Annotated in this window: 52 protein-coding genes (2 of these 52 only partly in view); 35 read left to right on the top strand and 17 right to left on the bottom strand. The window is 71.0% G+C overall.

Features of this window, described 5'->3' with window-relative positions:
- The 3 genes in view from BT98_RS0104670 to cysS are tightly spaced (at most 10 nt apart) and all read left to right on the top strand, a layout consistent with a single transcriptional unit that may run on beyond the window.
- Positions 1-342: the 3' portion of a hypothetical protein gene (locus BT98_RS0104670; RefSeq protein ID WP_019460949.1), read on the top strand. The gene continues 39 nt to the left of window position 1, outside the view; 342 of the gene's 381 nt are visible here — the last part of the coding sequence; its start codon lies off the left edge, out of view; it ends in the stop codon at positions 340-342.
- A complete protein-coding gene (gltX, locus tag BT98_RS0104665; protein WP_019460950.1) occupies positions 339-1,667 on the top strand; it encodes a glutamate--tRNA ligase in 1,329 nt (442 codons plus the stop codon). The genes BT98_RS0104670 and gltX overlap by 4 nt, the downstream gene beginning before the upstream one ends.
- Before the next feature lie 10 nt (positions 1,668-1,677).
- On the top strand, positions 1,678-3,108 hold the full coding sequence (gene cysS / locus BT98_RS0104660) for a cysteine--tRNA ligase (RefSeq protein WP_171982289.1): 1,431 nt from the start codon (positions 1,678-1,680) through the stop codon (positions 3,106-3,108).
- Between the two features lie 37 nt (positions 3,109-3,145).
- On the opposite strand, the gene BT98_RS0104655 is transcribed toward cysS, so the two are convergent.
- Entirely contained in the window at positions 3,146-3,931 is a 786-nt protein-coding gene (locus BT98_RS0104655; RefSeq protein ID WP_019460952.1) for a class I SAM-dependent methyltransferase, read from the bottom strand.
- A 236-nt stretch (positions 3,932-4,167) separates the two neighbouring features.
- On the opposite strand from BT98_RS0104655, the gene copM reads away from it, so the two are divergent.
- Both copM and BT98_RS0104645 read left to right on the top strand, forming a co-directional pair.
- Positions 4,168-4,551 (top strand): CopM family metallochaperone, encoded by a 384-nt coding sequence (gene copM, locus BT98_RS0104650; protein ID WP_019460953.1) that lies wholly within the window; start codon positions 4,168-4,170, stop codon positions 4,549-4,551.
- A gap of 85 nt (positions 4,552-4,636) precedes the next feature.
- Positions 4,637-5,440, top strand: a complete 804-nt coding sequence (locus BT98_RS0104645) for an RNA methyltransferase (RefSeq protein ID WP_019460954.1) — start codon at positions 4,637-4,639, stop codon at positions 5,438-5,440.
- A 147-nt stretch (positions 5,441-5,587) separates the two neighbouring features.
- Here the strand turns inward: BT98_RS0104645 and ggt are convergent, their stop codons facing one another.
- Positions 5,588-7,282, bottom strand: a complete 1,695-nt coding sequence (gene ggt, locus BT98_RS0104640; protein WP_019460955.1) for a gamma-glutamyltransferase — start codon at positions 7,280-7,282, stop codon at positions 5,588-5,590.
- 184 nt (positions 7,283-7,466) lie between these two features.
- Here ggt and BT98_RS0104635 point away from each other — a divergent pair, with 184 nt between their 5' ends.
- Positions 7,467-9,821 carry a xanthine dehydrogenase family protein molybdopterin-binding subunit gene (locus BT98_RS0104635; protein ID WP_019460956.1) on the top strand — a complete coding sequence of 785 codons (2,355 nt, stop codon included), beginning with the start codon at positions 7,467-7,469 and terminating at the stop codon, positions 9,819-9,821.
- Positions 9,822-9,879: 58 nt separating this feature from the next.
- Here BT98_RS0104635 and BT98_RS0104630 read toward each other — a convergent pair whose 3' ends face one another.
- The 3 genes from BT98_RS0104630 to BT98_RS0104620 form a co-directional block, all read right to left on the bottom strand.
- Entirely contained in the window at positions 9,880-10,284 is a 405-nt protein-coding gene (locus tag BT98_RS0104630) for a type II toxin-antitoxin system VapC family toxin (RefSeq protein ID WP_019460957.1), read from the bottom strand.
- A 39-nt stretch (positions 10,285-10,323) separates the two neighbouring features.
- Entirely contained in the window at positions 10,324-10,557 is a 234-nt protein-coding gene (locus tag BT98_RS0104625; protein WP_027297158.1) for an AbrB/MazE/SpoVT family DNA-binding domain-containing protein, read from the bottom strand.
- Between the two features lie 113 nt (positions 10,558-10,670).
- Entirely contained in the window at positions 10,671-11,810 is a 1,140-nt protein-coding gene (locus tag BT98_RS0104620) for a M20 family metallopeptidase (RefSeq protein ID WP_019462334.1), read from the bottom strand.
- A 207-nt stretch (positions 11,811-12,017) separates the two neighbouring features.
- Between BT98_RS0104620 and BT98_RS0104615 the strand changes: the two genes are divergently transcribed.
- The 12 genes from BT98_RS0104615 (at position 12,018) to BT98_RS0104560 (ending at position 24,216) form a co-directional block, all read left to right on the top strand.
- Positions 12,018-12,620, top strand: a complete 603-nt coding sequence (locus tag BT98_RS0104615; protein ID WP_037249788.1) for an LOG family protein — start codon at positions 12,018-12,020, stop codon at positions 12,618-12,620.
- Between the two features lie 23 nt (positions 12,621-12,643).
- A complete protein-coding gene (locus tag BT98_RS0104610) occupies positions 12,644-13,612 on the top strand; it encodes a bifunctional riboflavin kinase/FAD synthetase (RefSeq protein ID WP_019462332.1) in 969 nt (322 codons plus the stop codon).
- Between the two features lie 373 nt (positions 13,613-13,985).
- Positions 13,986-14,108, top strand: coding sequence for a hypothetical protein (locus tag BT98_RS28375; RefSeq protein WP_019462331.1), 123 nt, complete (start codon positions 13,986-13,988; stop codon positions 14,106-14,108).
- 104 nt (positions 14,109-14,212) lie between these two features.
- The gene (locus BT98_RS28370) at positions 14,213-14,338 is read left to right on the top strand and encodes a hypothetical protein (protein ID WP_019462330.1); all 126 of its coding nucleotides are present in this window, start codon (positions 14,213-14,215) and stop codon (positions 14,336-14,338) included.
- A gap of 499 nt (positions 14,339-14,837) precedes the next feature.
- A complete protein-coding gene (gene ileS / locus BT98_RS0104595) occupies positions 14,838-17,675 on the top strand; it encodes an isoleucine--tRNA ligase (protein ID WP_019462329.1) in 2,838 nt (945 codons plus the stop codon).
- Entirely contained in the window at positions 17,675-18,211 is a 537-nt protein-coding gene (gene lspA, locus BT98_RS0104590) for a signal peptidase II (protein ID WP_226946051.1), read from the top strand. Before ileS ends, lspA begins: the two co-directional genes overlap by 1 nt.
- A gap of 2 nt (positions 18,212-18,213) precedes the next feature.
- Complete coding sequence (locus BT98_RS0104585; protein WP_019462327.1) at positions 18,214-18,780, top strand: DUF3035 domain-containing protein; 567 nt, start codon at positions 18,214-18,216, stop codon at positions 18,778-18,780.
- 76 nt (positions 18,781-18,856) lie between these two features.
- Positions 18,857-19,486 (top strand): thermonuclease family protein, encoded by a 630-nt coding sequence (locus BT98_RS25930; protein WP_051544247.1) that lies wholly within the window; start codon positions 18,857-18,859, stop codon positions 19,484-19,486.
- 135 nt (positions 19,487-19,621) lie between these two features.
- Complete coding sequence (gene gltA, locus BT98_RS0104575; protein ID WP_019462325.1) at positions 19,622-20,929, top strand: citrate synthase; 1,308 nt, start codon at positions 19,622-19,624, stop codon at positions 20,927-20,929.
- A gap of 212 nt (positions 20,930-21,141) precedes the next feature.
- Complete coding sequence (locus BT98_RS0104570) at positions 21,142-22,173, top strand: ABC transporter substrate-binding protein (protein ID WP_037249891.1); 1,032 nt, start codon at positions 21,142-21,144, stop codon at positions 22,171-22,173.
- Between the two features lie 4 nt (positions 22,174-22,177).
- Entirely contained in the window at positions 22,178-23,824 is a 1,647-nt protein-coding gene (locus BT98_RS0104565) for an ABC transporter permease (RefSeq protein ID WP_019462323.1), read from the top strand.
- Between the two features lie 110 nt (positions 23,825-23,934).
- Positions 23,935-24,216, top strand: coding sequence for a hypothetical protein (locus tag BT98_RS0104560; RefSeq protein ID WP_019462322.1), 282 nt, complete (start codon positions 23,935-23,937; stop codon positions 24,214-24,216).
- A gap of 123 nt (positions 24,217-24,339) precedes the next feature.
- Here the strand turns inward: BT98_RS0104560 and BT98_RS0104555 are convergent, their stop codons facing one another.
- From BT98_RS0104555 to BT98_RS23245, 3 genes are all read right to left on the bottom strand, one after another.
- Positions 24,340-24,816: a GNAT family N-acetyltransferase gene (locus BT98_RS0104555; protein ID WP_026033419.1), complete on the bottom strand. Its 477-nt coding sequence runs from the start codon at positions 24,814-24,816 to the stop codon at positions 24,340-24,342.
- Between the two features lie 129 nt (positions 24,817-24,945).
- Positions 24,946-25,389 carry a hypothetical protein gene (locus tag BT98_RS26500; protein ID WP_237719397.1) on the bottom strand — a complete coding sequence of 148 codons (444 nt, stop codon included), beginning with the start codon at positions 25,387-25,389 and terminating at the stop codon, positions 24,946-24,948.
- Positions 25,390-25,557: 168 nt separating this feature from the next.
- Entirely contained in the window at positions 25,558-26,505 is a 948-nt protein-coding gene (locus BT98_RS23245) for a LysR family transcriptional regulator (protein ID WP_019462319.1), read from the bottom strand.
- A 99-nt stretch (positions 26,506-26,604) separates the two neighbouring features.
- On the opposite strand from BT98_RS23245, the gene BT98_RS0104540 reads away from it, so the two are divergent.
- Together BT98_RS0104540 and BT98_RS0104535 are read left to right on the top strand one after the other, a co-directional pair.
- Entirely contained in the window at positions 26,605-27,216 is a 612-nt protein-coding gene (locus tag BT98_RS0104540; RefSeq protein ID WP_237719396.1) for a chromate transporter, read from the top strand.
- Entirely contained in the window at positions 27,213-27,743 is a 531-nt protein-coding gene (locus BT98_RS0104535; protein WP_019462317.1) for a chromate transporter, read from the top strand. The genes BT98_RS0104540 and BT98_RS0104535 overlap by 4 nt, the downstream gene beginning before the upstream one ends.
- Before the next feature lie 42 nt (positions 27,744-27,785).
- Here BT98_RS0104535 and BT98_RS0104530 read toward each other — a convergent pair whose 3' ends face one another.
- Positions 27,786-28,232, bottom strand: a complete 447-nt coding sequence (locus BT98_RS0104530) for an NUDIX hydrolase (RefSeq protein ID WP_019462316.1) — start codon at positions 28,230-28,232, stop codon at positions 27,786-27,788.
- Positions 28,233-28,492: 260 nt separating this feature from the next.
- Between BT98_RS0104530 and BT98_RS0104525 the strand changes: the two genes are divergently transcribed.
- The 4 genes from BT98_RS0104525 to BT98_RS25925 all read left to right on the top strand — a co-directional run bounded on the left by BT98_RS0104525 (position 28,493) and on the right by BT98_RS25925 (position 33,345).
- Positions 28,493-29,149: a DUF47 domain-containing protein gene (locus tag BT98_RS0104525; RefSeq protein ID WP_019462315.1), complete on the top strand. Its 657-nt coding sequence runs from the start codon at positions 28,493-28,495 to the stop codon at positions 29,147-29,149.
- 16 nt (positions 29,150-29,165) lie between these two features.
- Positions 29,166-30,173, top strand: a complete 1,008-nt coding sequence (locus BT98_RS0104520; protein WP_019462314.1) for an inorganic phosphate transporter — start codon at positions 29,166-29,168, stop codon at positions 30,171-30,173.
- A 226-nt stretch (positions 30,174-30,399) separates the two neighbouring features.
- Positions 30,400-31,830, top strand: a complete 1,431-nt coding sequence (locus BT98_RS0104515; protein WP_019462313.1) for a M20 family metallopeptidase — start codon at positions 30,400-30,402, stop codon at positions 31,828-31,830.
- A 255-nt stretch (positions 31,831-32,085) separates the two neighbouring features.
- Positions 32,086-33,345: a GGDEF domain-containing protein gene (locus BT98_RS25925; RefSeq protein WP_019462312.1), complete on the top strand. Its 1,260-nt coding sequence runs from the start codon at positions 32,086-32,088 to the stop codon at positions 33,343-33,345.
- Here the strand turns inward: BT98_RS25925 and BT98_RS0104505 are convergent.
- Positions 33,332-34,438 (bottom strand): M20/M25/M40 family metallo-hydrolase, encoded by a 1,107-nt coding sequence (locus BT98_RS0104505; RefSeq protein WP_019462311.1) that lies wholly within the window; start codon positions 34,436-34,438, stop codon positions 33,332-33,334. The two genes, BT98_RS25925 and BT98_RS0104505, sit on opposite strands and share 14 nt — an antisense overlap.
- A gap of 101 nt (positions 34,439-34,539) precedes the next feature.
- Here BT98_RS0104505 and BT98_RS0104500 point away from each other — a divergent pair, with 101 nt between their 5' ends.
- The 4 genes from BT98_RS0104500 (at position 34,540) to BT98_RS0104485 (ending at position 38,208) form a co-directional block, all read left to right on the top strand.
- Positions 34,540-35,676, top strand: a complete 1,137-nt coding sequence (locus tag BT98_RS0104500) for a threonine synthase (protein WP_019462310.1) — start codon at positions 34,540-34,542, stop codon at positions 35,674-35,676.
- A gap of 134 nt (positions 35,677-35,810) precedes the next feature.
- A complete protein-coding gene (gene dctA / locus BT98_RS0104495) occupies positions 35,811-37,154 on the top strand; it encodes a C4-dicarboxylate transporter DctA (protein WP_019462309.1) in 1,344 nt (447 codons plus the stop codon).
- Between the two features lie 204 nt (positions 37,155-37,358).
- The gene (locus tag BT98_RS0104490; protein WP_019462308.1) at positions 37,359-37,646 is read left to right on the top strand and encodes a hypothetical protein; all 288 of its coding nucleotides are present in this window, start codon (positions 37,359-37,361) and stop codon (positions 37,644-37,646) included.
- A gap of 79 nt (positions 37,647-37,725) precedes the next feature.
- Positions 37,726-38,208: a GNAT family N-acetyltransferase gene (locus BT98_RS0104485; RefSeq protein ID WP_019462307.1), complete on the top strand. Its 483-nt coding sequence runs from the start codon at positions 37,726-37,728 to the stop codon at positions 38,206-38,208.
- A 25-nt stretch (positions 38,209-38,233) separates the two neighbouring features.
- Here BT98_RS0104485 and BT98_RS0104480 read toward each other — a convergent pair whose 3' ends face one another.
- The 4 genes from BT98_RS0104480 to BT98_RS0104465 all read right to left on the bottom strand — a co-directional run bounded on the left by BT98_RS0104480 (position 38,234) and on the right by BT98_RS0104465 (position 43,895).
- Entirely contained in the window at positions 38,234-39,511 is a 1,278-nt protein-coding gene (locus tag BT98_RS0104480) for an MFS transporter (protein ID WP_019462306.1), read from the bottom strand.
- 34 nt (positions 39,512-39,545) lie between these two features.
- Complete coding sequence (locus BT98_RS25920) at positions 39,546-42,236, bottom strand: putative bifunctional diguanylate cyclase/phosphodiesterase (protein WP_147292489.1); 2,691 nt, start codon at positions 42,234-42,236, stop codon at positions 39,546-39,548.
- Positions 42,237-42,459: 223 nt separating this feature from the next.
- Entirely contained in the window at positions 42,460-43,260 is an 801-nt protein-coding gene (locus BT98_RS0104470; RefSeq protein WP_019462304.1) for a DUF2076 domain-containing protein, read from the bottom strand.
- Between the two features lie 185 nt (positions 43,261-43,445).
- Entirely contained in the window at positions 43,446-43,895 is a 450-nt protein-coding gene (locus BT98_RS0104465) for a CoA-binding protein (protein ID WP_019462303.1), read from the bottom strand.
- A gap of 66 nt (positions 43,896-43,961) precedes the next feature.
- Between BT98_RS0104465 and BT98_RS23230 the strand changes: the two genes are divergently transcribed.
- Entirely contained in the window at positions 43,962-45,680 is a 1,719-nt protein-coding gene (locus tag BT98_RS23230; protein ID WP_237719395.1) for a glycoside hydrolase family 17 protein, read from the top strand.
- 38 nt (positions 45,681-45,718) lie between these two features.
- Here the strand turns inward: BT98_RS23230 and BT98_RS0104455 are convergent, their stop codons facing one another.
- Together BT98_RS0104455 and BT98_RS0104450 are read right to left on the bottom strand one after the other, a co-directional pair.
- Positions 45,719-47,305, bottom strand: a complete 1,587-nt coding sequence (locus BT98_RS0104455; RefSeq protein ID WP_019462301.1) for an ABC transporter substrate-binding protein — start codon at positions 47,303-47,305, stop codon at positions 45,719-45,721.
- A gap of 69 nt (positions 47,306-47,374) precedes the next feature.
- Positions 47,375-47,764, bottom strand: a complete 390-nt coding sequence (locus tag BT98_RS0104450) for a hypothetical protein (RefSeq protein ID WP_019462300.1) — start codon at positions 47,762-47,764, stop codon at positions 47,375-47,377.
- A 232-nt stretch (positions 47,765-47,996) separates the two neighbouring features.
- Here BT98_RS0104450 and BT98_RS0104445 point away from each other — a divergent pair, with 232 nt between their 5' ends.
- Together BT98_RS0104445 and BT98_RS0104440 are read left to right on the top strand one after the other, a co-directional pair.
- On the top strand, positions 47,997-48,806 hold the full coding sequence (locus tag BT98_RS0104445; RefSeq protein ID WP_019462299.1) for a S49 family peptidase: 810 nt from the start codon (positions 47,997-47,999) through the stop codon (positions 48,804-48,806).
- Between the two features lie 80 nt (positions 48,807-48,886).
- Positions 48,887-49,405, top strand: a complete 519-nt coding sequence (locus tag BT98_RS0104440; RefSeq protein WP_019462298.1) for a hypothetical protein — start codon at positions 48,887-48,889, stop codon at positions 49,403-49,405.
- 65 nt (positions 49,406-49,470) lie between these two features.
- Here the strand turns inward: BT98_RS0104440 and BT98_RS0104435 are convergent, their stop codons facing one another.
- Positions 49,471-49,971 (bottom strand): ketosteroid isomerase-related protein, encoded by a 501-nt coding sequence (locus BT98_RS0104435; RefSeq protein WP_019461537.1) that lies wholly within the window; start codon positions 49,969-49,971, stop codon positions 49,471-49,473.
- A gap of 48 nt (positions 49,972-50,019) precedes the next feature.
- Between BT98_RS0104435 and BT98_RS0104430 the strand changes: the two genes are divergently transcribed.
- The 4 genes from BT98_RS0104430 to BT98_RS0104415 form a co-directional block, all read left to right on the top strand.
- On the top strand, positions 50,020-50,907 hold the full coding sequence (locus BT98_RS0104430; RefSeq protein WP_019461536.1) for a glycine--tRNA ligase subunit alpha: 888 nt from the start codon (positions 50,020-50,022) through the stop codon (positions 50,905-50,907).
- A gap of 54 nt (positions 50,908-50,961) precedes the next feature.
- Positions 50,962-53,256 carry a glycine--tRNA ligase subunit beta gene (gene glyS / locus BT98_RS23225; RefSeq protein WP_037249784.1) on the top strand — a complete coding sequence of 765 codons (2,295 nt, stop codon included), beginning with the start codon at positions 50,962-50,964 and terminating at the stop codon, positions 53,254-53,256.
- A gap of 15 nt (positions 53,257-53,271) precedes the next feature.
- Positions 53,272-55,944 carry a pyruvate, phosphate dikinase gene (ppdK, locus tag BT98_RS0104420; RefSeq protein ID WP_019461534.1) on the top strand — a complete coding sequence of 891 codons (2,673 nt, stop codon included), beginning with the start codon at positions 53,272-53,274 and terminating at the stop codon, positions 55,942-55,944.
- Between the two features lie 126 nt (positions 55,945-56,070).
- Positions 56,071-56,132, top strand: partial view of an SDR family oxidoreductase gene (locus tag BT98_RS0104415; RefSeq protein WP_019461533.1) — the 5' end (the start) only. It continues 802 nt past the right edge of the window; the window shows 62 of its 864 coding nt (coding positions 1-62); it begins with the start codon at positions 56,071-56,073; its stop codon lies off the right edge, out of view.

Genomic DNA, 56,132 nt, shown 5'->3' with positions numbered 1-56,132 from the left:
CGTATCCGCGACCTGTCCGGCGGCAATGGCGCCGAGCCGGTGGAAACGATCCGCGGCTTCGAGAGCCTGGCCCATGCCAATGCCTTCGCCCGCCGCTATGTGCGGGATTCGGTCGAGCGCTGCCGTGCCCCCGGCATGACGGGCGAAGATGTGCTCGCCGCCTGGTTCGCCTTCGGCGAGGATGCCGACGTGACCGGCGCCGGCGGCGAGGGCTGGACCAGCGGCGCCGAGGTGAAGGGCTTCGCCGCGACGCGCGCCACCGATGCCGAGGAGCGCAACTGGCGCGTCCTCGACCCGCGCCGGCTGGACGGGAATGACGAGGAGGGGGAGGACGAGGCATGAAGGTCCGCTTCGCCCCCAGCCCGACCGGCTACATCCATGTCGGCAATGCCCGGGCCGCGCTGGCCAACTGGCTCTTTGCGCGGCAGAAGGGCGGGCAGTTCCTGTTGCGCCTCGACGACACCGACACGGAGCGCTCCAAGCCCGAATATGCCAGGGCGATCGAGGAGGACCTGCGCTGGCTCGGCCTCGACTGGGACGAGTTCCTGCGCCAGTCCGACCGCACCGCCCGCTATGAGGCCGCCGCGGAGAAGCTGAAGGCGCTGGGCCGGCTCTATCCCTGCCTGGAAAGCGAGGAGGAGCTGGAGTTCAAGCGCGAGCAGCGCCGCCGCCAGAACAAGCCGCCGGTCTATGACCGCGCCGCGCTGCGGATGACGCCGGAGCAGCTCGCCAAGGCCGAGGCGAACGGCAAGCGGCCCTACTGGCGCTTCAAGCTCTCGGGCGGCGAGGCGGCGTGGCGCGACATGGTGCTGGGCGACCGGCGGGTGAAGCTGCCGGCGCTCTCCGACCCGGTGCTGGTGCGGGCGGACGGCACCTTCCTCTATACCTTCACCTCGGTGGTGGACGACCTGGAGACGGGGATCACCCATGTCATCCGGGGCGAGGACCACGTCACCAACACGGGCATCCAGCTCGACATCATGGGCGCGCTGGGCATGGGGCGGGAGATCCGCTTCGCCCATCTGCCGCTGCTGGTGGATGCCGAGGGCGCGCCCCTGTCCAAGCGGCTGAACAGCGTCTCGCTGCGCCAGTTCCGCCGCGACGGGATCGAGCCGGCGGCGCTGGCCGGCTACCTCGCCGCGCTGGGCGCTCCGCGCGACCCGGTGCCCGCCATGCCGGCGGATCTGGTGGCGGGCTGGTCGCTGGAGGGGCTGTCCCGCTCCGCCGCGCGCTTCGACCCGCGGCAGATGCTGGCGCTGAACCGGAAATACCTGCACGGGCTGGATTTCGCCGCCGTGCGCGACCGGCTGCCGCCGGAGGCCACGGAGGCGTTCTGGCTGGCGGTCCGGGGCAATCTCGACACGCTGGGGGAAGCAAAGGACTGGCTCGACGTGGTCGAGGGGGATATCCTTCCCTCCGAGCAGCCCGAGGAGGCGGATTTTCTCCGCGCCGCCCTCGCCTGCCTGCCCGAGGAGCCCTGGAACGGTGACACCTGGTCGCGATGGACGGCGGAACTGGCGGGACGCACGGGGCGCAAGGGCCGCCTGTTGTTCTGGCCGCTGCGCCGGGCGCTGACCGGCGAGGAACACGGGCCCGACCTCAAGGCCCTTCTGCCGCTGATCGGGCGCGAACGCGCCGTGCAGCGGCTCACCGCCTCGGCGGGATGAGTTTCGGTTGATGCAGATCCAGCTCCATGACAGCGCCCAGCGGCGCAAGCGCGACTTCACGCCGATCGACCCGGGAAACATCCGCATCTATGTCTGCGGCCCGACGGTCTATGACCTCGCGCATCTCGGCAATGCGCGGCCGGTCGTCGTCTTCGACGTGCTGGCGCGCTTCCTGCGCCGCGCCTTCCCGGGCGTCACCTATGTCCGCAACATCACGGACGTGGATGACAAGATCAACGCGCGCTCGCGCGAGACGGGCGAGCCCATCGCCGCCATCACCGCGCGCACGGCGGCGGATTTCCATGCCGACATGGCGGCGCTGAACTGCGCGCCGCCGGACCACGAGCCGCGCGCGACCGAGACGATCCCCGAGATGATCGCGATCATCGAGCGGCTGATCGCCAACGACTATGCCTATGCGGCGGAGGGGCATGTGCTCTTCTCCGTCTCGGCCTATGCCGAGTACGGGCGGCTCTCGGGCCGCGATCCAGAGGAGATGCTGGCCGGTGCCCGCGTCGAGGTCGCGCCCTATAAGCGCGATCCGGGCGATTTCGTGCTCTGGAAACCCTCCGACAGCGAGACGCCGGGCTGGGACAGCCCCTGGGGCCGTGGCCGCCCCGGCTGGCATATCGAGTGCTCCGCCATGTCGTGGAAGTATCTCGGCGAGGAGTTCGACATCCATGGCGGCGGGCAGGATCTGCTCTTCCCGCACCATGAGAACGAGGTGGCGCAGAGCTGCTGCGCCTTCCCCGGCAGCCATTTCGCGCATTACTGGGTGCACAACGGCATGCTCCGGGTGAATGGCGAGAAGATGTCGAAGTCGCTCGGCAACTTCCTTACCGTGCGCGACATCCTGGCCCACGGGCCCTGGGCGGGCGAGGCTTTCCGCCTGCTGCTGCTGCGTACCCACTACCGCTCCGAGATCGACTACACGCTGGATCGACTGGAGGAGGCGAAGCGGGAGCTGGACGATTTCTACGCCCTGCTGGCCCGCATCCCGGGCGATGCGGCGGCCGACGAGGAGCAGGCCGCGCGCCTTGCCGCCTGGGCGCTGGAGCCGCTGGCCGACGACCTGAACACGCCGCTGGCGCTGGCCCGGCTGCGCGACCTGCGCACGCTGGCCAATATCGGCGCCGTGGGCGGTTCCGCGACGGTGGTGCTGGGCCGCATCGGCCTGTCCGAGGCGCCGGAGCCGGGCACGGCGGCGGCGGCGCTGCGCGAGGCCGCCGGGGTGCTGGGGCTGCTGTCCAGCGATCCGCAGGGCTGGCGCCAGGGGGGAGCGGATGGCGAGGCGGCGGCGATCGAGGCCGCCATCGCGGCGCGCCTCGCCGCCCGCAAGGCGCGCGACTGGGCCGAGGCGGACCGCATCCGCGACGACCTCGCCGCGAAGGGCGTTGTGCTGGAGGACGGGCCGAAGGGCACCACCTGGCGCCGGGCCTGAGCCGGCGGCGGAGCGTCCGGGACGAGCGCTCCGCCGTTCAGCCCTTCCGCACCCGGACATGCAGGAAGAGCGGCGCCACCCGTGTGTCCGCCACCGTCGGCACCTGCCGCGCCAGTTCCTCGCTGGCGCAGGGCTCGCCCATCGCCTCGATGCGCAGCCGGGCCGCGAGGATGATCGAGACCCAGCCCGACAGGGTGCGGTGGAAGCGGGGCGTGCGGAAGGGCGGGATGCCGGCGCGTTCCTCCACCGGCAGGGTGGAGAAATGCCATTCGTCCACGGCGCCGGCAGTGTCGTCGAAGTAGCGCGACACCTCCACTCCCAGCACCATGCCCTCCCCGTCACGCAGCACGCGCCGCCGGGGCGGGGCGAAGCAGGGGTGCAGGATCGAGAACTGCAGGAAGCCGCCGGGACGCAGCACCCGCGCCGCCTCGCGCAGCGCCTGGGCCTGGTCGGGCATGTCCATCAGCGACATGAATGCCGTGGCGAAGTCGAAGCGCGCATCGGGGAAGGGCAGGGCGGTGCCGTCCCCCACGCCATAGGCGATGCCGAGCGGTTCCGCCGCCTCGGCCTCCCGCGCATGGCGGATGAAGGTGGGGGCGATGTCCACCGCCCGCATCCGCGCGCCGAGCCGGGCGAGCTGCCGCGTGTTGGCGCCCTCGCCGCAGCCGATATCGATCCCCTCGAGCTTGGCCACGGGCGGCAGCATCGCCAGGAAGGCCGGCGTGTTCAGCGCGTCGCGGTACACGTCCATCCCGGCGCGGACCTGACGCGTCCAGTGCTCCGCATTGGCTTCCCAGTGCGCGGCGACTTCGGCGTGATCCATGGCGGCGCATTCCTGTTCCGGCGGGCGGGGAGGGCCGGGACGCATGGCACGGACCGGTGACAGGGGCATGACATTCCGGTTCCCGGGACATGACAGGGATGGGTCAGGGCCGCGCCGCCGAACGTGTCCGGAAAGGGCGAGGGCCGCCCTTGCCTTCCCGCAAGGGGAAGGCCGCAGCCCTGTCCTTCCAGGGGCCGGGCGGAGTCCGGCCCAGACGATCGGGAAGGAGAATCCCCATGTTCCGCACCCTGCTGCTGCTGGGTACCTTGACCCTCGCCCAGCCCGCCATGGCGCAGATGGCCGGTCATGGCACCCATGGCGCCTCGCCCGCCGCCCCCACGGCCCCGCCCACGGGCAGGGCGGCATCGAGCCCGAGCACGGCGGAATACCGTGCCGCGATGGAGCGGATGCACAAGGCCATGGACATCCCCTACACCGGGGATGCCGACAAGGACTTCGTGGCCGGGATGATCCCGCACCACCAAGGGGCGATCGACATGGCCCGGACCGTGCTGAAATATGGCAAGGACCCGGAGATCAGGAAGATCGCCCAGGACGTGATCGCGGCGCAGGAGCGGGAGATCAAGGAACTGGAGGCGATCCGCAAGCGGCTGAACTGAGCCCCGCGCGGCGGCCCCTTGCTCCCGGGCGCCCGGCGACGCATGCACGCGGCCTGGCACGGGCGCGAGGCGGGAGAGCGAGGGCATGACGGGACGGGATGGCGGCGCGGACCTGCATCCGGCACCGGGCGAGAGCCCGATCGTGGTGCTGGTGCGGCCGCAGCTTGCCGACAATATCGGGGCCGTGGCGCGGGCCATGGCCAATGGCGGGCTGTTCCACCTGCGGCTCGTGGCGCCGCGCGATGGCTGGCCGCAGGAACGCGCCTGGGCCACGGCGAGCGGCGCCGGGCGCATCCTGGATGCCGCCACGGTGCACGAGACCGTGGACGGGGCGGTGGCGGACTGCCAGCGCGTCTTCGCCACCTGCCCCCGGCCGCGCCATGTGATCATCCCCGTGCGCACGGCGCGCGCCGCCGCCGAGGACCTGCGCGGGATCAACGGCCGGGGCCTGCGGGCGGCGGTGCTGTTCGGGCCGGAGCGCGCCGGGCTGGACAACGAGGACATGGCGCGGGCGGACACGCTGGTGCGCTATCCGCTGAACCCGGCGCACATGTCGCTGAACCTCGCCCAGGCGGTGATGGTGCTGGCCTATGAGTGGTGGACCGCCGCCGAAGCGACGCCGCCGCGCCAGCTCATGACCAACGAGACGCATGTCGCCAGCAAGGAGGAGCTGGAAGGCTTCCTCGGGCGCCTGACCTCCGAGCTGGATGCCTGCGGCTTCCTCAGCAACGCGCAGAAGCGGCCCGGGATGATCCGCAACCTGCGCCACCTCTTCCAGCGCGGCGAGGTGACGGAGCAGGAATTGCGGACCCTGCACGGCGTGGTGAGCGAGCTGTCGCGCGGGCGCATGAAGCGCGGGCGGCCGGAGGAGGACGGGGAGCCGGGTTGAGCCGGCCTCCTCACCCCGCCGGCGCCGCCCCGACCTTCCGGATGCCCTTGCGCGCGGCATGGGCGGCCCTGTCCATCGGCCTGCCGCTCCCTGCCTTGTGGGACCGGTTCCGTCATGCGGCGTGTGACGGAACGGTCGCGCGCGGTGTTACCGGCGCGCCTGTTCCAGCACGAAGCGCACGCCGGGCTTGGCCAGCCCGCCCGCCACGCCGATGGGCGTGCCGTCGGCGCGCCAGCAGGCGGCGCCGGTCATCATTCCCGCTTCCCCGAAGGCGATCAGGTTCATGCCGCCGCCCACGGTCGGCACCGTCGCCACCTCGTGGCCCATGGCGGCCAGCTCCTCCCGCACCGTGGGGGCGACGCCGCCCTCGGCCTCCAGCGCCAGGCCCTGGGTCCAGATCCGGGGGGCCTCCACCGCCTCCTGCGGGCTCATGCCGTGGTCGATCATGTTCAGCACCGCCTGCATGGCCGAGCCGAAGATCTTCAGCCCGCCCGGCAGGCCCAGCGCGAAGACCGGCCTGCCGTCGCGCAGCACGATGGTCGGCGCCATGGAGGTGGTGATGCGCTTGCCCGGCGCCACGGACTGGGCGAGGCCCGGGCGCGGGTCGAAGTTGCACATGTAGTTGTTGGGGATCAGCCCCAGCCCGGGGATGCGGACCCGCGCGCCGAAGAGGCCGTTGATGGTCTGCGTCATGGCCACGACGTTGCCGGCGGCATCGGCGGTGGTGACATGGGTGGTGTCGGCGCTCTCGTCGAGCGGTGCCACGCCGGGCGCCCAGTCGCGCGCATGGCCGGGGTCGAACCCGGCCCGCCGTTCCTCCGCATAGGGCCTGGAGACCAGCCGCTCCACCGGGATGCGCACGAAAGCCGGGTCGGCGGTGACCATGGCGCGGTCGGCGAAGGCGAGCTTCAGCGCCTCGGCGATCCGGTGCAGGGTCGGCGCCGTGCCGAAGCCCAGGGCACGGAGGTCGAAGCCCTCCAGGAAGTTCAGCATCTGCACCATGTGCATGCCGCCGGCGGAGGGGGCGGGGGGACCGACCACCTCATGCCCGCGATAGGTGCCGCGCACCGGCTCGCGCTCGACCGGGGCGGTGCTGGCGAGGTCCTCCCGCGTCAGGATGCCGCCGTTGCGGGCGAACCAGTCGCAGGCGGCCTGCCCCAGCGCGCCCCGGTAGAAGGCGTCCGGCCCCTCCTGCGCGATGGTGCGCAGCGTCTCGGCCGTGTCGCCCTGGACCAGCCGCGCCCCGGCCTTCAGCGGCGTGCCGCCGGGCAGGAAGACCCGCGCCATCTCCGGGTCCCGCGCCAGATCGCCCGCGGCATCGGCGATGCAGTCGGCGAGATAGGTGGTGACGGCGAAGCCCCGGGCCGCGTGGCGGATCGCCGGCTCCATCACATCCGCGAGCGGCAGCGTGCCGTAGCGGGCCAGGATGTCGCACCAGGCGCGCAGCGCGCCCGGCGAGGCGACGGCCAGGGGGCCGACCGTGTTGGCCCGGCCCAGCGTCTCCATGCGCCGCGCCGGGTCTTCGGAGGCCGGGGTGTACATCGTCCCCGACCCCGCCAGCGGCGCGGCGGAAAGCCCGTCCACGATGATGTGGCGCCCGTCGGCGAGGCGCAGATGCGTCAGCCCGCCGCCCAGCGGCCCGGTCATCATCGGCTCGACCACCGAAAGGGCGAAGAAGGCGGCGATGGCGGCGTCCACCGCGTTGCCCCCGGCCGCCAGCATCTCGGCCGCGGCGGCGGAACCCAGCGGGTGGTTGGTCACCGCCATGCCGCGGCTGCCGCTGGCCGGGGCCTTCTGCGTGGTGAAGGGCGATCCCGCCCGAGCGCGCCAGCCGCCGTCCATAGACTTCCCCTCGCGTTGAAACGGGCGCACCATCCTCCCGGCCGTCCGCCAAGCCAAGACGGGATTCCCCGTCCCGGCCCGGTTTTTGCCTCCATCCCTGTTGGTGGACAGGCTGACGGCCCGCCTCGTCTGTCCCGCCCCATTTGGGCCGCACACCGATCCGTCCGCTTCCGGAGGCTCCGCCATGCCCGATACGAACATGCCCGATCCCAGCCGCATGCGCTTCGCCGTGGGCCAGCCGGTCACGCGACGGGAGGACCCGATGCTGCTGCGGGGGGAGGGGCACTACACCGACGACCTGCAGGCCGAGGGGCAGGCCCATGCCTGGATGGTGCGCAGCCCCTATGCCCATGGCGTGATCAACGGCATCGACACGGCCGAGGCGAAGTCCATGCCGGGCGTGCTGGCGGTCTACACCGGTGCCGATCTCGCGGAATACGGCCCGATCAGATGCGCCATGCCGCTGAAGAACCGCGACGGCAGCCCGCTCGCCTCGCCGGTCCGCCCGGCGCTGGCGACGGACCGCGTGCGCTATGTCGGCGACCCGGTGGCCATCGTCATCGCCGAGACGCCGGCCGAGGCGCGCGACGCGGCGGAGGCGGTGATGCTGGACATCGACCCGCTCGACGCCGTCACCGAGGCCTCCGCCGCCGCCGCGCCGGGCGCGCCGCAGCTCTATGACGACGTACCGGGCAACGTGGTGCTGGACTGGCATTCGGGCGATGCGGAAAAGGTCGCCGCCGCCTTCGCCACCGCCGCGCACCGGGTGAAGCTGCCGCTGCGCAACAACCGCATCGTCGTCGCGGCGATGGAGCCGCGCGCCGCCATCGCGGAATATGACGCGGAAAGCGGGCGCTACACGCTGCGCGCCTGCTCGCAGGGCGTCTTCGGCCTGCGCCGCCAGATCGCCGAGGACATCCTCAGGGTGCCGGTGGAGAAGGTGCATGTGCTGACCACGCAGGTCGGCGGCTCCTTCGGCATGAAGGGCACGGTCTATCCGGAATATCCCGGCATGTTCCACGCGGCGCGGCTGCTGGGCCGGCCGGTGAAGTGGACCGACGAGCGCTCCGGCTCCTTCGTGTCCGACCAGCACGGGCGCGACCACGAGACGGTGGCGGAGCTGGCGCTGGACGCGGAGGGGCGCTTCCTGGCGGTGCGGCTGACCTCCTTCGCCAACATGGGCGCCTATCTCACCACGGTCGGGCCGCTGATGGGCACGATGGGCTTCGTGAAGAACGTCCAGTCCAACTACGCCACGCCGCTGATCGAGGTGGACACCAAGTCGGTCTTCACCAACACCAGCCCGGTCGGCGCCTATCGCGGCGCCGGGCGGCCCGAGGGCAACTACTACATGGAGCGGCTGGTCGAGGCCGCCGCGGCGCAGATCGGCATGGACCCGCTGGAACTGCGCCGCCGCAACCATATCCGCCCCGAGCAGATGCCCTATGACGCGGCCTCCGGCAGCCGGTACGATGGCGGCGAGTTCACCGCGCTGATGGAGGAGGCGCTGCGCCAGGCCGACTGGGACGGCTTCGCGGCCCGGCGGGAGGAAAGCGCCTCGCGCGGGTTGCTGCGCGGCCGCGGCCTCGGCAACTACCTCGAATGCACCGCCCCCGCCGGCAAGGAGCATGGCGGCGTGCGCTTCGAGGAGGATGGCGGCGTCACCATCATCACCGGCACGCTCGACTACGGCCAGGGCCACTGGACGCCCTTCGCGCAGCTCCTCGGCAGCCGCCTCGGCGTGCCCTTCGAGCGCATCCGGCTGATCCAAGGCGATTCCGACCTGCTGAAGCACGGCGGCGGCACCGGCGGCTCGCGCTCCATGATGTCCTCCGGCACCGCGATCATCGAGGCCTCGGAGAAGGTGATCGAGAAGGGCCGCGAGGCCGCCTCGCATCTCCTCGAAGCCGCCGTGGCGGATATCGAGTTCGACCCGGAGAATGGCCGCTTCGCCATCGCCGGCACGGATCGCGGCATCGGCATCCTGGAACTGGCCGCGCGCATGCGGGCCGCGCCGGAACTGCCGGAGGATCTGCGCTCCCTCGACGTGACGCATGTCACCGAGGACAAGCCGATGGCCTATCCCAATGGCTGCCACGTCGCCGAGGTCGAGGTCGATCCGGAGACCGGCCATGTCCACCTCGTGCGCTACCTCGCCGTCAGCGATTTCGGTGTCGAGGTGAACCCGCTGATGGTGCAGGGGCAGGTGCATGGCGGCGTCGCCCAGGGCATCGGCCAGGCGCTGATGGAGCGCGTCTCCTATGACGAGGGCGGGCAGATCCTGTCTGCCTCCTTCATGGACTACGCCCTGCCGCGTGCCGAGGACCTGCCGCCGATCCTCACTGCCTCCCGCCCCGTCCCGGCGAAGACCAACCCGGTCGGCGCCAAGGGCTGCGGCGAGGCCGGCTGCGCCGGCTCGCTGCCGGCGGTGATGAACGCCCTGGCCGATGCGCTGCGCGCCGCCGGGGCCGAGCCGGTGGACATGCCCGCCACGCCGGAGAAGGTCTGGATGGCGCTGCAGCGCGCTTCGCGAGGCTGAGCAGCCTTGCCGTGCTTCGGGGGGAGGGTGTTCCCCCGGGGGCACTCACGGAAGCCTGTCAGGCTCCGGGTGCGATCAGGGCGACGGAGGGGAAATAGCTGCGGTAGCGTCCGACATCCCGCGTGAGCAGGGGCAGTTTCGCGACGGCAGCATGGGCGCCGATCAGGAAGTCTGGAAGCACACCTGTCCGTGACCCGCCGCGTGCCCGGTAGTTCTGGAAGGCCTTGCCAGCCAGGAACAAGGCCGCCCGGGGCATCGGCTGGAGCACGATTCCAGCCTCTTCCAGAAAGGCATCCACGGCTTCGATCGCCGGGAAGCGGACCGACAATTCAGCATAGACGATGTCGTTGATCAGCAATGGGCCGGCGACAGCCGCGGCATCGAGTTGCCGGATGGACCAGTCCACCCAGTTCGGGTCGTCGATGGCCAGGTCGAGCAGGATATTGGTATCGACCAGCGTCATACCCCAGGTTCGCCCTCCGGACCCGCCTCGCTCGCCTCCTCAGTCGCCCCGCGTCAGGGCCATGATCTCGTCGGTGCTCATGCCATGCCCGGCCGCCCCCCGCAGCCGCTCGAAGCGGCTGCGGGGGGCGGCCGCGTCATCGGCGCGTGCCAGCACCACCCGGCCATCCGGTGCGACCTGGAATTCGACGGCGGTGCCGGTGGTGATGCCAAGCAGGTCCCGGACCGGCTTCGGGATGGTGACCTGCCCTTTGCTGGTGACGATGGTGGCCATGGCTTGCTTCCGGTAATACCGATGTTCCCTCTGGGTATTACCTTGGCCTCCGCCACGGCCGCGTCAAGCCCGTGGCGGAGGCCATGGCCCCCACCACGGCCATCGGCGATGCCTCAGAGCGTCTCGATCAATCCCGCCAGCACCTGCCCCCGCGCGGCGAGGTCACGCCACAGGATATGCTCGTGCGGCGCATGGGCGCCCGCGCCGGTGCAGCCTAGCCCGTCCAGGGTCGGGATGCCGAGCGCGGCGGTAAAGTTGCCGTCCGACCCGCCGCCGCGATGCTGCTTCGGCAGGTCATAGCCCGCCTGCCGCGCCAGTTCGCGCGCCGTCTCGTAGAGGCGCAGGGTTTCCGCCGTCTCCTCCATGGGCGGGCGGTTCATGCCGCCGGTGATCTCGATGCGGATTCCGTCCCGCTCCCCGGCGAGGGCCAGGATGGCCCGCTCCATCGCCACGCCGTCCGCCTCGCTGGCGACGCGCAGGTCGATCTCGCAGCCGGCCTCGGGCGGGACGACATTGGGGCGCGTGCCGCCCCAGACGGGGGCCACGTTGGTGGTCACGCCCCGCTCCAGGTCCACCAGCCCGTGCACCTTCAGCACCAGCTCGGACAGCGCCACCACGGCGCTGCGCCCCTCGCTCCAGTTGCCGCCGGCATGGGCGGAAATGCCATGGATCTTCACCACGAAGCGGCCGACGCCCTTGCGCGCGGTGACGCAGGCGCCCTGCGGCCCGCCCGCCGGCTCGGCGATCAGCACGGCGCTGGCGTCTCGCGCCTCGCGCTCGATGATGGCGCGGGAGGTGGGGGAGCCGACCTCCTCGTCCGGCGTCATGATCAGCGTGACCGGGCTGCGCGTCGCCACCTTCTGGCGCAGGATCTCGCGCACCGCGTGGAAGGCGAGGAAGGAGCCCGACTTCATGTCGTAGATGCCGGGGCCGTAGGCCTTGTCGCCCTCGACGCGGAAGGGCATCGAGGCGGCGAGGGTGCCGTTGTCCCAGACCGTGTCGAGATGCACGCAGACCACCACCGGCTTGCGGTTGCTGCCGGCGGGGCCGGGCAGGCGGGCGATCAGGTTGTCGCCATAGCCGTCGCGGCCGGGGATGCGCTCCAGCGTGGCCCCGGCCTCCCGCAGACCGGCCTCGGCACGGTCCACCAGCCGGTTCACCGCGGCGGCATCGGTGGTGGGGGTCTCCATCTCGACCCAGAGGCGCAGTTCCTCCAGCAGCCTCTCGCTGGTTCCGATCTCGGTGGCGGGCATGCAGGCTCCTCGCGGCAAGGCGGCCTGTCCCCGGGGCGCGCGGCGCCGGCGGCAGGTCCCCGGTTGGAAAGCGGGCTGTGTCGCGCCGCCCGCCCGGCTTGTCCATCGGGGGGTGGCGGGAATTCGCGGGGGGTGGCAGGGGCGGCTGAGCGGATCGTCATCCGGACGCGCTTTCCCCGGCGCCGCCGATGCCCTTAGATCAGGGCCATGGAAGAGACGAAGACGTTGAAGCGTGTCTGTGTGTTCTGCGGTGCCAGCAGCGGCGCCCGCCCGATCTATGCCGAAACCGCCCGCGCCCTGGGCGAGGCGATCGCGGCGCGGGGGCTGGACCTGGTCTATGGCGGCGGCAAGGTCGGCCTCATGGGCGTGGTGGCCGATGCCGCCCTGGCGAACGGCGCCGAGGTGGACGGGGTGATCCCCGAGGCGCTCATGCAGCGCGAGGTCGGGCACGGTTCCGTGACCCGGCTGCATGTCGTCGGGTCGATGCACGAGCGCAAGGCGATGATGGCCGAGCTGTCGGACGGCTTCGTGATCCTGCCCGGCGGCTTCGGCACGATGGAGGAGGTCTTCGAGGTGCTCACCTGGTCGCAGCTTGGCCTGCACAGCAAGGGCGCGGTCTTCCTCGATGTCGATGGCTACTGGAACCACCTGATGGCGGCGCTGGACGGGATGCAGGGGGAGGGCTTCCTGAAGCCCGAGCACCGGCTGCTGGCCATGCGGGCGGAAACGCCGGAACAGGCGCTGGACATGCTGGCCGCCTTCCGACCGCCGGAAGTGGCGCGCTGGATCGTCAGCCCGGCCCAGACCTGAGCGGCGGCAGCGAGGTTCCGGCCATGGCCCAGCCTTCCGTTCCCGAGGCGGATTGCCTGCTGCTCGCGGACTGGCGCGGCGTGCCGGCGGTGGCGCGCGGCGCGGCCGTGGCGCTGGGCAATTTCGACGGCGTGCATCGCGGCCACCGGGCGGTGCTGGGCGCGGCCCATGCGGCGCGGCCCGACCTGCCCCTGGCGGCGCTCACCTTCGAGCCGCATCCGCGCGAGTATTTCCGCCCGGACGACCCGCCCTTCCGTCTGACCCCCCTGCCGGCAAAGCGGCGGGCGCTGGAGGCGGCGGGCTGCCGCATCGTCTATGCGCTGCCCTTCGGGCCGGAACTGGCCGCGATGAGCGCCGAGGATTTCGTGGAGCAGGTGCTGCATCGCGGGATCGGGGCGCGGCACCTGGCCTGCGGCGCCGACTTCGCCTTCGGGCACCGGCGGGGCGGCGACATCGCCTTTCTGGCCCAGGCCGCGGAGGCGCGCGGCATCGGCCTGTCCGTGGTACCGCCCGTGGCGGATGCCGAGGGCACCCTGTCCTCCACCCGCATCCGCCGCGCCCTGCAGGACGGCTATCCCGAGCGTGCGACGCGCGACCTGGGCCGGGCCTGGGAGATCGCAGGGGAGGTCGTGCACGGCGACAAGCTGGGCCGCGTCCTGGGCTGGCCCACGGCCAATCTCTGGCTCGGCCGGCACCTGGAGCCGGCGCGCGGCGTCTATGCCGTGACCGTGGCCCTGCCGGAAGGGCGGGAAGTGAAGGGCGTCGCCAATATCGGGCGCCGCCCCACCCTGGGCGGGGACCCGCAGACCCGGCTGGAGGTGCATCTCTTCGACTTCTCCGGCGACCTCTACGGCCAGGAGATCCGGGTGCGGCTGGTGAACTTCCTGCGGGCGGACGCGACCTTCGCCGGGCTGGAGGAGCTCAAGGCCGCCATCGCCCAGGATGCCGAGGACGCCCGGCGGGTGCTGGGCCTGGAGGCGCGCGGCCCGTAGGGCGTGGCGTCCGGCAGCGGGGCGCGGATCATGCCCGTTCCGCCGCCCCCTGCCTGCGGGCACCGGCCCGGCAGACATGCGATGACCGGTACGCAACGGACTGGCCGGCCCGACCTGCGAGGCGGCAGGCCACCGTCATGGCTGGTCAGGTTCGTGTTCTATATGACACATGATAAAACTGCTCTGGTCATGCATAAGATAAACACCACGGGACTTACATAAGACACGCTGGATTTTGACTTGGAGCCAACTCAGGCATTCAAGAACAGCAAGGCATGGCATGCCGTTTATGCTTGAATGACGCGGCGCAGCGAAGCATCTTGATGCTCAGATCTCGGACCGGATCGGACCGGCCGAGCCAAGAGGTCATCCCATGCTTGAAGTCGTGTTCGTTGCTGTTCTCGCGGCGCTCGCCGGCGGCAATGTCGCCGCTCAGGTCGTGATGAGCACGCTTTACCCGAACGGCCTGCCGCCGCGCCTGCGGATGGCCGACTGATCGAAACAGGCTCCGGCCTGCCGCCGGCGCCCCCCATGGTGTCCTGCCGAGTGGAGGATGGCGCAGTGCCCCCTCCACCGGCCCGGACCGAAGGAGTTCCTGCCATGCTCGCTCTCGTGCTTAGCATCGCCGCCCTGGGTGCTTCCCTTGTCGGCAACATCGTCGCCCGCCAGCAGATGGACCGCCTGCCTGCTGGCCTGCTGGACAGCGCCGCCCGCACGGCCCAGTAACCGCGCCGCAAGGGGCTGGACCCGCAACGGGCCGCAAGGCGGCCGCCCGCGGCCAGCCCCCGTTGACGGGCGGCCCGGCGACGGACCGTCCATGCTTTCCCGGCGACCACGTCCTGGTCATTCCAGCGCGCACGCCGGATCGTCCTCCCAGGGCCTGCGCCCGCCGTGCGGGGAGGGGGCCACCCCGGTGTCCGTCGCCGCGACGGAGGGGCTTTCGCCGTTTCCCCGCCTCCTGCCTCCGCTTTCCCGGGTTTCCGGCCGGGGCTTCCGCCCTGCGGGCCCGTGCCGCCGCCCGCGCGCCTCTACCGGGCGCAGCAGCATCGCGGCCCCGCCATGGCGCGTGACTTGACCGGAACGGACCGGCCTCCGCATAAGGCGCCCATGTCCAGGCGGCACACAGCGCGAATTACCCGCCCGGCCCTCGGCTGAGGGCCGGGTTCCCCTTGTCCTTCGCGCCTTCCCCCGCCATTGCCATGGCCGACCGCCCGGAACTGCCCCGATGAACGACGCCCCCACCCCCGACACCGTCCCCGCCCGGGACTGGCGCGACACGGTCTTCCTGCCGCGCACCTCCTTCCCGATGAAGGGCGACCTGCCGAAGCGCGAGCCCGGCTGGCTCGGCCGCTGGAAGGAGACCGGGCTGCGCGACCGCCTGCGTGCCCAGTCCGCCGGGATGCCGAAATTCGTGCTGCATGACGGCCCGCCCTATGCGAACGGGCCGCTGCATATCGGCCACGCCCTGAACAAGATCCTGAAGGACGTGATCAACCGCGGCGCCCAGATGTCGGGCAAGGACGCGAACTACGTCCCCGGCTGGGACTGCCACGGCCTGCCGATCGAGTGGAAGGTCGAGGAGGAGTACCGCAACCCCAAGGGCAAGTACCGGGGCGGCGTGGACAAGGACCAGGTGCCCATTCTCGACTTCCGGGCCGAGTGCCGCGCCTATGCCGGCCACTGGCTGAACGTGCAGCGGGAGGAGTTCCAGCGCCTGGGCGTGCTCGGCGACTGGGAGCATCCCTACGCCACGATGAACTTCTCCTCCGAGGCGGTGATCGCGGGCGAGATCGGCAAGTTCCTGCTGAACGGCTCGCTCTATCGCGGCCTGCGCCCGGTGATGTGGAGCCCGGTCGAGAAGACCGCCCTGGCCGATGCCGAGGTCGAGTACCACGACCATACCAGCCCGACGCTGCACGCCCTTTTCCGCGTGCTGCGCTCGCCGGCCGAGGCGGCGGCGGGCGCCAGCGTGGTGATCTGGACCACCACGCCCTGGACCATGCCGGGCAACCGCGCCGTCGCCTATGGCGAGGAGATCGATTACGCCCTGCTGCACGTGGAAGGGGTGGCCGAGGGCTCGCTGCTGAAGGTCGGCGAGAACCTGCTGGTCGCCCTGCCGCTGCTGGAAAGCTTCGCGAAGGAGGCCGGCCTCGGCGCCCATTCCATCCGCCGCGTCTTCAAGGGCGCGGAGCTGGCGGGCACCGTGCTGGCGCACCCGCTGCGCGGCTGGGCGCCCGCGGAGGGCGGCTACGACTTCGACGTGCCGTTGCTGCCGGGCGATTTCGTCACCGCCGATGCGGGCACGGGCTTCGTCCACATCGCTCCGGGCCATGGCGAGGACGACTTCAACCTCGGTCGCCACTTCGGCCTGCCGGTGCCGGAAACGGTGAACGACGACGGCACCTATTCGGTGCAGTCGCCGGGCTTCACCGGCATCCATGTCTTCAAGGCGCATGAGCCCGTCTGGGCCGCGATGGAGAGCATGGGCACGCTGGCCGCGAAGGGCTCGCTGCGGCATTCCTACCCGCATTCCTGGCGCTCCAAGAAGCCGGTGATCTTCCGCGCCACGCCGCAGTGGTTCATCGCCATGGACGACGGCAACCAGATCCGCGCCAAGGCGCTGGACGCGCTGGCCGTCACCCGCTTCGTGCCCGAGGTCGGGCGCAACCGCATCACCTCCATGGTCGCCGCCCGGCCGGACTGGTGCATCAGCCGCCAGCGCGCCTGGGGCGTGCCCATCCCGGTCTTCGTGGAGAAGCGGATCGGCGAGCCGCTGCGCGATCCGGCGGTGCTGGAGCGCGTGGTTTGCGCCTTTCGCGAGGAAGGGGCCGATGCCTGGTACAAGCCCGGCGCCGCGCAGCGCTTCCTGGGCAACGGCCGGAACCCGGACGACTACGAGCAGGTGATGGACATCGTGGACGTGTGGTTCGAGTCCGGCTCGACCCATGCCTTCACCCTGACGCCGGAGCGTGGCCTGCCCTTTCCGGCGGATCTCTACCTGGAGGGGTCGGACCAGCATCGCGGCTGGTTCCATTCCTCCCTGCTGGAAAGCATCGGCACCCGGGGGGTGGCGCCCTACAAGGCGCTGCTGACGCATGGCTTCACGCTCGACGAGTCCGGGCGGAAGATGTCCAAGTCGCTGGGCAACGTCACCGCCCCGCAGGAAGTCACCAAGAAGTACGGCGCCGACATCCTGCGCCTCTGGGTGATGAACGCCGACACCACCGAGGACCAGCGCATCGGCCCGCGCATCCTGGAGCAGACGGCGGAGCTCTATCGCCGCCTGCGCAACACGCTGCGTTGGCTGCTGGGCAATCTCGACGGCTTCTCCGAGGCCGAGCGCGTGCCCCATGCCGAGCTGCCGGAGCTGGAGCGCTGGGTGCTGCACCGGCTGACCCAGCTCGATGCCCGCATCCGCGGGGCGGTGGAAAGCTATGACTGGTCCGGCGTGGTGCCGGAGATCCATGCCTTCTGCGCCGCCGATCTCTCGGCCTTCTATTTCGACATCCGCAAGGACAGCCTCTACTGCGACGCGGCGGACAGCCCACGCCGCCGGGCCGCCCGCACCGTGCTGGACGTGCTGCACCGCTGCCTCGCTACCTGGCTGGCGCCGGTCCTGCCCTTCACGGCGGAGGAGGCCTGGCTGGCCCGCTTCCCATCCGAGACCGACTCCGTCCATCTCCAGCTCTTCCCCGAGGTCCCGGCGGAATGGCGGGACGAGGCGCTGGCCGCCAGATGGGCGCGGGTGCGCGAGCTGCGCGGCGTGGTGACGGCGGAGCTGGAGAAGGCCCGCGCCGCCGGCACGATCGGCTCCAGCCTGCAGGCCGCGCCGGTGCTGGCGCTGCCGGAGGCCGAGGCCGGGCTGCTGTCGCCGGAACTCTGGGCCGAGACCTGCATCACCTCCGGCTTCGAACTGGCCCCCGGGGCGGAGGCGCCCGCCGCGGAGTTCCGCCCCGCCGAGGGGGCGAAATGCGCCCGCTGCTGGCGGGTGCTGCCGGAGGTCGGTGCCCCTGGACGGCGCCATGCCGATCTCTGCCTGCGCTGCGAGGCCGCGGTCGCCTGATGCCCAGCCCCACGACTCCGGCCCGGATGATCCCGCTCGGCCTCGTGGCCGCCGTGCTGGTCCTGGTGGCCGACCAGGCGAGCAAGTGGTGGATGGGGGAGGTGCTGCGCCTGCCCGAGCGGGGCCATGTCCCGCTCTTCTCGGCGGGGCCCTTCAGCCTGGACCTTTCCATGGTCTGGAATCGGGGCGTCACCTTCGGCCTTATGGCTGGGGATGCGCCCTGGCATGGCTGGCTGCTCGCCGGTCTTGCCCTGGTGATCACGCTGATCCTGCTGCGCTGGATGGCCCGGGCGGAGACCCGGCCGGTCGCCGTCGCCCTGGGCGCGGTGATCGGCGGCGCCATCGGCAATGTCATCGACCGGCTGCGCTTCGGCGCGGTCTTCGACTTCGTCGATGCCTCCTTCCGGGGGTGGCACTGGTATGTCTTCAACATCGCCGACGCGGCCATCGTGCTGGGCGTGATCGCCCTGGTGGCGGACGCGCTCTTCCGTCCCCCCTCGACCGGACGCGACGGCGTGGCTAAGGAGCCCGTATGAGGATGCCCCAACGCCGGACCGTGGCCCTGGCCCTGCCGGCCGCCCTTTCCCTCGGCCTGCTCGCCGGATGCGGCGGTGACACGGCCCGTACCCTGGGCTTCACCCGGGACGCCCCGGACGAGTTCCAGGTGGTGACCCGCGCGCCGCTCTCGCTGCCGCCGGACATGAACAACCTGCCCGTGCCCCGCCCCGGTGCGGTGCGGCCGCAGGAGCTTTCGGCCCGCGAGCAGGGGGAAAGCGCCCTGGTGCCCGGCGCCGTCCTGGAGTCCACCCAGGCGAGCCGCCAGTCCTCGGGCGAGAGCGCGCTGGTCGCCCGGGCCGGTGGGACGGTCGATCCTGCCATCCGCCGGAGGGTGGACGAGGAAAGCCTGCGGCTGAACCAGCCGAGCCAGACCGTGGTGGACCGGCTGATGTTCTGGCGCGACGCGCCGCCGCCGGGCGTGGTGGTGGACCCGCAGAAGGAGAGCCAGCGCCTGCGCGAGAACTTCGCCCTGGGCCGCCCGCCTGGGGATGGCGAAACGCCGATCATCCAGCGCAAGGAGCGCGGCATCTTCGACGGGCTGTTCTGAGCCTGTCTTGCTTCCGGCCGGGAAGGGGCGTTTTCCCGCTTCCCGGCCCCCCTCGGCTTTGATAGGGCTCCGTGCCGTGGCACGCCCGAGAAAGATCTTCCATTCCCATCGCAAGCCGCCGCGCCGCCGCGCCCCGCTGGCGCTCGGCCTGGCCGCCCTGCTGCTGCTCGCCGCCGGTGGGGCCTATCTGTATGCGGTGGGCGGGGCGGGCCTCGCCGGGCATCTCCGTCCGGTCCTGGCCGGCCTTCCCGGCCTGGGCTCCGGCGCCGCGCCCCCGGCCGCCACGCCGCCGGAAGGGCCGATCCAGGCCGATCCGGCGGAAATCCATGTCGTGGACGGGGAGACCCTGCGCCTGCAAGGGCAGGTGGTGCGCCTGGATGGGCTCCAGGCCCCGTCGCGCGGCGAGACCTGCGCCGATACGGCGGGCCAGGGTTTCGATTGCGGCGTGGCTGCGGCAGACAGGCTGGCCCATCTGGTGGCGAACCATGCCCTTGTCTGCGAGTTGCACGGGCAGGACGTGTTTCGCCGTCCACTGGCCATCTGCGAGGCAAATGGCAGGATTCTGAACGCGATGCTTGTGTCTTCGGGCTGGGCCCTGGCGAGTTCGGAGAGTTTTTCCGAAGCCGAGGCCCGGGCAAGGCAGGCCGGCCGGGGCCTATGGGCCGATGGGGTCGTGCCGCCCGAGGAATGGAGGGATCGCCGGTAGGCGGCGCCATCGCCTGGCGCCCGGTCCGGCGGCGCCTGGGGGATGGTGGACAAGACGGCTTGTCGGCGCATATTTGCGCTGCAACATAACATGATCCCGGACCCTGAAGGTACGGGAGGCAATGAGGAGCCAAGCATGAGCAACAGCGGTCACGGGTCGGTCACGATCACGCTGGACGGGACGAACAAGAGTAGTTCCGCTCCCCTGGTTCCTGGCTCCATCGGCCCTTCCGTCGCGGACATCCGCAAGATCTATGCCGATCTGGGTGTCTTCACCTTCGATCCCGGCTTCGGGATGACGGCGGCCTGCGAAAGCAAGATCACCTATATCGACGGCGACGAGGGCGTCCTGCTCTATCGCGGCTATCCGATCGAGCAGCTGGCCGAGAAGTCGGACTTCGTGGAGGTCTGCTACCTCCTGCTGCACGGGGAGCTGCCGAACGAGAAGCAGCTCAAGGAGTTCAAGCACGGTGTGACCATGCACACCATGCTGCACGAGCAGCTTCGCCGCTTCTATGACGGCTTCCGCCGCGACGCCCATCCGATGGCGATCATCTGCGGCGTGGTAGGCGCCATGTCCGCCTTCTACCACGACAGCCTGGACATCAACGACGAGAAGCAGCGCGAGATCAGCGCCTTCCGCCTGATCGCCAAGCTGCCGACCATCGCCGCCTGGGCCTACAAGTACTCGATCGGCCAGCCCTTCGTGTATCCGCGCAACGACCTGAGCTATGCGGAGAACTTCCTCTACATGCTCAACGCCGTGCCGGCGGAGGAGTACAAGGTCAACCCGGTGCTGTCGCGCGCCATGGACCGCATCCTGGTCCTGCATGCCGACCACGAGCAGAACGCCTCCACCTCCACGGTGCGGCTGGCCGGCTCGACCGGCGCCAACCCCTTCGCCTGCATCGCCGCCGGCATCGCGGCGCTCTGGGGCCCCGCGCATGGCGGCGCCAACGAGGCGGTGCTGAAGATGCTGGGCGAGATCGGCAGCGTCGAGAACATCCCCGCCTTTATCGAGAAGGTGAAGGACAAGAACTCGGGCGTGAAGCTGATGGGCTTCGGGCACCGGGTCTACAAGAACTTCGACCCGCGGGCGAAGATCATGCAGGCGACCTGCCATGAGGTCCTGACCGAGCTCGGCATCAAGGACGAGCCGCTGCTCGACCTCGCCGTGGAGCTGGAGCGGATCGCGCTGCACGACGACTACTTCATCCAGCGCAAGCTCTACCCGAACGTCGATTTCTATTCGGGCATCATCCTGAAGGCGATGGGCATCCCGACCAGCATGTTCACCGTGCTGTTCGCCGTGGCCCGCACCGTCGGCTGGGTGAGCCAGTGGAAGGAGATGATCGAGGACCCGACGCAGCGTATCGGCCGCCCGCGCCAGGTCTATACCGGCTCCGTCAAGCGCGACTTCACGCCGATCACCGGGCGCGGCTGAGCCCTCATTCCTCCCGGGGCTGGCCTCGCGGCCCCGGAGAGCGGCATGGAAACCCCGCCCGGCGCCTTGCCGCGGCGGGGTTTGCCGTTCCGGGCACCGCCCGGCCCCGGCATGTTGCGGCGCGGTGTCACGAAGTCTTCATGCGTGGGGGCTTTTCAGCGGCCGGCAGGCCATCCATCAACCGGCCCGGTCCCTTCCTTCGCGAGAAGATCATGCGCCGCCAATTCCCGCTCCTGGGCTCCCGCCGGGCTGTCGCCGGTCTCATGGTCACCGCCCTCGCCATGGCGGGCGGCGCCGCGCAGGCCCAGAATCAGACCTCGCCCTCCCAGCCGGTCTCGGGCAGCCTCACCCTCTATACCAGCCAGCTGGAGCCCGATGCGGCGGCAACGGTGGAGACCTTCCGCCAGCGCTATCCCGGCGTGACGGTGGAATGGCTGCGGGGCGGCACCAACCAGATCCTGCCCCGTCTGCGCGCCGAGATCGCCGCCGGCAGCCCGCGCGCCGACGTGCTGCTGCTGGCCGATGCCCTGACCTTCGAATCCCTGGCCGCCGAGGGGCGGCTACGGGAAAGCCCCGAGGTGAGGACGGGCGGCGTCCCGGCCGAGCGGCTGGACCCGAAGCACCGCTACTTCGCGACCAAGCTGATCACCACCGGCATCGTCTACAACACCCGCGCGCCCTTCGCGCCGAAGAGCTGGGCCGACCTGCTGCGGCCGGAGGCGCGCAACATGATCGCCATGCCTTCGCCCAGCGTCTCGGGCGCGGCGGCGCTGCATGTCGCCGCCATGGTGCAGGCGCCGGGCCTGGGCTGGGACTATCTCGGCAAGCTGGCCAAACAAGGGCTGCAGCCGCGCGGCGGCAACGGGCAGGTCCTGCAGGCGGTGGCGAGCGGCGAGCGCGCCTATGGCATCGCCGTGGACTACCTGGCCCTGCGCGAGGCTGCGCGCGGCGCCCCGGTCCGCTTCGTCTTCCCGGAGGACGGGGTGAGCGCCGTCACCGAGCCCGCCGCGATCCTGTCCACCACGAAGAACGTGCCGGCCGCGGTGGCCTTCGTCTCCTTCCTGCTGTCGCGGGAAGGCCAGGAACTGGCGGCGAAGCAGGGCTTCCTGCCGGCCGATCCCGGGGTCGCGCCGCCGGCGGACTTCCCCGACCCGCATTCGATCAAGGTCCTGCCCCTGGACGCGGCCCGTGCGGCGAAGGAGAACGAAACGGACCTGCGCCGCTTCAACGACCTGATCGAATAGACGCTTGAATCCATCCCTGCTGCCCTCCCGCGGGCTGGCGCTCCTGGCGCTGGCCTGGCTGGTCCTGGTCGGTGCGGCGCCGCTGCTGCGGCTCCTGAGCGAGGCCTCCGGCCCGGCCCTGGCCCTGCTGCCCGCCGATGCGGCCGTCTGGCGCGCCACCTGGCGCACCGTGGCGGTGGCGGCCGGGGCCTGCCTGCTGGCCTGCCTGCTCGGCATGGCGCTGGTGTCGCTGCTGCTGCTGCGCGCGCCGCCCGGGCGGCGGGTTCTGCTCTTCCTGTGCATCCTACCGGCCCTGGTGCCGCCGCAGGTCCTGGCCCTGGCCTTCTCGCAGGCGGCGGGCCCGTCCTCTCCTCTGCTTCTCGCCCTGGGTCTCGCCCCGCCCCTGGGCACCCCGAATCCGCTCTACGGCCCCGGCGGCATGATCGCGCTTCTCGGCCTGCAAGGCGCGCCGCTGGTGCTGCTGGCCATGGCGGCGGTGCTGCGGCGCGTGCCGGGGGAGAACCTCGCCGCTGCGCGCGGACTCGGCGCCGGGCCGTCCGAGGCGCTGCGCCGCGTCGTCTGGCCGCTGCTCCTGCCCGGCCTGCTGGCCGGGGCGGGGCTCGCCTGGATCGCGGCGCTGGGCAATTTCGGCGTGGCCGCCCTGCTGGGCATCCCGGCGCGCTGGATCACCCTGCCGATCCTGATCTGGCAGCGGCTGTCCGGCGCCGGCACCGGCGCGCTGGGGCAGTCGGCGGCGCTGTCGCTGCTGCTCGCCGCGCTGGCCGCGCCGGGGCTGTTGGCGCAGCGGGCGGCGATCCGGGCCGCGTCGCTGCCCTCCGGCAAGCCCTTCGAGCCCTTGCGGGCGGGGCAGGGGGCCCGGCTGGGTGTGGCGCTGCTGTGGCTGGGCCTCGTACTCGTCCTGTTGGTGCCGCTGCTGTCGCTGCTGGCGGCCTCGCTTGTGCCGGCCTTCGGCGTGCCGATCTCCGCCGGCACGGCCACGCTGCGCCACTGGGGCGCGGCCTTCGCGCCGGGCTCGCAGACCCTGGGCGCGCTGGGCAATTCCCTGCTCCTGTCGGCCCTGGCGGCGCTGATCCTGGCCCTGGCGGCGCTGCCGGTGGCGATCTCGCTGCGTGGCCGGGCGGTCCGCATCGGGGCGATCGGGACGGATCTCTCCTATGCCCTGCCGGGGGCCTGCACCGGCGTCGCGGCGCTGCTGCTGGTCCTCTCCACCCCCTTTGGCGGTTGGGCCTATGGCACGCTGGCGCTGATCCTCTTCGCCTATCTGGCGCGGTTCCAGGCCATGGCCCTGCGGCCCGCCGCCGCCGCCGCGGCACGGCTCGACCCGCTGCTGGACTTCGCGGCGCGCGGCATGGGGGCGGGGCTCTGGTCCCGCCTGCGTTCCGTCCACCTGCCGCCGCTGACACCGGGGCTGGCCGCGGGGGGAATTCTCGTGGCGCTTCAGGCGGTGAACGAGGTCACGATCTCCACCCTGCTCCACGGCCCGGGCACGCAGACCCTGGGCGTGCTGGTCTTCAACCTCCAGGATGGGGGCGATGGCCCGCAGGCGGCGGCGGTGTCGCTGGTGGCCCTGCTCCTGGTGGCGGGGTTGATGGCCCTGGCCAGCCTCTTCGCGCGTCGGTTGCCGGATGGCACCCTGCCGTGGCGGCCATGAGACAGGCGCCGGGAATTCCGCATCCAGGCTCTTGCAAGTGAATTGAGGCGGTTGCCGTTCAACCTTCAAGCGGCTTATGAGACCCCTCAGAGTTTCACCACGAGACAGCAATGAAGAAGATCGCCCTGGTTCTGCTGGTCGCCCTGGCCGGATGCTCCACCACGCCGAAGGCGCCGGAGGTGGTGGATCCGCTGGAGGCATACCGGCCCGCCTGCAAGGAGAAGTGGCAGACGCTCTACGCCATCGAGAAGTGCGCGCAGGCGGGCTACGATCAGGCACGCGGCATGCCGGCGGTCGGCGAGACCCCCACCGCCAGCGCCGAGCCGGAAGCCCCCGCCACCAAGGCCGCTGCCAAGACCACCACGGCGCGCGGCCGCAGCCAGCGCCACTAGGCGACCGGAACGGGGCTTGCCTCGGAGGGACGCTTCGGGCGCCCGCCCGGAACGAGTCCGGACGGATCGGCCACCGCAGCTTTTCGTCCCGGAAGCGGATTCGCAGATCCGGGCGATGCCTTCCTACAGCGATCCACCCTGGTCCTGCCGCTTGCGCAGGCCGCGGGACAGGGCCGGGCCTTCCTCAGTGAAGCCACTGTCGCGAAGAAAGGCCAAGCCAGCCGCGGCACCGGATGGTGGCGCGGCCTCCAGCCGGTCGCAGCCCGCCTGCCGTGCGGCCTGAGCCCCGGCCTTGAGCAGAAGACGCCCGATCCCACGCCTGCGGTCCGCCTCCGCGACACGGAGGGCCGATATCCGCGCGACAGGCCGGTTGTCCCGCAGGGTGGAATGCCAGTGCAGGGCGATGACGCCAGCCAGGGGGCCATAATCGGCTGCGACCAGAACGGCGCTGGCAGGATCGCGCAGGAGGCGTTCCAGCCGTTCCGACATCTGCAAGGGTGGAATCGGCGGTCCATCCCCCTGCAGGAGGATGGCCAGTTCAGTGGCATCGGCGAGCAGAGCGCCCCGGATCTCGACCCCGTAGCGACGTCCCGGACTCAAGCTGCTACCTTGCCTGGCCGGATCGGGTCATTCCCCGGTCCGCCGCGATGGCCGTCGCGCCAGGATCCGCGATTCCGTCGACCTTCGGGGCATGGGGAGCGAGGGGCCGTCCGCTCCCCGATGCCGACGTCAGTCCAGATCAGCCTGGGCCAGTACCAGCGCCTTGGGATTATCGCGATCGAGGCCGAGGCGGATCTCGAAGAGGCGCTCATGCGCCGCCACGAGGCTCTCCACACCCTTCCGTCGTTCCGGACCCGAATATTGACCGGATTTCAGCAGCGCCTTCTCCGTGATCCGAAGCAATTCCCAGGCGATTTCGACATCGCCCTGATCGCAGGCCTGATGAAAGGCCAGGAGAAGCTTGTCTGACAGTCGCCGACTATGCCGCATCATGACTGGGCGAGGCGATTTATCGAGCGCCATGCCGAACCTCGCTTTGGTGATGAGATCACTATGTCGTGCATTGGCGCTGCCTTCCAGGCCTGTTCTCAAGGAGACCGACGAATCGGCGCGAATGTAGCGGGACGGCAACGGTATGGTTGTGGGCCGCAGGCAGACCACCCGCACCGTCAATGTCGTTTCATGCTTGATAAGTTGTTTTATGCACAAGAATTTCAACTTATGGTTGCATAAGACCCACGTGCCTGCGTGAAGGCAGCCGCAGAATCAAGCCTGTGACAAAGTGGGCTTTTGTTTGCCGGGGGGGTGCCGGTCCAGGCGGGCGGAATGCGGGCCAGGTGCTCATTCGGCCTGCTTCCCGATGCCGCCGGGCGGGATGGCGTCCGTTCCCGCGCAGCGGATCTCCGCCAGGAAGCGGCACAAGGTTTCCGGCAGAGGGCCGGTGCGGTAGGCGAGGTGGATCGGCGCCACCAGTTCCGGCATCGGCTCCAGCGCGCGATAGGCCACGCCTTCCAGGTTCAGCCGGCGCATGGAGACGGGCACGACAGATATCCCGAGTCCCGCCGCGACGAGGCTCAGCGTGGAAAGCATGCGCGGCGCCTCCTGGCCGATGAAGGGGCTGAAGCCGGCGGCGCGGCAGGCGGAGAGGATGCCGTCATAGAGCCCCGCCCCGCTGTGGCGGCGATACAGGATGAAGGTCTCGTGCCGCAGGGCGGCAAGGGGCAGGGGTTGCCGGCCGCCGCGCCCATGGGGTGCCAGCGGATGGGCTGTGGGCAGGGCGGCCAGCATCCTTTCCTCCAGCACGGCCTCGGCCACCAGCCCAGGCAGGGACAGGCTCGGGGCGCGGATGAAGGCGGCATCGAGCCGCTCCGCTTCCAGCGCCTGGATCAGCTCCGACGAGCTGCTTTCCTCCAGCACCAGCGTCACCCCCGGGGAGGACTGGCGGAAGCTCCGCAGCACGGAGGGCACGAAGGGGTGGAAGGCAGCCGAGCCGGTGAAGCCGATGGCGATCCGCCCCCTTTCACCGGCGGCGATGCCCCGCACATGCGCCACCGCCTCGTCCATCCTCTGCAGGATGCCGCGCGCCTCGGCGAGGAAGGCCGCGCCGCTCTCGGTGAGTGCCATGCCGCGCGGCTGCCGCTGGAAGAGCGTGACGCCGAGTTGGCGTTCCAGCAGGCGGATCTGCTGGCTCAGCGGCGGCTGCCGGATGCCGAGGCGTTCCGCCGCCCGGGTGAGGTGGCCGAACTCCGCCACGGCGACGAAGTAGCGGAGCAGGCGCGTCTCTATCACTGTGCCATATCCTGAAGATATGTCCTGGGGCTGTTCCATCTATTAGACAGAATGAAGGATGGAGCGTAGCCCGTCACTTCCGGCCGGTGCGTGGAAGCGATGCGCCGAAGGACTGGCGCGATGGAGGTGGCGATGCGGATGGAGGTGGGCCCGATGCAAGGCGAACAGGTGGCAGGGCGGCACGATCCCGGCCGGGCGGAACTCTTCCTGGGCTTTCTCGGCCTGGGCATGACGGCCTTCGGCGGCGCCCTGCCGCTGGCACGGCACATGATCGTGCAGAAGCGCCGCTGGATGAGCGAGACGGAGTTCACCGAGCTGCTCGGCCTCTGCCAGTTCCTGCCCGGCGGCAATGTGGTGAACCTGTCGGTGGCGGTGGGCTACCGCTTCGGCGGCGTGACCGGCGCGCTGGCGGCGATCTCCGGCCTGCTCGCGGTGCCCACGCTGGTGGTGATCGCGCTGGGCGTGATCTACGACCGCTACCACGACGATCCCTCCGTGCGGCACTTCTTCGCCGGCCTGGCCGCCGCCGCCGCCGGGCTGCTGCTGGCCACGGGCATCCGTATCGCCCGGCCGCTGCTCCGCCGCCCCTGGCCGGCCCTGGTGGCGCTGGTCTGCGTCCTGGCCATCGCCGTCTTCCGCCTGCCGCTGCTGCCGACCATGATCGTGTTGACGCCGCTGGCCATCCTGGCCTCGCGCCGGAGCGCCGCATGACGCCGGTGCTGGTCTCCATCGCCCTGATCTTCGGGGAGCTGTCGCTGCTGGCCTTCGGCGGCGGCAACAGCATCCTGCCGGAGATGCAGCGGCGTGTGGTCGAGGTGCATCACTGGATGTCGGCGGAGGAGTTCAGTGCTCTCTTCGCGCTGGCGCAGGCGGCGCCGGGGCCGAACCTGATGGTGGTGCCGCTGGTCGGCTGGACCGTGGCGGGCTGGCCCGGGCTGGCGGTGGCGAGCGCCGCGAAGTTCATCCCGTCCTCGGCCCTGACCATCCTCGCCGTGCGCCTCTGGGACCGCAGCCGGGACCGGCCCTGGCGCCGCTGGGTGCAGGAGGGACTGCTGCCGATGACCTCCGGCCTGGTGGTGGCCAGCGGCATCGTGATCACGGAGGCCTCGGTACGGGGCATCGGCCTGGCGCTGATCGCCCTGGCCTGCACCGCGATCCCGCTGCGCTGGAAGGTGCACCCGCTCTGGCTGCTGTTCGGAGGCGCCCTGGCGGGGCTGGCAGGGCTCGGAGCCCTGTAGCATCCGCGGGAACCTTTGGGGCGCGCGCTGCGGCGAGGCGCCCTAGGCCGCGCTGTCCCGGGGCCGCGTCAGGCCCAGCAGGAGGGCGCTCAAACCCGCATCGCCCACCAGTTGCGCGGCGCCGGACAGGGTGAACCAGCGGGTCTCCCGCTCCCGCCGTTCCGGCCAGTCCTCGAGCTGCTTCTCCACCCGCATGGGAAAGACCTGCACCTGGCAAGGCAGTTCCCGGCCGCTCCGCAACCGCTTGCTGTAGCAGTAGGAGCCCAGGGCTTTGGCCTGGACCTCGCCGATCAGCCCGGCTTCCTCATAGGCTTCCTTGGCGGCGAGCTCGTGCGGCGCCACGCCCTTCTCGGCCCAGCCCTTGGGGATGATCCAGCGATGCGTCTCACGGCTGGTGACCAGCATCACCATCGTCTCTCCCGCCTGTTCGGCGATGGGCAGGGCCGCGTACTGGCAACCTTGCCCCTTCTTCTTCATCTTCTGTGACATTGCACGAGGTGGTGTCCTTCACGCCCGTTTCCGGGTCGAATCTTTCACGGTCCCTGATCGAATCTCGAAAATGGGCACGAAAACGGAAGATTACAATGCGGCTCCCGGTCCGGCGCGTCCATCCCGCCGGCCGGGAAAGTCGCCAGCCGCAGTGTGGCCAGGACGCCATGTGACGGTTAGAAGACGCCTCCGCGGTCAGGCATTCCTGTCCTGGCCCCGCGTTCCTGGCCGCGAGCGGCGGCTTTTCAAAGGTTTGTCCGATGCTCGGCTGGTTCCGCCGCATGCTTCCGCGCGAGGAGCGATTCTTCGGCCTGTTCCAGCAGCATTCCGCCGCGATCGTGGTGGGCGCCACGGAACTGCGGGCCATGCTGCGGGGCGGCGAGGCGACGGCCACGCATTTCCCGGCCGTGCTGGCCGCCGAGGATCATGCCGATGCCGTGACGCGGGAGGTCGTGCAGGCGGTGCGGCGGACCTTCGTCACCCCCTTCGACCGCGGCGACATCCAGGCGCTGATCGGCGCCATGGACGATACGCTGGACCAGATGAAGAAGACGGCCAAGACGATCCGCTTCTTCGGCATGACCGAGTTCGGGCCGGAGATGGGCCGCATGGGCGACACCATCCTGCGCTGTGCCGAGCTGCTGCGCGACACCGTGCCGCTGCTGTCGGACATCACCGGCAACGCCGCCCGCATCAACGCGCTCTGCGAATCCATCCGGGCGGCGGAGGGCGAGGCGGACGACATCCACGACCAGGGCGTGACCGAGCTGTTCCGCCGCATCTCGGAGGAGAAGGCACCGGACGGGGCGATGCGCTTCATCGCGGTGCGCGAGGTCTTCGACCAGCTCGAACGGGTGGTCGATCTCTTCGACGACGCGGCGAATCAGGTCGAGAGCATCGTCATCGGGCACGTCTGAGCCGGGAGCCCTGCCCATGCCGGTCGAGACCCTCGCCCTGCCACTGCTCGTCGGCCTGATCGCCGTCGCGCTGTTCTTCGATTTCCTGAACGGGCTGCACGACGCCGCCAACGCCATCGCCACCATCGTGGCGACGCGTGTGCTGCGGCCGCATCATGCCGTGGCCTGGGCGGCCTTCTTCAACTTCATCGCCTTCCTGTTCTTCGGCCTGCACGTGGCCGAGACCATCGGCACCGGCATCGTGGACGCGGAGATCGTGGATGCGCGGGTGATCTTCGGCGCGCTGGCCGGCGCCATCGCCTGGAACATCATCACCTGGTGGCGCGGCATCCCGTCCTCCTCCTCCCATGCGCTGGTCGGCGGCATCCTGGGGGCCGGCACGGTGAAGGCGGGGATCGGGGCGATCGTCTGGTCCGGCCTGGGCAAGACGGTCGCGGCCATCGTGCTCTCTCCGCTGCTGGGGCTGGTCCTGGCGCTGCTGCTGGTCTTCGCCGTGTCCTGGATCTTCGCGCGGTCCACCCCCTTCGCGGTGGACCGCTCCTTCCGGATCCTGCAGTTCTTCTCGGCCTCCGCCTATGCGCTCGGCCATGGCGGCAACGACGCGCAGAAGACCATGGGGATCATCGCCGTCCTGCTCTATTCCCAGGGGATGCTGGGCGGCGAGTTCCACGTGCCGCTCTGGGTCGTGCTGTCCTGCCATGCCGCCATCGCGCTGGGCACGCTGACGGGCGGCTGGCGCATCGTCCATACCATGGGCTCCCGCATCACCCGGCTGACCCCGGTGCAGGGCTTCTGCGCCGAGACCGGCGGCGCCATCACGCTCTTCATGGCCACGGGCTTCGGCGTGCCCGTCTCCACCACCCATACCATCACCGGCGCCATCGTCGGCGTCGGCTCGGCGCGTCGTGCCTCGGCGGTGCGCTGGGGGGTGGCCGGCAGCATCGTGGTGGCCTGGGTCGTCACGCTGCCCGCCTCGGCGGCGATCGCGGCGCTGGCCTACTGGGCGGTGGGCTTCCTCGGCTGAGGCGCTGGGCTGGCACGGCCGCCAGCCTCCGGAAGCCCCGCTGGCGGGATGTATCCATGGGGGCTCGGCCGGGTTCCGGCCCACGCGGGTTGGGCGCATAGTCCCGCCCCGCCACGGCCGGGCGGTCGTTCCGCGAGAGCCTTTCCCCCTGTGCCATGACGAGGGGACCGCCTTGCCGCACCGGCCGCCCCCGGAACCGGACCCGAAGCAGACAGGATTGTTTCCGATGCAGAACAGCGAAGAGATCTGGCGCCACGTCGAGAAGAAGCGCGACGACTATATCGGCCTTTCCGACCGGGTCTGGGGCATGCCGGAACTGGCCTATGGCGAGCACCGCTCGGTGGCGGAGCATATTGCCCAGCTGGAGAAGGAAGGCTTCCGCATCACGAAGGATGTCGCGGGCATCCCGACCGCGGTGATGGGCGAGGCGGGCGAGGGCGGGCCGGTGATCGCCATCCTGGGCGAGTACGACGCGCTGCCCGGGCTGAGCCAGGAGGCCGGCCTGGCCGAGCCGCGCCCGGTCGAGGGCCAGGAAGGCAAGGGCCATGGCTGCGGCCACAACCTGCTCGGCTCCGCCGCCCTGCTGGCGGCAGCGGCGGTGAAGGACTGGTTGGCGGAGAACGGCATCAGGGGCCGCGTGCGCTACTACGGCTGCCCGGCCGAGGAAGGCGGCGCCGCCAAGGGCTTCATGGTGCGCGACGGCGCCTTCAAGGATGTGGACATCGCCATCTCCTGGCATCCGGCGCCGCTGTCCGGCGTGAACGACGCGGTGAGTCTCGCCAACACACGCATCGACTTCACCTTCACCGGCCGCTCCTCCCACGCCGCCGCCGCGCCGGAACTCGGCCGCTCGGCGCTCGACGCGGTGGAGCTGATGAATGTCGGTGTGAACTACATGCGCGAGCATATGCCGAGCCATGCCCGCGTCCACTACGCCTATCTGGATGCCGGCGGCATCGCGCCGAACGTGGTGCAGGGCTCGGCCAAGGTGCGCTACCTGATCCGCGCCGCCGACCTGAACGAGCTGAACGCGCTGGTCGCCCGCGTCCGCAAGATCGCCGACGGCGCGGCGCTGATGACCGAGACGGCTGTCGCCACCAAGGTGGTCAGCGCCGTCTCGAACCTGATGGGCAACACGCCGCTGGAACAGGCGATGTACGACAACTTCCAGCGCCTGGGCCCGCCACAGTTCGACGAGGAGGACCGCGCCTTCGCGGAGGAGATCCGCAAGACGCTGAACGATGACGACATCGCCGCCGCCTTCCGCCGCGCCGGCGTGCCGGTGGACCGGAACAAGCCGCTGGCCGACTTCATCGTGCCGCTGCATTCCAGGGGCCGGGGCGGCGTCGGCTCCACCGATGTGGGCGACGTCTCCTGGGTGGTGCCGACGGTGCAGGCGCGCGGCGCCACCTATGCCATCGGCACGCCGGGGCATTCCTGGCAGCTCACGGCGCAGGGCAAGTCCGGCATCGCCCACAAGGGCCTGCTGCATGTCGCCAAGGTGATGGCGGGCACGGCGGTGGATGCGCTGCAGGACCCCTCGCTGATCGAGAAGGCCAAGGCCGATCTCGCGGCGCGGACGGCGGCCACCCCCTATGTCTGCCCGCTGCCCGCGGATGTGCAGCCGCCCATCCAGGCGATGAGCAAGGGCGTCTGACCGGACAGGTGGGGCGGCTCCGACGGCTATTCCCGCCGGACCGTCCCCGCCTCTGAGGGGGTGGATCGATGCCCGGCCGGGGGCCGCCTGCCGCGGAAAGAGGGGCTTTTCCGTGTGGCTGGGGCAGATCTTAGCGAACCAAGCTTAAATCCAACGTGGAATGATGACTTTTGCGTGTGAATGATCCATAGGAATCACGTCATGCGGGTGGAGCGAGGTCGGGTTCATGGAAGCCTAAGACCGCCGCCCCCTCCGATGCCGCCGAAGAGGGTCACCCGCCGCGACATGTTCCTGGACGCTCCGACCCTGATCCTGGCCGTCACCCTGGTGACCGGCACCAGCGCCCTGGCCTGCCTCATGTCCTGGCGGGCCAGCCCGGGACATGACCTGCCGCTGATCTTCGGAGGGGCCTTCCTCAGCGAAACCCTGGCCATGGCCCTTCAGTTCGACCGCTCCGCCCTGCCTCTGCTGGTGACGGTGGACCTGTCGAACGCGCTGGCCATCCTCTGCTCCGCGCTGATCTGGGCCGGGCACCGCCGGGCCGACGGGCGCGCGACCCCCGTCCTGCTGATCCTGCTGGCGCCGCTGGTCTGGCTCCTGGCCTGCCGGATCCCGGAATTCTACGGCCGCTACGACCGGCGCGTGCTGCTGGCCTCGCTCCTGCACGGCGGCCTGTTCGCCGTCGCGGCCTGGGAGCTGTGGCGTGGCCGGGCCGAAAGGATCTCGGCGCGCTGGTGGATGTTCGCGGCGATGGTCGGCAGCGTCGCGGTCATGGCCTTCCGGGGTGTGGCGATGCTGGTGTCCCCCGATCCGGTGCGGTTCCACTTCCTGCCGGATCTCTCGCTCGGGCTGGTCCTGGTCAGCGCGCTCGTCTTCTTCGTCCTGCACGGCTTCGGGGCGGTGACCATGATCCGAGAGCGTGCGGAGGCCCATTACCGCCGGGAGGCCTGCAGCGACCCGCTGACCGGCTTGCCGAACCGCCGTCGCTTCGACCAGGCCTATGCCCATGAATTCGCGCGTGCGCGGCACCATGGCCGGCCGCTGTCGGTCCTCATGATCGACGCGGATCACTTCAAGGCCATCAACGACCACCACGGCCATCCGGAAGGGGATGCCTGCCTGCGGCGCGTGGCGAAGGTGCTGCAACGCAACCTGCGCGACGGCAGCGACCTCGCGGCCCGGCTCGGCGGGGAAGAGTTCGCCGTCCTGCTGCCCGGGACCGGGCTGGAGGCGGCGATGGGCGTGGCGGAGCGGATCCGCCGCTCCATGCGGGCACAGGGCATCCCGCACCCCACGGCACGCGGCGGCATGGCAACGCTGAGCCTGGGCGTCGCCGCCATGGCGCCCGGGCAGGAGATCAGCCCCCGGAGCCTGCTGGAAGCGGCGGACCGGGCACTCTATGCCGCCAAGCGGGAAGGGCGGGACCTCGTCCGCGCCCAGGCGCCGGACAGCCGCGAGGCGCGGCCCGCTTCGCGGCTCCGGTCGCGGCCGGATCTGCCGCTCACCCAGTGCTGACGAGACGGCGGAAGAGCGGCACGGCCCGGGCGAGTTCCGCCAGCGGGACGTGCTCCCCCGGGCTGTGGGCCACGGCGATCGTGCCCGGGCCCAGCACGACGCAGGGCGCCAGGGCCTGGAGCTCCGTCGCGTCGGTGCCATAGGCGGCGGTGCGCGGCGCCTGGCCGGTCTCGCGCACCGCCAGCGCCACCAGCGGGTGCTCCTCCGGCAGTTCCGGCGCGCCAGGATCGGCCTGCATCTCCAGTGCCAGCCCGGCACGCTCCGCGGCCGCGCGCACCGCCGCCACGACCGGCGCCGGATCGATGCTGCGGGAATAGCGGAACTTGATGCGCGCCGTGGCACGGGGGACGGTGACGTTCACCGCCGTGCCGTGGTTGTCGATCAGCAGGTTGAAGTCGGAAAAGGGCGGGTCGTAGGCCGGGTCCTGCAACGCCGGATCGCTTCGCAGTCGGGCGAAGACCTCCCGCATCTCCGCCAGGAAGGGGATCAGCGCCCAGTTCGCGTTCACTCCCCGGGCGCCGGAGGAATGCGCCTGGATGCCCGTGGCGGTCGCGGTGAACATGACGTTGGCGCGGTGGCCGCGCACGGGGATCAGGCTGGTCGGCTCCGCCACCACGATGCCGCGCGGCACCGCGCGCCGGGCCAGTTCCGAACGCTGCGCCACGAGGCGGGCGCCCTGCTTGGTGGTTTCCTCGTCGGTGGTCAGCAGCAGGGTCACGGGGATGCCGGCGGGCAGGCCGCGCGCCGCGACCACAATGGCGGCCACCGGGCCCTTCATGTCGGCGGCGCCCAGGCCGTGCAGGATGCCCGCCTCGTCCACCCGGCCCGACCAGGGGTCCTCCGTCCAGCCGGTTTCCGGCACCGTGTCCATATGGCCCGACAGGGCGAGGCCGCCGCCGGACAGCGGGCCGCGATGGGCCACCAGGACGCGCTTGGCCACGCCGGCGGCATCCGCATAGTCCAGCCGCTCGATCTCGAAGCCACGCAGCTCGGCCTCCAGCCGCTCGGCGACGGGCAGGTTGGAGAGGCTGGAGCGGCTGTCGATCCGCACCAGGTCGCGGGCCAGGACAGCCACGGCATCGGCCTCGGTCATGCTCTTCTCCTGCTGCTTCCGTGCCCCTTGTCTCGCGCCCGGTCCGGCGCATGGCAAGGCCCCTTGCCGGGAGGCGGGAGCCGCGCGAGGCTCCGCGCCCCATGAGCAACACAGCCTATCTCGACCCCCGCTCCGGCCAGCGCTGGCCGCTGGAACTGCCGCGCTGGTGCGGCGACGGCGGACAGCCGCTCTTCCTCACCGACCTGCCCGGCATCGGCCGCGACGACATCGCGCGCGGCGAGCGTTCGGTCTGGCGCTATGCCGCGGCGCTGCCCTTCGCCCCTCCCGCCCCGATTTCGCTGGGCGAGGGTTGCACGCCGCTGCTGGAGCGCCGCCTCGGCGCCGGTACGGCCCTGGTGAAGTGCGAATGGTTCATGCCCACCAGCTCCTTCAAGGACCGTGGCGCCTCGGTGATGCTTTCGCTGCTGCGGGAACAGGGGATCGGCGCGGTGCTGGAGGACTCCTCCGGCAATGGCGGCGCGGCCATCGCCACCTATGCGGCGGCGGGCGGGATGCGGGCGCGCATCCTGGTGCCGGAATCGACCTCGCCCGCCAAGACGGTGCAGTCTCGCGCCGCCGGGGCCGAGATCCAGCTCGTGCCCGGCACGCGGCAGGACTGCGCCGACGAGGCGCTGCGCCAGGGGCGGGAGCGCGAGTCCGGCACCTTCTACGCCTCGCACAACTGGCATCCCTTCTTCCTGCACGGCACCAAGACCCTGGCCTATGAGCTCTGGGAGGATCTCGGCTTCCGAGCGCCGGACAACATCGTGATCCCCTGCGGCGCCGGCTCCAACGTGCTGGGCTGCTGGATCGGCTTCGCGGAGCTGCTGCGGGCCGGGCAGATCGCGCGGATGCCGCGCCTCTTCGCCGTGCAGCCGGCGAATTGCGCGCCCATCGCCCGCGCCGCGCTCGGCGCCCCGCCGGCTGAGCCGCGCCCGACCATCGCCGAGGGCACCGCCATTGCCGCGCCGATCCGCCTGCCGGAGGTCGTCCAGGCCTTGCGCGAAACGCATGGCGGCGCTGTCATTCTGGAGGAAGAGGAGATCGCCCGGGCCACGCTCGAACTGGCGGGGCAGGGCCTCTATGCCGAGCCGACCAGCGCGCAGGCGGCGGCAGGCTTCGGCCGGTTGCTGCGGGAAGGGCGCATCGGCGCGGCGCAGAGCACGGTGCTGCTGCTGACCGGCACGGGAGTGAAGGCCACGCCGCGGATCGCGGAACTGCTCGGGCTCACCGTCTGACGAACAAGATGGACACGAGGTAACCGGGGAGAAAGGAAACACCCGGCAGTCCTCTATATATCAGTGGGCGTCAGCAGCCCGGTCGCTTCTCCGGAGGCCGTTCTTCGTTCCGGCCGGGACGGACTCTCGGAGATATGTCGCCCATGCTCAGGCGCTGGTTGTCCCTTCTCTACGTCCAGGTCCTCGTCGCCATCGTCCTCGGCGTTCTGGTCGGCGCCCTCTGGCCGGAGACCGGCGCGGCGATGAAGCCGCTGGGCGACGGCTTCGTGAAGCTGATCAAGCTGGTCATCGCCCCTGTGGTCTTCTGCACCGTGGTGCACGGCATCGCCTCGGTGAACGATGCGCGCTCGGTGGGCCGCGTCGGCATCAAGGCGCTGTTCTACTTCGAGGTGATCTCGACCTTCGCCCTGGTGATCGGCCTCTTCGTGGCCAAGGTCTTCGGCACCGGCAGCGGCTTCAACATCGACCCGTCGCAGCTCAACGCCAGCGCCATCCAGGCCTATGCCCAGCAGGCGGCCAAGGACAGCGTCGCGGCGCATCTGATGGCGATCATCCCCGACACCTTCATCGGCGCCTTCGCCAATGGCGACCTGCTGCAGGTGCTGCTGCTGGCGGTACTGACCGGCTTTGCCATCAATGCCCTGCCGGAGCGTTTCCGCGCGCCCACCGCGGCGGCGATCGACGGCATGGCGCGGGTCTTCTTCGGCATCGTCGCGATCGTGGTGAAGGTGGCGCCGATCGGTGCCTTCGGCGCCATGGCCTTCACCATCGGCGCCTATGGCATCCGCTCCCTGCTGCAACTGGGCGAGCTGGTGGGGACCTTCTACATCACCTCGGCGCTCTTCGTGCTGGTGGTGCTGGGCTTCGTCGGCTGGCTCTGCGGCTTCTCGATCCTGCGCTTCGTCAACTACATCCGCGAGGAGCTGCTGATCGTGCTCGGCACCTCCAGCAGCGAGAGCGTGCTGCCGCAGATCATGCGCAAGATGGAGGCGCTGGGCTGCTCGCCCAAGGTGGTCGGCATCACCGTGCCGCTCGGCTATTCCTTCAACCTCGACGGCACCAACATCTACATGACGCTGGCCACGATGTTCCTGGCCAATGCCACCAACACCCATCTGAGCTGGGGGCAGGAGCTGACCATCCTGCTGGTGGCGATGCTGACCTCCAAGGGCGCCTCGGGCGTGACCGGGGCGGGCTTCATCACCCTGGCGGCCACGCTGTCGGTCATCCCGGACATCCCCATCCAGGCCCTGGCCGTGCTGGTCGGCATCGACAAGTTCATGAGCGAGGTCCGCGCCCTGACCAATCTCGTCGGCAACGGCGTGGCCTGCGTGGCGATCAGCCGCTGGGAGGGCGAGCTGGACCCGGTTCGGCTGCGCGAGGCCCTGCACGGCATTCCCGTCGCCGGGATCGGTACGGAGGAACGCGGGACCCTGCCGCTGCCGGACCGCGACGGAGTGCGCCGCCCGGCGGAGTGAGGGCAGGGCCTGCATGCCGCCCCGGCCGGGCGCCGGGCCTCCGGAGCATTCCGGCGGCCCTTCGCGCTTTCTTCCGCAAAACTGATCCGGACCGGGGAAATCCCATGTCCCGCCGCATTGTGTCCGGAAACGCAGTCCCGCCACCCTTGTTTAGCTATTCTCCGGTGAGAAGGGTTCTCGGGACCCGCTCGGAAAAGGAATGGAATGGCGCAGGACACCAAGGAAAGGGCCCGCTTCTACCGGGAAACGCTGCAGGCGTCCCGCGAAGGCGGTGTCCGGTTCGCCCAGGAAATCCTTTCGGATATGGACCGGGGGGAGATGACGAAGGTCCTCGCCCGGGCCACGGCCGGGGTCCGGGAACATCTGGCCGGGGCCCTGGGCTGCACGCCGCCCGAGGTCGTGGACTGCGCCGACGCCTTCACCGAGGCGGCCGTGGTGGAATGGACGCGCATCCGGGCCGCCATGGGAAGCATGCGGAGCGGGATGGCTTGAAGCCCGGAAGGGTGGCAGGTCCGCTCCGGCAACGGCCGTTTCCCGGCCTTACCTTCTCCATTCCGGCGCGAGGACTTCCATGACCGTCACCGTGGCGCAGGCGGATTACGGCGACCCGGTCCAGGCCGGCGCGATCGCCCGGCTGATGCGGGAATACGCCCTCGACCCGATGGGCGGCGGCAAGCCCCTGCCGGACGGCGTCGCGGAGGGCCTGGCCGCGGAACTGGCCCGGCGGCCCCAGGCCCTGACCCTGCTGGCCCATGCGGAGGGCGAGGCGGCGGGGCTGCTGAACGCCTTCGAGGGCTTCTCCACCTTCGCCGGGCGGCCCCTGCTGAACCTGCACGACGTGGTGGTGTCCCGCCGCTTCCGGGGGCGGGGGATCGGCCGGATGCTGCTGGCCGAGGCCGAGCGGATCGCGCGGGAACGGGGCTGCTGCAAGATCACGCTGGAGGTGCTGGAAGGGAACCGGGTGGCCCGCGCCGCCTATGAAAAGGCGGGTTTCGGCGCCTATGTGCTCGATCCCGCCGCCGGCCGGGCGCTGTTCTGGCAGAAGCCGCTATAGGCGCCGGCGGTCCGGCGCCGCCCCATCACTCGGCCGCCACCACGCCGACCTCGCGGCGCGCCTCGCCCCGCCCGCCGCCGGCGCAGAGCAGCGACAGGCCCAGCAGCAGCGCCACCAGCGGCAGCACCAGCACGGCATAGCCGGCATCCAGCAGCATGCCCACCGGCACGGGGATCAGGGCGCTGCCCAGCGGCAGGCCGGAGGAGATGAAGCCGAAGACCTTGCCGATCTGCCCGGGCGGCGAGGCCTCCTTCACCATCACGTCGCGCGGGGTGCGGGAAGCGCCGAGCGCCGTGCCGGCCGCCACCACGATGATGGGCTGCAGGATGTCCGGCAGCGGCAGGGCGCCGAGCAGGAGCAGCAGCGCCATGGAAAGCAGCGTCAGCCCCACCACGAAGACCAGGTGCCGCCGCGACCGGTCGGCATACCACCCGCCCAGCAGCACCCCGGCCGAATTGCCGATCATGTAGCCGGTCAGCGCCCAGGACGCGACCTCCAGCGGCGTGCCCCAGATCTGGCCCAGCACCGGGATCAGGAAGGACTGGATGCCGGAGCTGGCCATGGAGGACAGCAGGAAGAAGGCGAAGAAAAGCAGCATCGGCCGCGACAGCAGCAGGTTGCCGCCCGCGCCGGCATTCGTGGCGGGGCGGGCGGTGCGGGGCTTCGCTTGGTCCGCCAGGATGCGGGACTGCCAGAGGATCGCCGCCACCACCGGCACGCCCAGCAGCCCGACCAGCGCCAGCGTGGCGCGCCAGCCCATCAGGTCCGACAGGGTCAGCACCACGACCGGCGCCAGGGCGAAGCCGAGATTGCCGGTGAAGGTGTGGAGCGAGAAGGCGCGGCCCATGCGATGGCCGCTGACGCTGCCGGCCAGGATGGCGTAGTCGGCCGGATGGATCACGCTGTTGCCGATGCCCGACAGCAGCGCCAGCAGCAGCACCGCCCAGAAGCCCGGGGCGAGGCCCATGGCGGAGATCGAGAGCGCCATCAGCAGCGTGCCGCCGACCAGGAAGGGGCGTGCGCCGTGCCGGTCCACCAGGAAGCCGACCGGCGTCTGCAACGCGGCGGTCACGCCGCTCATCAGCGCCAGCGCCAGGCCGAGCGTGGCATAGGAGACGCCGAACTCCTCGCGCCACAGCGGAAACAGCGGCGCGAGGCAGAGCATGTAGAAATGCGACAGGAAATGCCCGGTGCAGATCAGCCCGATCGCAGGCCAGTCCCTGGAGCCACGGTCGGGGGAGGCATGGTCGGGGAAGGCGGGGGCGGTGCGTTCCCCGGGCGGGGCTTCCGGATCGGCGGACATGTCGCGCGCAGGCTGCGCCGCGGCCGGGCAGCAGTCAACTCGGCACCGTATCGTCCACGCCTTCGGGGCTGCCGCCCGGGGCGCCGGCGCCTTCCCCGGTCAGCGAGCGCCAGCGTTCGATCGGCAGGGGGCGGCCGATCAGCCAGCCCTGGATCTCCTCGCAGCCCTCGGCGCGCAGGGCGCGGGCCTGCTCCTCCGTCTCCACCCCCTCGGCGGTGACGGGCAGGCCGAGGCTGCGGGCCAGGGCCAGCGTGCCGCGCACGATGGCGGCGGAGGTCGCGTCCTCGGCCATGGTGGCGATGAAGCCGCGGTCCAGCTTCAGCCGGCCGAAGGGGAAGGCGCGCAGCGTCATCAGCGAGGAATAGCCGGTGCCGAAATCGTCCAGGGTGATCCCCACCCCCATGCCGCGCAGCGCGCTCAGCGTGGCCTGCACCTGCCCGACATCGCGCAGCAGCAGGCCTTCGGTGACCTCCAGCTCCAGCCGCTCCGGCGGCAGGCCGGAACTGCGCAGCGCGCGGTGGACGACGGCCACCAGATCCCCCTGCTGCACCTGTACCGGAGAGACGTTGACCGCGAGGCGGAGCGGGCGGCCCCAGCACGCCGCCTCGGCGCAGGCGGTCCGCAGCACCCATTCGCCGATCTCCAGGATGGTGCCGGAGCGTTCGGCGGAGGGGATGAAGACATCCGGGGACAGCAGGCCACGCTCGGGGTGGCGCCAGCGCAGAAGGGCCTCGAAGCCGACGATCCGGGGCAGGGCCTCCGCGTCCACGGTTGCCCCAGAAGCCTCCCCGAGGGTTTCGCCAGGAGCTGCCCGGGGCGAATCGAGCGCCGCCTGCGGCTGCCAGGCGAGCTCCAGCTGCCCCTGCGGCACGGCCTGCCGCAGGTCCTGCTCCAGCGAGCGCGCGTCGCGGATCTCGCGGTCCATCTCGAAGGAGAAGCTGGACCAGCCGTTCCGCCCGGCGAGCTTGGTGCGGTAGAGGGCGGTGTCGGCACATTCCAGCAGCCCGCTGGCATCCGCCGCGTCGGTTGGGAAAAGGGCGAGCCCCGCCGAGGCGGAAACGATGCCCTCCCGCCCATCGCCCAGGTCGTAGCTGCGGCGCAGCAGGGTGATCAGCCGCGTGGCGAGGCGCTGGATCGTCTCGGCGGCGCGGGCGGCATCCTCCGGCAGGCCGGACTGCACCACCACGAACTCGTCCCCGCCCAGCCGCGCCACCAGGTCCCCGGGGCGCGCGGCGGCCTGGATGCGCTCGGCCACCTGCAGCAGCAGCTGGTCCCCCGCCCGGTGCCCCCAGCGGTCGTTGATGCTCTTGAACCCATCGAGGTCCAGGTACAGCACCCCGACCCGCTGCCCCGTCTCGCGCGCCGCGCCGAGGCTTTCCTCCAGATGCTTCTGCAGGCGCCAGCGGTTGGCGAGGCCGGTCAGGGAGTCCTTTTCCGCCAGCCGGCGGACCTGCTCCTCGGCTTCCCGCTCCCGCGTGATGTCCTGCAGCACGCCGCGGATGGCCGCTGGGCGGCCCTGCGCGTCGCGCTGCAGGCGGAACTCGATCCAGCACCAGGCGGTGGTGCCGTCGGCGCGACGGATGCGCCTTTCGCTGCGCAGGTTGCGCTCCGGTTCCGCCAGAAGGCGGCGCCAGACATGCCGCACGTCCTTGTGGCCCTCGGGGTCGAGGTGGTCGAGGATCCAGGAGAGCGGGCGCATGGGCTGCCGGGGGTCGGTGCGGAACAGCCGGTGGACGCCCTCGCTCCAGGTGACGCGGCGGGTCGCGAGATCGAGCGAGAACTCCCCGATCTGCGCCACGGCATGGGCGAGGCGGAGATCCTGCTCCGCCTCCATGAGCCGGTGCACCGTGGCGGCGCGCGCCCGGCCATGCCGCCGCAGGGCCAGGGTGATGCCGGTCATGGCCACGGCCAGCGCCACCAGGGCGGCCAGGCAGGCCAGGCTGATCTCCCGCCAGCGGCGCATCGTCTCCGCCGCGGAAAGGCTGACGGTGACATGGGCCGCGAAAGGCGGCACCGGGCTGGTGGCTGTCAGCCAGTCCTGCCCGCTCCAGCTCGCCAGCCCGGTGGCGGGGGTGTCACGCGTGCCGGTGATCCGGCTCAGCAGATCGGGACTGCCACGCTGTGCCAGCACGGTCTGGATCGGGCCCTGCTGCTGCAGACGGACGGCGGAGGGTTGCAGGGCCAGCAGCCCATCAAAGGATTCCAGCAGCGCCGTGGCCTGCAGGATCATTCCTGCTCCGTACTGTCCGGCGCCGGAAGGCGGGCGCAGCAGCGCGAGGAAACGAGGTGGCCGGTCCTGTGGCAGGGTGATGAGCCGGGACGGCGTTCCTGGCGAGGCCAGGGCGGGCGGGACGGTGGGTGAGGGCACGGACAAGGCGCCGAGGGCCCCTTCCAGTTCCGGGTTCTCGAAGGTGGACGCGATCACCGTGCCCTGCCGGTCCCGCAGGAAGACCCCCACTTCCCCCGGCAGCATCTGGCAGCACCCTATCATCCGGCGAAGCGCCGCATCGTCCGGCAACGGGCCGTGGGGCGGCAGGTCGGATTGCAGGAGGGACAGCGCATTGTCCGCGCTCCGCAGCACCTGCTGGACCTGCCCGGCCATGCCCTGCGCGATGACCCTGGCTTCGGCCCGCAGGCTGTCCAGCAACAGGTCCCGCACCGTGCTGATCCCGATGCAGGCGCCCACCAGCATGACGAGGGACGCGACCAGGGCCACCCAGGGCATGGCCTCCACGACCAGGCCGCCGGGGGCCGGGCCCGCCAATGCCTGCGCGCCACCCGCCACAGGCAGGAACCCGGCCCCGTCGCGCAGGACAGGGCCGGGTCTGGCAGTTTCATGGGGTGGCTGGGACGGTATGGACCGGATTTCCTCTCGCGTCCTGGCGGGAGGCCCGTGCCCCGCACCGTCCCAGGATATCAGAAGCCCGGGACGTCAGGCCACCGGGACATCAGACCTCGTCATCATAGCTGCCTGGATCGCTTGTATCATAGCCGGAGGCGTCATCCTGCCCCCAACCGGCATCTTGTGACGATGCCGCATCATTTTGGCTCCAGCCCGTGTCCTGGGCGCCATAGGCATCGTTCTGCCCGGCCGGGTCCGTCCAGGGAGAGGAAGCCGGGGTGGCCACCGCATCCTGGCCGAAGGCGCCGCCCGTGGCATCGTCCACCACGCTGGCCGCATGCGCCTCGTGGCCCGAGAACATGTTCATCAGCGCATTGCCGAGGACCATGCCGCCCGCCACGCCCGCCGCCGTGGTCAGTGCGGTGCCGAGAAAGCCCGAGCCGCTACGGCCCGGCTGCAGCATCTGCTGCGGCGCATAGCCGTTCGGCATGGCCATGGGCTGCGGCGGCGGCGACATCGGCCGCGCCGGCACCGGCTGGCGCTGGCCGCCGCCGAACATGCCGCCGAACAGCCCGCCCCGATTGCCACCCTGGGCCTGTGCCGCCTCCACCTGCTGGCGTGCGTTGTCGAGCTCCCATTCCAGCTGCTGGATGCGGTTCTGCGCCTGTACCAGAGCGGCCTCCTGCACAAAGGCCGTCTGGGTGATTCGGTAGCGCGCCTCGGGATAGCGGGCGAAAAGGTCCTGGATCAGCCGGTCCGCCTCGGGGTCCACGGGCGGAAGGCTGGAGGGTGCCCGGGTCGAGGGCACGCTGCCGCCCCACGGGCTGGCCGGGCGCGCCGCCTGGGCCTCGGCCCCCGAAACGCGCGTGACGTAGTCCGTGATGATGCGACGCTCTTCCTCGGTCATCGTTCCATATGCTCCGATCTGCCGCCACGGGGCGCATGCGCCCGCCGATGCAGAGAACGCGGAGTTGGACCAGAACGCGGCGGCTTTCAATCCAATTCTAACAAGAAGTTAACGTTTGATACGAATACGGCGGCTTTTTCATCCGCTGGCCATCTCCGCCGCCATCTTCACCCCTGGACGCCGGTTCACTCCGGGGCTGGACCGGAGATCCGGGGCGGAAGGCCCAGCCGGCCCCATTCGATCGCCGGGCAGCGGTCCATGACGCAAACCACTCCGGCCGCGCGCGCCCGCTCCGCCGCAGCCTGGTCCACGACCCCGAGCTGCAGCCAGACCGCCGGGGCGCCGAGCCGGATCGCCTCGTCCACCACCGCCCCGGCATCCTCCGAGCGCCGGAAGACATCCACGAGGTCGAGCGGCGCGGCCTCCTCCAGGCCCGCCACGGCGGCCACGCCATGCAGCGTCCGGCCCGCCAGGGCGGGATTGACCGGCACCGCGTCGTAGCCCCGGTCGAGCAGAAAGCGGAACACGCCGTTCGACGGCCGCCCCGGCCGGTCCGAAGCGCCCACCACCGCGATGCGGCGCGTGCGCAACAAGAGGTCGCGCACCGCCTCGTCGCTCATCCCGTCCAGGCCCATTCGCCTTTCCTCCACCTTCGTTTCGCCATACCGGCCCGCTAGGAAGGGGCCAGTATGGAGGTGAACATGCGACGCGCGAACGGGTTCACCCCGCGACCGGCTTCCCGGGGAACTTCCCCGGGGACTGCCCCGGGATGGGGCCTGCCGGCCGTCCTGCTGCTCGGGCTGCTGGCCACGCTGCTGGCCTGGTGGTGGCCGAACCGGGCGCAGCTCGGCGACCTGCCGATGCCGGCGGAGCGGCTGAACAGCGTCTCCTTCGCGCCCTTCCGCACCGGGGACAGCCCATTGCGCGGGATCTTCCCCAGCGCGGCGGAGGTCGAGGAGGACATGCGCCTGATCGCTCCGCGCGTCCGGGGCATCCGCACCTATGCCAGCGTCGAAGGCGACTACGACGTGGCCGCCATCGCCGCGCGCAACGGGCTGAAGCTCTGGCAGGGCGCCTGGCTGAGCGGCACGCTGGCGAACAACGAGCGCGAGGTGGCGCGGCTGATCGAGAGCGCCAACCGCCATCCGGAGACAGTGGAGCGCGTGGTCGTCGGCAACGAGGTGCTGCTGCGCCGCGACCTGCCGCCCGCCGCGCTGATCGGCTACCTCGACCGCGTGCGGGCCGCTGTGCGGCAGCCCGTGACCTATGCCGATGTCTGGGAGTTCTGGCAGCAGTTCCCGGAGGTGGCGAGGCATGTGGACATCGTCACCATCCACATCCTGCCCTATTGGGAGGACGAGCCGCTCGATGTCGAGGCGGCGATCGCCCATACCCGCGACATCGTCCATCGCATGCGGGCGCTCTTTCCCGGCAAGCCCATCGCCATCGGCGAGGTCGGCTGGCCCAGCGCCGGCCGCTGGCGCGAGGGGGCGGTGCCCTCCACAGTGAGCCAGGCGCGCTTCCTGCGGGAGTTCGCGGCGCTGAGCCGGGAGGAGGGCTTCGACTACAACGTCATCGAGGCCTTCGACCAGGTCTGGAAGTACAAGAGCGAGGGCACGGTCGGCGCCGCCTGGGGCCTCTGGACCGCCGACCGGCAGCCGAAATTCGCCCTCTCCGGCCCGGTGCGGGAGAACGCGCTCTGGGGCTGGTATGCCGGGGCGGCGGCGCTGCTGGGCCTCGGCCTCCTCGCCGCCACCGCCCGCGCCTTTCCCGCCGCGCCGCGCGCACCGCTGGCGCTGCTGGCCCTGGCGCTGGGCAACGCGCTGGCCTTCGCCTGGTGCGGCGGCGTGCCCTATGCCTTCGACGAGCACCTGATGCTGGCGGTCACGGCGAACCTCGCCGGGCAGGCGCTGCTGGCGGCGCTGCTGCTGCGCCGGGCGGGGCAGGTCCTGTCCGGCCTGCCGGTGGAGATGCCGCGCACCGGCGCCCAGGCGACGGCCTCGGTCCGGGCCCTGCTGCGCGGGCGGCTGCGCTGGCGGGACTGGCGCGGCTTCGCCTTCGACGACCTGTCCTTCGTCTTCCTCTGGACGGCGATGGTCCTCCAGCTCCTGCTGCTCTTCGATCCGCGCTACCGCGACTTCCCGTTCCCCACCTTCGCCGTGCCGCTGGTCGCGGTCGTCGCCCGGGCGCTGCTGCGCGACCTGCCCCTGCGCGGCGGCGGCTGGGCGGAGGCCTGGGCGGGCGGCACCCTGGCCCTGGCGGCGCTGGCCAGCGCGTGGCGCGAGGGGCCGGAGAACCTCCAGGCGCTGGGCTGGACGGCCTGCGCCCTGGGCCTCGCGGCGCCGGCCCTGCTGCGCCTGCGACGGCGGGCGGAGGCGACCGGAAAGGCGCTCCGCCCAGCCCGCGCCACGGCGGAGTGATGGGGGCGGGGCGTTCCCCCCCCGGCGCCATCGCTTTATCAGGCGTTTTTTCGGACGTTCCAGAACAGCGCGTAGGGGGCCTTCAACGTGCCCGACAACGTGTCGCGATAGGCCGATGCCGAGGTCCACTGCCCGATGGGGATATAGGGCAGCGAGGTGAAGGCCTGCTGCTGGATCTCGCGGCAGATCGCCTGGGCGGCAGCGGTATCGGGCGCATCCATCCACTGGCCGCGCAGCGCCTCCAGCTTCGGGTCGTCCGGCCAGCCGGCCCAGGACGAGGCTCCGGCGGAACGCAGCGGATAGGAGCTGCCCGGCGTGGCCACGGAAAGCGAGGCCCAGGTGGTGACGAAGCAGTTCCAGCCACCCTGGTCGATCGGGTCCTTCTTCGCCATGCGGGACAGCATGGTGCCCCAGTCCATCACCTGGAAATCGATGTTCAGCCCCATCTTGGTGAGCTGGTCCAGCATTACCTGGCTGGCCGCCATGATCTGCGCCAGGTCGGAGGGCGCCATCATCACGATCCGCTCGCCCTTGTAGCCCGCCTCCTTCACCAGTTGCCGGGCACGGGCCAGGTCGCGCGGGCCGGCGAGCACGCCGAGCCTGGCATCGTTGGCCATCGGGCTGCCCTCGGGGAAGAAGCCGACCGGGACGTTGCCATAGGCCTTCTCCTCGCCCACGGCGGCGGCCACCACCTCCTCCTGGCTCACCCCCGGCAGCAGAGCCTGGCGCAGCTTCGGATTGTCGAAGGGCGGCAGGAGCTGGTTGAAGCGCAGGATGCCCAGGGCGCCGAAAACATCGAGCTTGTCGGTCTTCACTCCGGCGCTCTTCCGTAGCATCGGCAGCAGGTCGAGCAACGGGCGCTCCACCCAGTCCACCTCGCCCCGTTGCAGCGCGGCGGCGGCGGTGGCCGGGTCGGGCTGGGTGATCCAGTCGATCCGGTCGAAATGCGCCTGCTTGCCGCCACTCATCATGTCCGGCGCTTCCGCGCGGGGGCGGTAGCGGTCGAAGCGGGCATAGCCCGCATGCGCGCCGGTCTGCCACTCGTCGGCCAGGAAGCGGTAGGGGCCGCTGCCGATCACCTCCTTGATCTGCTGGCTGGCGGGAGTCTTCGCGATCCGCTCGGGCATGACGAAGACGCTGCGCGCGGCGATGGCGAAGAGCAGCAGGCCGAAGGGCTTGTTCAGCGCGAGCTGGAAGCGCCGGTCGTCGAGCGGCTTCGCCTCGACCAGGATGGCGGCGATGCTCTGACCGAACGGGTCCTTCTCCATCCAGCGGCGCAGCGAGGCGACGCAGTCCAGGGCGCGCACCGGCTCCCCGTCATGAAAGAACAGCCCCTCGCGCAGGGTGAAGGTCCAGACGCGCCGGTCCTCCGACAGCGTATGCCCCTCGCACATCTGCGGCTTCGGCTGCTGGTCCAGGGTCAGGCCATAGAGTGTGTCCCAGACCATGTAGCCATGGGTATAGGCCACCACCGCCGCGCTCCAGAGCGGGTCGATGGTGGAAAGGTCCACCGAGGGCACGAAGCGGAGGCGGCGGCTGCCCTCCGCCTGGGCGAGTGCCGGGCCGGCCAGGAGCGGCGCGGTGGCCAGGCCGGTGGCGGAGGCGAGAAAGCGGCGGCGGCGCATGAGGATCTCCTGGATCGGGAGGCAACACCTGCCGGCGCGACTTGCAAGCGCCGTGCCCCGCCCCCGCCGTCAGGCCGGGCGGCGGGGGCGCATGGCGTCGCCGATCCAGGCCCAGGCGCCCAGCACGGCGCCCAGCATCCCCCAGCTGGCATTGTAGTTCAGCACCGCGATGACCCCGAGTGCCACGGCGGCGATGCGGGCGGGGGCCGGGCCACCGAGAAAGGCCCAGAGCCCCAGCAGCAGCGCCCCGGCGCCCCAGAGCTGCCAGTGCTGCAGCCAGAGCAGCGCCGCGCGCGGGCGGCAGGCCAGGGGCGCCCGCGACAGGTCCAGGCAGAGCGCGCCCCATTCCCGCGGCTCGACGTAGAGATGCCGGTAGAGCGCCATGGCGCCCACGGCGAGCAGCACGGCACCCAGGGAAAGCGCGTGCCGGGTGAGGGCCTGTCGGGCGGGGGAGGGCAAGATCCGGGACCTTTCCATGGGCTGCGCCGGCGCAGCCTGCCGCGGGAATGTGGCCCGCTTGCGGCGGCTCCCGCACCGCGCCGTGGCCGGCCACCCGGATGGGGCTTGCCGGAGGGGCTGGAAGGGGAGGGAGCACCCGGGGCGCCCGCATGGGGGCGCCCGCATGGAGCGCCGGTCCGGGCTGTCACGGTTGCTGGCTTGATCCGGCGGCGCCCATGGGCATCCTGGGGCCATGCCTCTTCCCTTCTTCGACCGGCGCCCCCGGGTGGCCGTCATCCGCATGTCCGGCGTCATCGCCGCCCGGGCCACGGGCCTCGGCGGCCCCGGCCTCAGCGCCGCCGGGCTGGCGCCGGTGCTGGAACGCGCCTTCGGGCTGAAGCGCCTGGCGGGGGTGGTGCTCGCCATCAACTCGCCCGGCGGCTCGCCCGTGCAGTCCTCGCTGATCGCGGCGCGGATCATCCGGCTGGCGGACGAGAAGGACGTGCCGGTGATCGCCTGCATCGAGGATGCCGGGGCGTCGGGCGGCTACTGGATCGCCTGCGCGGCCGACGAGATCGTCTGCGACCCTGCCTCCATCACCGGCTCCATCGGGGTGATCTCCCAGGGATTCGGCTTCCAGGAGGCGATCGAGCGCCTTGGCGTGGAGCGCCGGGTGGTGACGGCGGGGGAGAACAAGTCCTTCCTCGACCCCTTCCTGCCCCCCGATCCGTCGCAGCAGGAGAGGCTGCACCAGCTCCTCGACACGCTGCACGAGGAGTTCAAGGACTGGGTCCGCTCCCGCCGTGCCAGCCGGCTGAAGGCACCGGAAAGCGAGGTCTTCAGCGGCCGCTTCTGGACGGGGCGGGAGGCGGTGGCGCTCGGCCTCGCCGACCGGCTGGGCGACCTGCACGGGGAGATCGAGCGCCGCTTCGGCAAGGAGGCGAAGATCGTCTGGCTGAACATCCGGCGGCCGCGCTGGCCCTGGCGGCTCTTCTCCGCTGCCGTGGGCGCGACGCTGGAAATCCTGGAGGAACGCTCGGCCCGGGCACGGCTGGGGCTCTGAGGGGGCCGGCAGGGCCTTAAACCCTCCTGGCGCCGGGACGTTGCCCCGGTGGGAAACAGACCAGACCAAGGAGAGACGCGATGAGCATTCCTGTTGCCGGCGAACTCGGCCTGCTGTCCGAGGGCGAATACGCGCCGATCCTGCAGAGCCACTACCCGCATCTGGAGAGCCTGTCGCAGGAGGAGACACTGGGGCTGGCCCGCTGGCTGCGCGAGCAGCGCAACCGATCCCGCGACCTGGTGCGGCAGCGGCGCCGCGCCCGGCGCGGCAAGGGGCCGGGGCCCGCGGAATCGAGCGAGCGCGGGCTGGCGGCGAAGAAGCAGGTCTTCGCCAATGCGCTGAAGCGGGTGAACGCGCGGCTCGACACCCTCAATGCCGGGAAGCGCCGCGTCCGCAACGCGGAGCGCCTGCGCGCTGCCCTGCGCCGCCGCGAGGCGGCGCCGACGCATCATCCCGGCGGCGGCCGGACGGCGGGCGAGGGGATGACTCCCACCCGCAACCGGGGCATCCGGGTGAAGGTCGATCCGCGCGAGGTGGGCCGCGTCTCTCAGTTCGTGAAGAACGCCCAGGCCCGCAAGGACCGGCGCCAGGCGGCCTGACGACATCCCCCGGCGGCTTCCCCCCCCCCCCGGGACAGTCGGGGGGGGGGCAGCCGGGCGGGGCTTCAGCCGCCGACCTGCCGCATCCAGTCGGCGAGGTTGTAGGCCATGGAGAGGCGGCCGATCCTGCCGTCGCGGATGGTGAGGAAGGCGCCGGCCGGCAGCACGTAGCGTTGCCCCTGCGCCGGCGGCAGGCCCTCGTCGGTGGCGAGGTACTCGCCCTCCACCACGAATTCGGCCGCCGCGCGGGTGCCCGTGGCATCCAGCATCACCACCAGATCCACCAGCTTCTCGCGGTAGCAGCGCTCCATGTGCTTCAGGAAGGCGGCGAAGGCCTGCTTGCCCACCTGCCTGCCGCCCTGGTTGATGTCATGGGCCACGTCCTCGGCGAGGCAGTCGAGCATCGCCGCCCAGTCGCCCCGGTTGAAGGCGTCGTAATAGGCGAGGATCAGCCGCTCGGAGGCATGGGCCTCGGGCAGGGCGCCGGGGTCGCCAGGACCGCCTTCCGTGCCGGAGGGGGCATGTGCGGCGGGGGAGGCTGCTGCGGCATGGGTGGGATGGTGCATGGCGGGGGCCTTCCGGTGGGAGGGGGCGGACCTTATGGTGCGCGCGCCATGTCCGCCAAGCCGCCTTCCTTCCAGGAACTGATCCTGCGCCTCCATGCCTATTGGAGCCGCCAGGGTTGCGTCATCCTCCAGCCCTACGACATGTCCGTGGGCGCCGGGACCTTCCACCCCGCGACGACGCTGCGCGCCCTGGGCGCCACGCCGTGGAAGGCCGCCTATGTGCAGCCTTCCCGCCGCCCCTCCGACGGGCGCTATGGCGAGAACCCGAACCGGCTGCAGCACTACTACCAGTACCAGGTCATCATGAAGCCGAGCCCGCAGAACGCGCAGGAACTCCTGCTCGATTCCTACCGCGAGATCGGCCTCGACCCGCTGAAGCACGATTTCCGCTTCGTGGAGGATGACTGGGAAAGCCCGACGCTGGGTGCCTGGGGCCTGGGCTGGGAGGTCTGGTGCGACGGGATGGAGGTCGGCCAGTTCACCTATTTCCAGCAGGTGGGCGGCATCCCGGTGGTGCATCCGAGCTTCGAGATGACCTACGGGCTGGAGCGGCTCGCCATGTACGTGCAGGACATCGAGAACGTGTACGAGCTGGATTTCAACGGCCAGGGCGTGAAGTACGGCGACGTCTTCCTGCGGGCGGAGCGGGAGTTCAGCGCCTACAACTTCGAGTTCGCCGACGTGCCGAGGCTGTTCCAGCACTTCGCCGATGCCGAGGCCGAGTGCAATGCGCTGGCCGACCGGGGCCTCGCTTTGCCGGCCTATGACCAATGCATCGCCGCCAGCCACCTGTTCAACCTGCTCGATGCGCGCGGCGCGATCAGCGTGACGGAGCGCGCCGCCTATATCGGCCGCGTCCGCGCCCTGGCGAAGCGGTGCTGCGAGGGCTGGGTCGCCGGGGAGGCCGCGTTGGAAGCCCCGAAGACGGCGGCCTGACCGCCGCGCCGCCCCACGCCCCTCGCAAGCACCGACCGAGAAGCCGCCCCTACGATGCCCGAACTCCTGCTCGAACTCTTTTCCGAGGAAATCCCGGCGCGCATGCAGGCGCGTGCGGCGGAAGACCTCGCCCGCCTTCTCACCGAGGCGCTGAAGCCCGCCGGCCTCGTGCCGGAGAACCTCCGCACCTTCCACGGCCCGCGCCGCATCGCCCTGGCGGCGGCGCTGCCGGCAACGTCTGCGGAAGAGCAGTGGGAGGAGCGAGGTCCCAGACAGGGTGTTGCCGCGAATGTGCTGACCGCATTCATTCGGTCGAAAGTCGCCGGGAAATTCGGTAAATCCGCCTCTTCCAAGCTTTCGGAAGAAGAGGCGGTTCGGCGCCTTATTGCAGGGGAGGCCGTTGCCTACCCTGATGACGAGCTTGGCATTGTGCGCGACTTGAGATTGGCATGGCGGCCGTCTGGCAAGTCGCTGGCATTAGTAGCATCGGCCATTGTACCTGGTCGTTCGTCTCGGGCAGTCATCGCCGAGGCGATGCCGCCGCTGCTGCGCCGCTTCCCCTGGCCCAAGTCGATGCGCTGGGGCGGCACCTCCACCTTCACCTGGGTGCGGCCGCTGAAGCGCATCCTCTGCACCTTCGGGGGGCGGGTCGTGGCCTTCGACCTGCGCCAGGGCGAGGATGACGGGCACGGCCTCGCCGCCTCGGACCTCACCGAGGGCCATCGGCTGATGGCCCCGGGCGTCTTCGCCGTGCATTCCCTGGCGGAATGGGAAAGCGGCCTTCGCGCCCGCAAGGTGATCCCCGGCGCGCCGGAGCGCGAGGCGATGATCGAGCGCGAGGTCGCCCGCCTCGCCGCCGCCGAGGGGCTGGAGGTGGTGCAGGACCGCGGATTGCTGGCCGAGGTGGCGGGGCTGGTGGAATGGCCGGTGCCGCTGCTGGGCGGCATCGACGACGCCTTCATGGACCTGCCGCCCGAGGTGATGCGCACCACCATGCGGGTGAACCAGCGCTACTTCGCGCTTCGCCACCCGGACGGGCGGGCGGCGAACCGCTTCGCCCTGGTCGCCAATATCGAGGCGGTGGATGGCGGCCGGGCCATCGTGGCGGGCAACGAGCGCGTGTTGCGCGCCCGTCTCTCGGATGCCCGCTTCTTCTGGGATGGCGACCGGCAGCAGCGGCTGGAAAGCCGGCTGCCGAAGCTGGCCCATGTTGTCTTCCACGCAAAGCTCGGCACCCAGGGCCAGCGGGTGGAGCGGCTGGAGCGGCTGGCCCGCTTCCTTGCCCCGCTGGTCGGCGCCGACCCGGAAAAGGCGGCGCGGGCCGGCCGGCTGGCCAAGGCCGACCTCGCCTCCGGCATGGTGGGCGAGTTCCCGGAGCTGCAGGGGCTGATGGGCCGCTACTACGCCCTGCATGACGGCGAGGCGCCGGAGGTGGCCGAGGCGATCGGCGCGCATTACCGCCCGCTCGGCCCCGGCGACGAGGTGCCGCGCGAGCCCACCGCCATCGCCGTGGCGCTGGCGGACAAGATCGACCAGCTGGTCGGCTTCTTCGCGGCGGATGAGCGCCCGACCGGCTCGGGCGACCCCTATGCGCTGCGCCGCGCCGCGCTGGGCGTGATCCGCATCATCCGCGAGAACGGGCTGCGCCTGCCGCTGGCCGATGTGATCGCCGAGGCCTTCTTCGGCTATCCCGCCGCCCAGGGCCTGACGGCGGACCCGGAATTCGGCATGGCGGTGGCGGCCGAGAAGATGAATGCCGGCTTCCAGCCCCCCGCCGGCTCCGCGCAGCCGCCGATGGTGGCGGCCTTCGCCGCCGGGCTGCTGGACTTCCTGGCCGAGCGCCTGCGCGTGCAGCTCCGGGCCGAGGGGGCGCGGCACGACATCCTGGCCGCCGCCTTCGGCGCCCGGGGGGAGGCGGGGGGTGGTGAGGACGATCTCGTCCGCCTGCTCGCCCGGGCCGATGCGCTGCGGGATTTCCTCTCGACTCCGGAAGGGGCGGACCTCCTCGCCGCCTATCGCCGGGCGGCAAACATCCTCCGAATCGAGGAGAAGAAGAGCGGAGAAATTCCCGCAACGGTTGATCCCTCCCTGCTGGCCCTGGCGGAAGAGGTCACGTTGTGGGAAGTTCTGAATGATATTGATGTTGCGGTGCGGGAAGCGCTTGACGCGGAACGGTTTTCGACGGCCATGACTGTTTTTGCGACGCTGCGGGGTCCCGTGGACGCATTTTTCGAGAAGGTCGTGGTGAATGACGCCGATCCGGCGCTGCGCTACAACCGCCTCGGCCTGCTCAAGACGCTCCGTGGCGCGATGGATCGCGTCGCGGAGTTCCAACGCGTTGAAGGCTGAAGAGGGACGAGCCTGATGACCAAGTGGGTGTACGGTTTCGGTGCCGGCCGGAACGACGGCAAGGCCGACATGCGCAACCTCCTCGGCGGCAAGGGTGCGAACCTGGCGGAGATGGCCTCGATCGGCCTTCCCGTTCCACCGGGCTTCACCATCACCACCGAGGTCTGCACCTACTACTACGACAACGGGAAGCAGTACCCGAAGGAGCTGACCGACCAGGTGAACGAGGCCCTGGCGCGGATCGAGAACGCGGTGGGGATGAAGTTCGGCGACGCCGCCAACCCGCTGCTGGTCTCGGTGCGCTCCGGTGCCCGCGTCTCCATGCCGGGCATGATGGACACGGTGCTGAACCTGGGCCTGAACGACGAGACGGTGGTGGGCCTGGCCAGGCGCTCGGGCGACGACCGCTTCGCCTGGGACAGCTACCGCCGCTTCATCCAGATGTACGGCTCGGTGGTGCTGGGCGTGGACCATCACCGCTTCGAGGAGATCATCGAGGAGGCGAAGCACGCCTCCGGCGCGGTGGAGGACACCGAGCTTTCCGCCGCCGACTGGCAGAAGGTCGTAGCCGGCTACAAGGAGATGGTGGCCGAGGCGACCGGCAAGCCCTTTCCGCTGGACCCGCAGGAGCAGCTCTGGGGTGCCGTGGGCGCCGTCTTCGGCTCCTGGATGAACCCGCGCGCCAACACCTATCGCCGCCTGCACGACATCCCGGCGAGCTGGGGCACGGCGGTCAATGTCCAGGCCATGGTCTTCGGCAACATGGGCAGTGACTGCGCCACGGGTGTCTGCTTCACCCGCGACCCCTCGACCGGCGAGAACATCTTCTACGGCGAGTACCTGATCAACGCGCAGGGCGAGGACGTGGTGGCGGGCATCCGCACGCCGCAGCCCATGTCCAAGGCCCGCGCCAAGCCCGGCGAGACCTCCATGGAGGAGGCGATGCCGGAAGCCTATGCCGAGCTCTGCAAGGTGCGTGAGACGCTGGAGCGTCACTACACGGACATGCAGGACATCGAGTTCACCGTGCAGAGCAACAAGCTCTACATGCTGCAGACCCGCAACGGGAAGCGCACCGCCGCCGCCTCGCTGAAGGTCGCGGTGGACATGGCCGAGGAAGGGCTGATCGACCATCCGGAGGCGGTGAAGCGCGTCGCCCCGGGCTCGCTCGACCAGCTGCTGCACCCGACGCTGGACCCCAAGGCCAGCCGCAAGGTGCTGACCAAGGGCCTGCCGGCCTCTCCGGGTGCCGCCTGCGGGGTGGTGGTCTTCTCCGCGGAGGAGGCCGAGGCGCGCGCCAACAAGGGCGAGAGCGTCATCCTGGTCCGCATCGAGACCAGCCCCGAGGATATCGCCGGCATGCATGCCGCCAAGGGCATCCTCACCACCCGCGGCGGCATGACCAGCCACGCGGCCGTGGTGGCGCGCGGCATGGGCCGGCCCTGCGTGGCCGGTGCCGGTGGCGTCGTGGTGGACTATGCGGCGGGCACGCTCTCGGCCGGTGGCCAGGTTGTCCATGCCGGCGAGACCATCACCCTCGACGGCGCGACCGGCGAGGTCTTCGCCGGCGCCGTGGCGATGATCGAGCCGCAGCTTTCCGGCGACTTCGCCACGCTGATGGGCTGGGCCGACGCGGTGCGCCGCCTGAAGGTGCGCGCCAATGCGGAGACCCCGCTGGACGCCGACACCGCCCGCAAGTTCGGGGCCGAGGGCATCGGCCTCTGCCGCACGGAGCACATGTTCTTCGACGCGGACCGCATCGGATCGGTCCGCCAGATGATCATGTCCGAGACGGAGAGCGGCCGCCGCGACGCGCTGGCCAAGCTGCTGCCCTTCCAGCGCAGCGACTTCGTCGAGCTGTTCCGGATCATGGCCGGCCTGCCGGTGACGATCCGCCTGCTCGACCCGCCGCTGCACGAGTTCCTGCCGCACAAGGAGGAGGAGCTGGCCGAGGTGGCGGAGAGCCTGGGCACGGACCTCGCCACCATGAAGCGGCGCGCGGCGGATCTGGCGGAGGCGAACCCCATGCTCGGCCATCGAGGCTGCCGCCTGGGCGTGACCTATCCCGAGATCTACGAGATGCAGGCCCGCGCCATCTTCGAGGCCGCCATCCAGGTGGCCAAGGAGACAGGCAGCGCGCCGGTCCCGGAGATCATGATCCCGCTGGTCGGCATGAAGAAGGAGCTGGAGATCACCCGCGCCCAGGTGGACAAGGTGGCGCAGGAGGTCTTCGCCGAGACGGGCACCACGCTCGACTACTCGGTCGGCACCATGATCGAGCTGCCGCGCGCGGCGTTGACGGCGGACAAGATCGCGGAGGTCGCGGACTTCTTCTCCTTCGGCACCAACGACCTGACACAGACGACCTTCGGCCTGTCGCGCGACGACGTGGGCAAGTTCCTGCCCTACTACGTGGAGAAGGACATCCTGCCGAGGGACCCCTTCGTCTCCATCGACGTGGAGGGCGTGGGCGCGCTGGTGGAGATCGCCACGGAGAAGGGCCGCAAGGTCAAGAACGGCCTCAAGCTCGGCATCTGCGGCGAGCATGGCGGCGATCCGGCCTCCATCCAGTTCTGCGAGAAGGTCGGGCTCGATTACGTCTCCTGCTCCCCCTATCGCGTGCCGGTGGCGCGCCTGGCGGCAGCGCAGGCGGCGCTGGCCGGCGCGGGGGGCGACCGCACGGCCTGACACCGCCCGCACGGCGGAAGCATCTGGACGGCGGGGCCCCGGCCCCGCCGTTTTTCGTCATGGGCCAGCCGGAAGCCTTGCGGCGCCAGGACCGTTCCTACGGCACCCCCCAATGGAGTGCCGGACATGTACGAAGAGATGCAGAAGGTTCCGCCGCAGAAGCAGGACCGGCAGCCTGGCCTGGAATC

The organism is Roseomonas mucosa ATCC BAA-692 (genome assembly GCF_000622225.1).
Taxonomy (GTDB): Bacteria; Pseudomonadota; Alphaproteobacteria; order Acetobacterales; family Acetobacteraceae; genus Roseomonas; species Roseomonas mucosa.
This window is presented reverse-complemented; position numbering and strand designations above follow the sequence as displayed.

Coding starts and splice junctions, on each gene's coding strand:
- gltX (WP_019460950.1), top strand. CDS start 339: ATGAAGGTCCGCTTCGCCCCCAGCCCGACCGGCTACATCCATGTCGGC.
- cysS (WP_171982289.1), top strand. CDS start 1,678: ATGCAGATCCAGCTCCATGACAGCGCCCAGCGGCGCAAGCGCGACTTC.
- BT98_RS0104655 (WP_019460952.1), bottom strand. CDS start 3,931: ATGGATCACGCCGAAGTCGCCGCGCACTGGGAAGCCAATGCGGAGCAC.
- copM (WP_019460953.1), top strand. CDS start 4,168: ATGTTCCGCACCCTGCTGCTGCTGGGTACCTTGACCCTCGCCCAGCCC.
- BT98_RS0104645 (WP_019460954.1), top strand. CDS start 4,637: ATGACGGGACGGGATGGCGGCGCGGACCTGCATCCGGCACCGGGCGAG.
- ggt (WP_019460955.1), bottom strand. CDS start 7,282: ATGGACGGCGGCTGGCGCGCTCGGGCGGGATCGCCCTTCACCACGCAG.
- BT98_RS0104635 (WP_019460956.1), top strand. CDS start 7,467: ATGCCCGATACGAACATGCCCGATCCCAGCCGCATGCGCTTCGCCGTG.
- BT98_RS0104630 (WP_019460957.1), bottom strand. CDS start 10,284: ATGACGCTGGTCGATACCAATATCCTGCTCGACCTGGCCATCGACGAC.
- BT98_RS0104625 (WP_027297158.1), bottom strand. CDS start 10,557: ATGGCCACCATCGTCACCAGCAAAGGGCAGGTCACCATCCCGAAGCCG.
- BT98_RS0104620 (WP_019462334.1), bottom strand. CDS start 11,810: ATGCCCGCCACCGAGATCGGAACCAGCGAGAGGCTGCTGGAGGAACTG.
- BT98_RS0104615 (WP_037249788.1), top strand. CDS start 12,018: ATGGAAGAGACGAAGACGTTGAAGCGTGTCTGTGTGTTCTGCGGTGCC.
- BT98_RS0104610 (WP_019462332.1), top strand. CDS start 12,644: ATGGCCCAGCCTTCCGTTCCCGAGGCGGATTGCCTGCTGCTCGCGGAC.
- BT98_RS28375 (WP_019462331.1), top strand. CDS start 13,986: ATGCTTGAAGTCGTGTTCGTTGCTGTTCTCGCGGCGCTCGCCGGCGGC.
- BT98_RS28370 (WP_019462330.1), top strand. CDS start 14,213: ATGCTCGCTCTCGTGCTTAGCATCGCCGCCCTGGGTGCTTCCCTTGTC.
- ileS (WP_019462329.1), top strand. CDS start 14,838: ATGAACGACGCCCCCACCCCCGACACCGTCCCCGCCCGGGACTGGCGC.
- lspA (WP_226946051.1), top strand. CDS start 17,675: ATGCCCAGCCCCACGACTCCGGCCCGGATGATCCCGCTCGGCCTCGTG.
- BT98_RS0104585 (WP_019462327.1), top strand. CDS start 18,214: ATGCCCCAACGCCGGACCGTGGCCCTGGCCCTGCCGGCCGCCCTTTCC.
- gltA (WP_019462325.1), top strand. CDS start 19,622: ATGAGCAACAGCGGTCACGGGTCGGTCACGATCACGCTGGACGGGACG.
- BT98_RS0104570 (WP_037249891.1), top strand. CDS start 21,142: ATGCGCCGCCAATTCCCGCTCCTGGGCTCCCGCCGGGCTGTCGCCGGT.
- BT98_RS0104560 (WP_019462322.1), top strand. CDS start 23,935: ATGAAGAAGATCGCCCTGGTTCTGCTGGTCGCCCTGGCCGGATGCTCC.
- BT98_RS0104540 (WP_237719396.1), top strand. CDS start 26,605: ATGCGCCGAAGGACTGGCGCGATGGAGGTGGCGATGCGGATGGAGGTG.
- BT98_RS0104535 (WP_019462317.1), top strand. CDS start 27,213: ATGACGCCGGTGCTGGTCTCCATCGCCCTGATCTTCGGGGAGCTGTCG.
- BT98_RS0104530 (WP_019462316.1), bottom strand. CDS start 28,232: ATGTCACAGAAGATGAAGAAGAAGGGGCAAGGTTGCCAGTACGCGGCC.
- BT98_RS0104525 (WP_019462315.1), top strand. CDS start 28,493: ATGCTCGGCTGGTTCCGCCGCATGCTTCCGCGCGAGGAGCGATTCTTC.
- BT98_RS0104520 (WP_019462314.1), top strand. CDS start 29,166: ATGCCGGTCGAGACCCTCGCCCTGCCACTGCTCGTCGGCCTGATCGCC.
- BT98_RS0104515 (WP_019462313.1), top strand. CDS start 30,400: ATGCAGAACAGCGAAGAGATCTGGCGCCACGTCGAGAAGAAGCGCGAC.
- BT98_RS25925 (WP_019462312.1), top strand. CDS start 32,086: ATGCCGCCGAAGAGGGTCACCCGCCGCGACATGTTCCTGGACGCTCCG.
- BT98_RS0104505 (WP_019462311.1), bottom strand. CDS start 34,438: ATGACCGAGGCCGATGCCGTGGCTGTCCTGGCCCGCGACCTGGTGCGG.
- BT98_RS0104500 (WP_019462310.1), top strand. CDS start 34,540: ATGAGCAACACAGCCTATCTCGACCCCCGCTCCGGCCAGCGCTGGCCG.
- dctA (WP_019462309.1), top strand. CDS start 35,811: ATGTCGCCCATGCTCAGGCGCTGGTTGTCCCTTCTCTACGTCCAGGTC.
- BT98_RS0104490 (WP_019462308.1), top strand. CDS start 37,359: ATGGCGCAGGACACCAAGGAAAGGGCCCGCTTCTACCGGGAAACGCTG.
- BT98_RS0104485 (WP_019462307.1), top strand. CDS start 37,726: ATGACCGTCACCGTGGCGCAGGCGGATTACGGCGACCCGGTCCAGGCC.
- BT98_RS0104480 (WP_019462306.1), bottom strand. CDS start 39,511: ATGTCCGCCGATCCGGAAGCCCCGCCCGGGGAACGCACCGCCCCCGCC.
- BT98_RS25920 (WP_147292489.1), bottom strand. CDS start 42,236: ATGCCCTGGGTGGCCCTGGTCGCGTCCCTCGTCATGCTGGTGGGCGCC.
- BT98_RS0104470 (WP_019462304.1), bottom strand. CDS start 43,260: ATGACCGAGGAAGAGCGTCGCATCATCACGGACTACGTCACGCGCGTT.
- BT98_RS0104465 (WP_019462303.1), bottom strand. CDS start 43,895: ATGGGCCTGGACGGGATGAGCGACGAGGCGGTGCGCGACCTCTTGTTG.
- BT98_RS23230 (WP_237719395.1), top strand. CDS start 43,962: ATGCGACGCGCGAACGGGTTCACCCCGCGACCGGCTTCCCGGGGAACT.
- BT98_RS0104455 (WP_019462301.1), bottom strand. CDS start 47,305: ATGCGCCGCCGCCGCTTTCTCGCCTCCGCCACCGGCCTGGCCACCGCG.
- BT98_RS0104445 (WP_019462299.1), top strand. CDS start 47,997: ATGCCTCTTCCCTTCTTCGACCGGCGCCCCCGGGTGGCCGTCATCCGC.
- BT98_RS0104440 (WP_019462298.1), top strand. CDS start 48,887: ATGAGCATTCCTGTTGCCGGCGAACTCGGCCTGCTGTCCGAGGGCGAA.
- BT98_RS0104435 (WP_019461537.1), bottom strand. CDS start 49,971: ATGCACCATCCCACCCATGCCGCAGCAGCCTCCCCCGCCGCACATGCC.
- BT98_RS0104430 (WP_019461536.1), top strand. CDS start 50,020: ATGTCCGCCAAGCCGCCTTCCTTCCAGGAACTGATCCTGCGCCTCCAT.
- glyS (WP_037249784.1), top strand. CDS start 50,962: ATGCCCGAACTCCTGCTCGAACTCTTTTCCGAGGAAATCCCGGCGCGC.
- ppdK (WP_019461534.1), top strand. CDS start 53,272: ATGACCAAGTGGGTGTACGGTTTCGGTGCCGGCCGGAACGACGGCAAG.